We start from the raw sequence: 57,513 nt of genomic DNA on the forward strand, positions 1-57,513 counted from the left end.
CGCCCAGCACGCGCTGCGTCAGGCCAAGGTCCTCGGCGACAACGTCATCTCCGGGATGCGCGGCTTCCCGCAGAAGGACTACAGCCACGCCAACAAGGGTGCGGTCGCCGGTCTCGGCCTGCACAAGGGCGTCGCGATGATCGTCATGGGCAAGATGAAGATCAAGCTCAAGGGCCGTCTCGCCTGGTACATGCACCGTGGCTACCACGGCCTGGCCGTACCCACCTGGAACCGCAAGATCCGCGTCGTCGCCGACTGGACTCTCGCGATGTTCCTCAAGCGCGAGGTCGTCTCACTCGGCGCCATGGAGACTCCGCGCGAGGAGTTCTACGAGGCCGCCAAGCCGGCTCCGGCTCCGGCCGCCCAGGCGGGCGCGCCCGTCGGCGGCCAGAAGGCCAAGGCGTCCTGACGCACCGGCAGACCCGGTGGGGCGGCGGCGGTCCGGCAGTGGCCGGACCGTAGCCGACCGGTCGGGCCGGCAGGTAGTCAGGCACTCAGTACAGCGCAGCCCGAAGGGGCCGCCCGCCATCCGTGGTGCGGGCGGCCCCTTCGGCGTACCGGATCCACGGCGTCCGTGCATGTAGAGGCCACCTGCTTTGCTGATCCCTTACCCGGTACCGGGATGCGGCGGGTGCACGGCGGCGTTAATGAGGGAAGAACGTCGCCGAACAATCCGGGTTCCACCGTCACGGAGGTGCGCACCATGGCCGACGCCGCCCTGCGGCTGACCACGCTTGCCGAGGAACTCCTCGGGTCTCCCCTACCGATCCGCATCCGGGCCTGGGACGGAAGTGAATCCGGCCCTTCCGGCGCCCCGGCCCTCGTCATCCGGAGCCGCCGCGCGCTGCGCCGCCTGCTGTGGAAGCCCGGCGAACTCGGCCTGGCCCGCGCCTGGGTGGCCGGTGAGATCGACATCGAGGGCGACCTGTACGAGACACTCGACCACATCGCCGGACTGCTCTGGGAGCGCGGCGCCGGGACCAAGTCGGCCGTCCACGCCGTCCACGCCGTCCGCGACCCCCGCCTGCGCGCCGCCGCCCGCGGCCTCGTCGCCCTCGCGGGCCCCTGGCCGCCGCCGCCCCCGCCCGCCGAAGAGGTCAGACGCCGCACGGGGCCGCTGCACACCAAGCGCCGCGACAAGGAGGCGATCAGCCACCACTACGACGTGGGCAACGACTTCTACGAGCAGGTGCTCGGCCCCTCGATGGTCTACTCGTGCGCGTACTTCGACGACTCCGCCGATGGGATGACCCTCGAAGAGGCCCAGTACGCCAAGCTCGACCTGATCAGCCGCAAGCTGGGGATCGGGGAAGGGACGCGGCTGCTGGACGTGGGCTGCGGCTGGGGCTCGATGGCCATCCACGCGGCGCGCGAGTACGGCGCCCGGGTCACCGGCATCACGCTCTCCAAGGAGCAGGCGGCGTACGCCCGCAAGCGCATCGCCGACGAGGGCCTGACCGACCGCATCGAGATCCGGGTGCAGGACTACCGGGACGTCAGGGACGGCCCGTACGACGCGATCTCGTCGATCGGGATGGCCGAGCACGTCGGCTCGGTCCGCTACCGGGAGTACGCCGACGACCTGTTCGCCCTGCTGAAGCCGGGCGGCCGACTGCTCAACCACCAGATCGCGCGGCGCCCCGAGCCGGACGAAGAGGCGTACCAGGTGGACGAGTTCATCGACGCGTACGTCTTCCCGGACGGCGAGCTCGCGCCCCTCGGCCGGACCGTGGGGACGCTGGAGGAGGCGGGCTTCGAGGTCCGCGACGTCGAGTCGATCCGTGAGCACTACGCCCTGACGCTGCGCCGGTGGGTCGCCAACCTGGAGGCCAACTGGGCAGAGGCCGTACGGGTGACTTCCGAGGGGCGGGCCCGCGTCTGGCGGCTCTACATGGCGGCCTCCGCGCTCTCCTTCGAGCACAACGGGATCGGCGTGAACCAGGTCCTCGCCGTACGGCCGGGGGAGGGCGGCACGTCGGGCATGCCGCTGCGCGCCCGGACGTGGAACCCGGCGGCCGGATGACGGCCGGCGCACGGTGAGGGGCCGGTCCCCGTCCGGGGCCGGCCCCTCACCGTGCGCGTACCGCGGTCCGTCCGGCCGCCTACTCGGTCTTGATCGCGGCGAGCATGTTCAGCCTCGCGGCGCTGCGGGCCGGCCACATCGCGGCCAGTACGCCGACCACCGCGGCCAGCAGCAGGAAGACGCCGAACCGGTCCCACGGCAGGACCAGCGCGTAACCCGGCACCGAGTCCTTGACCGTCTGGCCGATGGCCCAGCCCAGGAAGGTGCCGAGGCCGATGCCGATCACCGCGCCGAAGAGCGAGATGACCACGGCCTCCAGCCGGATCATGGTCTTGACCTTGCCGCGGTCGAGGCCGATCGCCCGCAGCATGCCGATCTCCTGCTGACGCTCGAAGACGGACATCGCCAGGGTGTTGATGACACCGAGCACCGCGATGAGCAGGGCCATGCCCAGGAGCCCGTACATGATGTTCAGCATCGTGTTGATCATGCCGCCGAACTGGTTGCGGATGTCCTGCTGGTCCATCACGTTGATCGCGGGGTTCTGGCCCAGCGCTTCCACGAGCGCCTTCTCGTTCGCCGCGCTCGCGCCGCCGTCGGTCTTCACCCAGATCTCCCGGATGTACGGCTTGGCCTCGTGCTCGGCCACGATCTCCTGGTCGAGCAGGACGGGCGAGAGGAACTCGTTGCCCTCGTACGTCGCACCGACCGTCAGCTCCGCCTTCTCGCCGTCGGCGAACTCCACCGGCACGCTGTCGCCGACCCTGAGGCCGCTGTTCTTCGCGGTCTCGTCGGCGACCGCGATCGCGCCCTTGGCGAGCGAGTCCAGCGAGCCGGAGACCGGCGTGACGTTGATGACCCGCTCGATGTCGCCGGGAGCGACACCGGAGGCCGCGGCCCAGGTGCCCTTCAGTTCGAGGTCGGCGGCCGTCTGCGGGGAGAGGGCCGACACGCCGGACGTCTTCTCCAGGGCACTGAGCGCCGACGCGTCCAGCGAACCCCCGTTGGCCATGGAGAACATGTAGTCGGCCTTGATGTTGTCCGTGGTCATCTTGTCCACGGCCCTGCCCATGGTGACGCCGAGCACGGAGAGCCCGGTGACCAGGGTGAGGCCGATGGCCAGCGCGGACGCGGTGGCCCCGGTACGCCGCGGATTGCGCACCGCGTTCTGGCCGGCCAGCGTGCCCGACACTCCGAAGAGCTTGCCGATCAGCGGCCGTACGAGCGCGATCACCGGCCGCGACAGCAGCGGGATCAGCACGATGACGCCGATCAGCGCGAGGAAGGCACCGGCCCCGATGAGCATCCGGCCGTCCTTGCCGGCCGCCGCGCCGCCGAGGATGCCGGCCGCGCCCAGCAGCGTGATCGCGCCGCCGATGGAGTTCCGTACGACCAGCGACTTGGTGGTCGGAGCGGCGTGCACGCTGCTCATCGCCGCGACCGGCGGGATCTTGGCGGCCCGGCGGGCGGGCAGCCAGGCGGCGAGCATCGTGACCAGCACGCCCACCGCGAACGCGGCGGCGACGGCGGTGGGGGAGACGATCAGCGGACCGGCCGGAGTCTTCGCGCCGAAAGCGGACATCGCGGAGCGCAGCCCCGTCGCGAGCCCCAGCCCGAGGACGAAGCCGACGACCGACGCGAGGGCGCCGACCACCAGCGCTTCGAGCAGCACCGAGCGCTTGACCTGGCGACGGGAGGCGCCGACGGCCCGCATCAGCGCCAGCTCCTTGGTGCGCTGGGCGACGAGCATGGTGAAGGTGTTGGAGATCAGGAAGATGCCGACGAAGAGCGCGATCGCGGCGAAGGCGAGCAGCACCTGGTTGAGCGCGCTCATGCTTTCCTCGATCATCTCGGCCTGGTCGTCGGCGAGCTCCTTGCCGGTCTGGGCCTCGGCGCCCTCGGGCAGCAGCGGCTTCACCGCGTCGAGCAGCCGTTGCTCGGACGCGCCGGCCGCGGCGGTGACGGTGACGTCCTTGAAGTGGCCGGGCGCCAGGTAGAGCTTCTGCGCGACGGGCGTGTCGAAGAGCACCAGCGAGCCGCCGGCGTTGACCTGGCCGTCCTCGGTGGTGAAGACGCCGGAGAGGGTGTACTCCCGCACCGGGCCGTTGGTCGCGACCCGCACGGTGTCACCGGTCTTGTACTCGCCCTTGTCGGCCGTGGCCCTGTCGAGGGCGACCTCGCCGGCCTTCGCGGGACCGGCGCCGTCGGTGAAGTCGTACGCAGGGTCTTTGGGGTTCCTGCCGTCGTCGCCGGGCGCGAAGTTCGCACCGGTGTTGGACCAGCCGTTGCCGATCAGCTTGCCGTCGGGGTCGGCGACACCGGCGAAGCCGGAGACGCGCCCGGTGGCGGAGGCGACGCCGTCCACGCCCCGGATCTTCTCCAGGGTCCGGGCGTCTATGCCCTGCTCCTTCTTGCCGTTCTCGCGGTCCGGGTAGGTGGTGACCGCTACGGCGACGTTGTCGTAGCTCTTCGCCGACTGGTTCCTGAAGGCGTGGGAAAGGGTGTCGGTGAAGACCAGGGTGCCGGACACGAAGGCCACGCCGAGCATGACGGCGAGCACGGTCATCAGCAGCCTGGCCTTGTGCGCGAGCACATTGCGCAGGGCGGTACGAAGCATGTTTCTGTCAGTCCTGGGGATGGAGGGGCGGCCGGAGGGGGGCGGGCTCGTACGGGTCAGCTGGTGCGGCCCTTGGAGTCGAACTCCTTCATCCGGTCGAGGACGCCGTCCGCGGTCGGGGCGAGCATCTCGTCGACGATCCGGCCGTCCGCCAGGAAGATCACGCGGTCCGCGTACGACGCGGCCGTCGGATCGTGCGTCACCATGACGACGGTCTGGCCCAGCTCGCGCACGGAGTTGCGCAGGAAGCCGAGCACCTCGGCGCCCGAGCGCGAGTCCAGGTTTCCGGTCGGCTCGTCACCGAAGACGATCTCCGGCCTGCTCGCCAGGGCGCGGGCCACGGCGACGCGCTGCTGCTGGCCGCCGGAGAGCTCGGTGGGGCGGTGGCTGAGCCGGTCGGCCAGACCGACCATGCCGATGACCGTCTCCAGCCACTCCTTGTCGGGCTTGCGGCCCGCGATGTCCATGGGCAGCGTGATGTTCTCGGCGGCGGTGAGCGTCGGCAGCAGGTTGAACGCCTGGAAGATGAAGCCGATCTTGTCCCGGCGCAACTGCGTGAGCTGCTTGTCCTTGAGGGTGCCCAGCTCGGTCTCGCCGATCCGGACGGAGCCTGAGCTGAAGGAGTCGAGGCCGGCGACGCAGTGCATCAGCGTCGACTTGCCGGACCCGGACGGACCCATGATCGCGGTGAACTCACCCTGCCGGAAGTCCACGGTGACCCGGTCCAGGGCGACCACCTGGGTCTCGCCCTGTCCGTAGACCTTCGAGAGCTCCGTGGCGCGTGCGGCCACCGCGGTGGTGCGGCGGGCGGTGGCGGTGGGGGTGGTGGTCACGAGAGGGCACTCCTGTCGGGGACGTTTGGGGGACTCGTCCATCGTCCCGTCCGACCGGCGCCCGCGGATCAGCCCTCGTACCCGTTCTCGCGGCCCTCTTGAGTCGCATCGCCGGGCCCGCCCGTCCTCCTTTGGTATGACGCCGCCCCCTAGACCGGGCAGGGGTGCGAGCCGGGGGCCGGGCAGTCGAGTTTCCGCCTTTCCCGCGTGCGGCCCCCCGGGCCCGCCCACCGCGTCGGGCATGTGCCGACGGCCCGTTACACAGACTGACGCCCTCTCAGGCGCCCATAAAATAAGACAACATCGGCCAGGAGTTCCGCTGTCCGGGGGAACCGTCCGGATAGGCTCTGACCCGCGAATTGCGGAGCCGCGCACCTTGCCCGGATGGTGGAATGCAGACACGGCGAGCTTAAACCTCGCTGCCCCTCGGGGCGTGCCGGTTCGAGTCCGGCTCCGGGCACGTCACGGTCTCAGAAAGATCCTCCCCTGGCACTAGGGTGTTCCTTTTGCTTTCCCATTACTCTTGAGTCAAGGCCACGCAGGGTGGCCATGGAGGAGTGAGATGAGGAGCAGCAACCCGGTCTTCTCGCGACGGGGCTTCAGCCGCGACAACGGCACCGCGGGCTTCAACGCGGCACCGCAGGCCGGGGGCCCCGCCGTCGGTACGGCGCAGGGCAACCCGTATGCCCAGGGCGCCCCCGCGAACCCGTACGCGACGAACCCCTACGCGACGAACCCCTACGCCCAGCAGGACACGCAGTACGGCGCCCCGCAGGCTCCCGTACGCGGCAACGTCATGACGATGGACGACGTCGTCGCGCGGACGGGCATCACGCTCGGCCTCGTGATCGCCGGCGCCACCGTCGCATGGGTGATGGACCTCGGCATCGGCCTGGCCGTCGGCGCCGCTCTCGTGGCGATGGTGCTCGGGCTGGTCCAGTCCTTCAAGCGCAAGCCCGTCCCGGCACTGATCCTGGCGTACGCGGCCTTCGAGGGCATCTTCCTCGGCGCCCTCAGCAACCTGGTGAACACGTGGGTGTCGCCGGGTGCGCCGATGCAGGCGGTGCTGGGCACGATGGCGGTCTTCGTCACCATGCTCGTCCTGTACAAGACCCGGATCATCCGGGTCACCCAGCGCTTCACGCGCTACCTGATGATCGCCGCGATCAGCTTCATGGTCCTGACCGCTGTGAACCTGCTGTTCATGGTGTTCGGCGGCGGTGACGGCCTCGGCTTCCGCAGCGGCGGCATGGGCATCCTCTTCGGTGTCGTCGGTGTGCTGCTCGGCGCCTTCTTCCTCGCCCTGGACTTCAAGCAGGTCGAGGACGGGGTCGCCTACGGCGCTCCGCGCGAGGAGTCCTGGATGGCGGCCTTCGGCCTCACCATGACCCTGGTGTGGATCTACCTGGAGATGCTGCGGCTGGTCTCCATCCTCAGCGGCGACGACTAGTCGCCCCCCCCGGCGGCCCGAGAGCTGCTGGGAACCGCTGAGAACTGAGGAAGGGCCCGTCCGGCATTCGCCCGGCGGGCCCTTCCGCATGTGCGCTCCGGCCCGGCCGCTAGAGCAGTCGCCGGGCGGCGCGCCTCAGATCGTGCTCGTGGATGATCGCTTTGGCGTGACCGTAGGCGAGATCGTGTTCGCTCCGGAGCCAGCTCACCTTCTCGTCGAAGCGGAGGAGGGCGGGGCCGTCGTCCACGGTGCGGAGCCAGTCGGAGACTTCACGACCGGTGCAGTGGGGGATGCGGGACAGCAGGTTGCGGTGGGTCTCTTCGGAGAAGACTTGGGACATTCGGCGCCTCCGGACGCTTCGCGCGAGTGCTCCTTCACGTCACCGTGCCTGAGTGTCCGCCCGTTGGCAACAGCCCCGGGGAGGCGCGTAGGGTCGCGGGGTGCTCGATACAACGCCCCTGACGGCCGCCGTGGACCGATTCGCCGACCGGCTGCGCGCCGCCCCGCAGAGCCGCCTCCAGCGCGGCGCGGCCGCCGAAGGTCTCGCTCTGGCCAGGGAATTGGCCCTGCGGGCACAGCGGATCGAGGAGCCGGGGCAAGAACCGCGGATCATGCCGGACGCGGGCGCGTTCGCGGTGGCCGACCAACTCGCGGTGGCCGGTCATGATCTGGCGTGCGCGCTGGAACGGGAAACGGCCCCGTCCGCCCGGGCCGGGCTGGACGAGGCCGTGAGTCTGGTGAGAGCCGCCGCGGCGCGGGCGCAGGTCTGACCGGGCGCCCGGTCAGACGGACGCGATGACGCGGTCGGCGAGGATGTAGACGCTCTCCTCGCCGCAGGAGAAGGTCAGCGCGTACGCGCCGGAGATCCCGGAACCGCCCAGCAGGACGGGGGACTCGCCGGCGCGCAGCGACTCGGCGAGGCGCTCGGCGGTCTCGCGGTGGCCGGGGGTCATGCAGAGCGTCGTACCGTCCGTGAAGACGTAGACGTCGAGGGTGCCGAGCGGCCCCGGCCGTACGTCGGCGAGCGCGGTACGGGCGGCCGCGAGCTCTTCCAGGCGGGCCACGGTGCGCTCGTGGTCGGTCACGGCCGGCGCCTGGACCGGCACGAAGTCCGGGTGCGAGGGGTGGCGGCGGCGGGCGGCGGCCAGCTCGGGGGAGTCCTCGGGGAACGCGTCGGCCGGCTCCAGGCCGTCCAGCCCGTCGACGCCCTCGATGCCCTCGATGCCGTCGGCACAGCCGAGGGGATCGACGGCGCCGGCCCTGTCGAGGGATTCGAGCGCCTCGTACGCGTCGAACGACTCCAGGCCCGTGAAGTCCGCCTGGCGCGGGACGAAGAACGGGGGCGTCTCGTCGCCCAGGCCGGGCAGGCCGCCCAGCAGCGACGGGGCGTCGGCGGCGTCACGGGCCTCCTGCGCGGCCCAGAAGGCACGCGCCTCGGCGAGCTCGCGCTCGCGCTCCTCCGCGAGGGCCTCGGCCACTGCCGTCCGTATCCCGTCGGCCTCCGCGGAACGGGGCTGCTGGGGGACGGCGGCCCCGGAACGGCCGAACGCGGCGGCCGCTGTCAGTTCGGTGCGCAGAGCGGCGACCTGCTTGCGCAGTCCGTGGACTGCGTGCAGGGCAGCGGCGCCCACAGCCGTGGCGACGGCCGTGGTCAGCAGCAGGGCAAGAGGCATGGCGCTCACTGACTTACTCCCGGTTTCATCGATCCCCCGACTTCCTACATCAGCTTGAGGCGAGTGCGCGCCGCCTGTCAGTGCATTACGTCACGAATTGGACAGATCTTTCTGGCGGGCATTCGGCCTGCAACCGTCCTTGACCTGGGGATATGCCTCTCCCCCAGGAGATAGATCACATCCTGGGGGAGATTGGGTTACGAACCGGGTGCGGCCGGGGCCCCGGACGGGGTCAGCTGAGGCGCTCGATGACCATGGCCATGCCCTGGCCGCCGCCCACGCACATCGTCTCCAGGCCGAACTGTTTGTCGTGGAACTGGAGGTTGTTGATCAGCGTGCCGGTGATGCGGGCGCCGGTCATGCCGAAGGGGTGGCCGACGGCGATGGCGCCGCCGTTGACGTTGAGCCTGTCCAGGTCCAGGCCGAGGTCCTGGTAGGACGGGATGACCTGGGCGGCGAAGGCCTCGTTGATCTCGGCGAGGTCGATGTCGCCGATGGTCAGCCCGGCGCGCTTGAGCGCCTGCCTGCTGGCCTCGACCGGGCCGTACCCCATGATCTCGGGCGAGAGGCCGGAGACGCCGGTCGAGACGATCCGGGCCAGCGGGGTCAGACCCAGCTCGCGGGCCTTGGTGTCGCTCATGATCACGAGGGCCGCGGCGCCGTCGTTGAGCGGGCAGCAGTTGCCGGCGGTGACGCGGCCGTCGGGGCGGAAGACGGGCTTCAGGCCCTGGACGCCTTCGAGGGTGACACCGGCGCGCGGGCCGTCGTCCTGCGACACGACGGTTCCGTCGGGGGTCGTGACCGGGGTGATCTCGCGCTCCCAGAAGCCGTTCTTGATGGCCTGCTCGGCGAGGTTCTGCGACCGTACGCCGAACTCGTCCATCTCGGCGCGGCTGACGCCCTTGAGGCGGGCGAGGTTCTCGGCGGTCTGGCCCATGGCGATGTACGCGTCCGGGACGAGGCCGTCCTCGCGCGGGTCGTGCCAGTCGGCGCCCTCGCTCTGCGCGACGGCGGCGGTACGGGCCTCCGCGTCCGCGAAGAGCGGGTTGTGGGTGTCGGGCATGCCGTCGGAGCTGCCCTTGACGGAGCGGGACACCATCTCCACGCCGGCGGAGACGAAGACGTCGCCCTCGCCCGCCTTGATGGCGTGCAGCGCCATGCGGGAGGTCTGGAGCGAGGAGGAGCAGTACCGGGTGACGGTGCAGCCCGGCAGGTGGTCCATGCCCATCTGCACGGCGACGATGCGGCCCAGGTTGTGCCCCTGCTCGCCGCCGGGGAGGCCGCAGCCGAGCATGAGGTCGTCGATGTCGCGGGGGTCGAGCTCGGGCACCTTGGCGAGGGCGGCCTGCACGATGGTGGCGGTCAGGTCGTCGGGCCGCAGGTCCTTCAGCGAGCCCTTGAAGGCGCGGCCGATGGGCGAACGGGCGGTGGAAACGATCACGGCTTCGGGCACGACGGCTCCATGGGGGCGAGAAGGGCGATTGGGCACGGCTGAGTGGGAAGTTACCCGTACGTACGGCTGTGGTCACCGACCTGGTGATGTGATGCGGGCCTCTTTTCTAAGCGTCCGCTCAGTCGGTGGGTTTCCTTCCCCGTCCCGCCCTCTCCCGAAACTGACGGGGGCAGGCCCCGGCCCGTCCGGCGACCGGGGAGCCGGGTCCGGGGCCGAGCCCCCGCGGGCGGCGCGGCCGCGTCTGTCACAGCGCGCGGCGGGGCTCCGGCTGGTGGGCCGGTTCCGCCGGGACGGGAAGGCGCCGGCGGCGTCGGTGCTTGAGGAGGGCCCAGGGGGCCCGGGCGGCCGTGACCTCCGTACCGGCGGCCGACGCAGCTTCCGCCGCCGCCTTGGCGACCGGCAGGATGTCCTCGTCGCGCGAGGCGTCCAGGCGGTCCGACTCCGGCCACAGCCCGAGCGCCGCGCACAGCGTGGGCAGTACGGCCATCGCCGCGGTCGCGTAGCCCTCCGCCGAGGGGTGGTAGTTGTCCGGGCCGAACAGTTCGCGGGGGTTCGCGAGGAACTCGGGGCCCAGCAGGTCGCCCAGCGACACCGTGCGGCCGCCCTGCTCCACCGTGCCGATCGTCTGCGCCGCCGCGAGCTGCCGCGACACGCGCCGGGCCAGCCACCGCAGCGGCTGGTAGACCGGCTCGATCGTGCCCAGGTCGGGGCAGGTGCCGACGACCACCTCCGCCCCCGCCGTACGCAGGCGCCGTACCGCCGAAGCGAGGTGGCGCACCGACTGCGTGGGCGGCATGCGGTGCGTGACGTCGTTCGCGCCGACCATGATCACGCAGACGTCCGGCTGCCGCTCCCGGTCCGCCAGCACCACCGTGACCTGGCGCTCCAGGTCGTCGGACTGCGCCCCGGGCTGCGCGGCGTTGTAGAGCGCGACCGGGCGTTCCGCCACCGCCGCGAGACCGGACGCGAGCAGCGCCCCCGGTGTCTGCCCGGCCCGGCGCACGCCCTGTCCGGCCGCCGTCGAGTCGCCGAGCATGGCGAGCCGCAGCGGGGGATCCATGGGGTACCCGGCCAGGGGCATGCCATAGAGCCCGTCCGCCAGGGGCGGCACCGGAGCCCGGCCGCCGCCCACCGACCGCTTGGCCAGCTGGACCTCGGCGAGGAAGATCCCCACCGCCGCCGCGCCGACCAGACCGATCCCGCCCCCGCCGTACGCCGCGCCGGCGGCGATCCGCCGTGCCACCCTTGCCCTCGACACAGTCGCAGCCACCTCCTCGAAGCCTCCCGCACACTTGCTTACTGCCCGGTAGTGGGCGCTTTTCAATCGCGCTCGGAGGTGAACGCGTCGTCATCCGCCCCTTACGCTGGGCTGCACCATCACGGAGACCCCGGAGAAAATCGTGCAATTCCACGACTCGATGATCACCCTCGTCGGCAACACCCCGCTCGTGAGGCTGGGCAGCGTGACGGCCGGCATCCAGGCGACGGTCCTGGCCAAGGTCGAGTACTTCAACCCCGGCGGGTCCGTGAAAGACCGGATCGCCCTGCGCATGATCGAGGCGGCCGAGGAGAGCGGCGCCCTCAAGCCCGGCGGCACGATCGTCGAGCCGACGTCCGGCAACACCGGTGTCGGCCTCGCCATCGTGGCCCAGCAGAAGGGCTACAAGTGCATCTTCGTCTGCCCGGACAAGGTGTCCACGGACAAGATCAACGTGCTGCGCGCGTACGGCGCCGAGGTCGTCGTGTGCCCCACGGCCGTCGACCCCGAGCACCCCGACTCGTACTACAACGTCTCCGACCGGCTGGTCGCCGAGACGCCGGGCGCCTGGAAGCCCGACCAGTACAGCAACCCGAACAACCCGCGCTCGCACTACGAGACCACCGGTCCCGAACTGTGGACGCAGACGGACGGGAAGATCACCCACTTCGTCGCGGGCGTCGGCACCGGCGGCACGATCACCGGGACCGGCCGCTACCTGAAGGAGGTCAGCGGCGGCAAGGTCAAGGTCGTCGGCGCGGACCCGGAGGGCTCGGTGTACTCCGGCGGCTCGGGGCGGCCGTACCTCGTCGAGGGCGTCGGTGAGGACTTCTGGCCGTCGGCGTACGACCGGACCGTCACGGACGAGATCGTCGCGGTGTCCGACAAGGACTCGTTCCAGATGACGCGGCGCCTCGCCAAGGAGGAGGGCCTGCTGGTCGGAGGCTCCTGCGGCATGGCGGTGGTCGGTGCGCTGCGGGTGGCCGAGCGGCTCGGCCCCGACGACGTCGTGGTCGTCCTGCTGCCGGACAGCGGACGCGGCTACCTCAGCAAGATCTTCAACGACGAGTGGATGGCGGACTACGGCTTCCTGGAGGAGTCGGGCCCGTCCGCGAGCGTCGGCGACGTCCTGCGGCACAAGGAGGGCGCGATCCCGAAGCTGGTGCACATGCACCCGGAGGAGACCGTCGGCGAGGCGATCGAGGTGCTCCGCGAGTACGGCGTCTCGCAGATGCCGATCGTGAAGCCGGGCGCGGGCCACCCGGACGTCATGGCCGCCGAGGTCATCGGCTCGGTCGTCGAACGCGAGCTGCTGAACGCCCTGTTCGCGCAGCGCGCGTCGCTGAACGACCCGCTGGACAAACACATGAGCCCGCCGCTGCCGCAGGTCGGCTCGGGCGAGCCGGTGGAGGACCTGATGGCGGTGCTGGGCGGCAAGGGGCAGCACGACGCGGCCATCGTGCTGGTCGAGGGGAAGCCGACGGGCGTGGTGAGCCGGCAGGACCTGCTGGCCTTCCTGGCGAAGCCGCAGGCGTAAGCCGTAGCCGCAGTCGGAAGCGCAGTCGTGAGCGCAGTCGTGGCCGCGGCATTCCGGAGGGACGGAAGACCGCGGTTCGCGAAAGTGGTACGAGCGCGACATGTTCGCGCAGCACCGGCTTAACACGCCTCGGGCACAGTGGTTGTTGTCGGCGTCAAGGACAACCGGAGCGGCTCCCGGGCCTCCACGGACGCCTGGACGCGAGGCCGGCCCTGAACCCGGTCCGTGTCCCTCGCGGGGACCGCCGTCGTCCCGCCCTCCGGGCAACCGGGGGTGCGGCGGTCCCCGCGGCACTCACTCCTCCCAGTCGGACCTCTCGCGGTTCCCGCGCAGCCGGGGCAGGCCGCGCGCCGCGTGGACCGCGTTGACGCCGACGATGCCCAGCCAGGCCACCACCAGGCCCTTGAAGTCCGCGTTCGTGACGGCGATCGCCGACAGCGGGACGGCGAGGACCAGCGAGACCGCGCCGAAACCGAACCGCTCGCCGAAGCCCGGCCCGCCGCGCGGCGGCTCGGCGGCGCCCCGGGCGGTGGTCATCCGCTGCTCGGCGAGCCGGCGCCGGACGCGGCGGTCGACCGTACTGTCGAGGCGCTGCTCGACCTTCTCCAGGAACGACTCGACGAGCGCGGACTCGTAGTCCTCACCCAGCTCCCTGCGGGCACGCAAGGTGGCGTCGAGTTCCTTCTTCAGCTCAGGGTCGCGGGCTTCCATGGTGGCAACGCTACGGAGCGGGGCGGCCCGGCGCAGTGGGGCTACCCCCCCTTCTCCCCGATTCCCCCGGTTCCCCGCTCCGCGCCGCCGATGTCGTACAGGTGAGTGATCCGGCACTCTTACATCCGATGAGTCGGTGGATTATGGTCAAGAATTACTGAACTATTGCCTCAACTGACCCTCTACTCCTAAGTTCGGCTCGCCAGTCATCCGAGCTCCAGGAGTGGGTCCATGTCGCGGAAGTACACCCGGAGGCCGGTCCTCGCCCCAACGGCCGGACCGACCGCAGTTCCGGCCGCCGAGGGGGCCGGGCCCGGCTCCGCCCCCGCCCCCGCCCTCCTCTGGTACGACGAGCCCGCCACCAGCTGGGAGCGCGAAGCGCTGCCCCTCGGCAACGGCGCCCTGGGCGCCAAGGTCTTCGGCGGTGTGGCGCGGGAGCAGGTGCAGCTCAACGAGAAGTCCCTGTGGACCGGCGGCCCCGGCAGCGCGGAGGGCTACGACCACGGCGACTGGCCGAAGCCGCGGCCCGGGGCCGTCGCCGGTGTGCGGAGGGCCATCGACGAGAAGGGGGCGATGGACCCCGAGGAGGTGGCCCGGCGGCTCGGCAATCCGGCGTACGCGACCGCCGGCAGGATCCCAGGCTTCGGCAACTACCAGAACTTCGGCGACCTCTTCCTCGACTTCCCCGGCGCTCCGGCCCCGCCCACCGGCTACCGCCGCGGCCTCGACATCGCCGACGCCGTCGCCACCGTCTCGTACGGCGACGGGGAGACCCGCTTCACCCGCGAGTACTTCGCCAGCCGCCCCGACGGCGTCGTCGCCGGGCGGATCTCCGCCGACCGGCCCGGAAAGGTCTCCTTCACGCTGAGTTTCAGGAGCGCGCAGGACCGGACCTCGGTGACGGCGAAGGACGGCCGGCTGCTCGTCCGCGGCGCGCTCGCCGACAACGGTCTGACGTACGAGGGGCAGGTGCGGGTCCTCACCACCGGCGGGGAACGGACCGACGGCGACGACGGGCGGATCACCGTCACCGGCGCGGACAGCGCCACGTTCGTGTTCTGCGCCGGGACGGACTACGCCGCCACTTCTCCCGGCTACCGGGGCGAGGACCCGCACGCCCGTGTCTCGGCCACCGTCGACCGGGCCGCGGAGCGGACGTACGACGAGCTGCGGCGGGCCCATGTGGCCGACCACCGGGCGCTGTTCGACCGGGTGCGGCTGGACATCGGGCAGCGCGCGGCCCCCGACGTGCCGACCGACGAGCTGCTCGGCTCCTACACGGGCGGCGCGTCACCCGCCGACCGCGCGCTGGAAGCGCTCTTCTTCGCGTACGGGCGGTACCTGCTCATCGCGTCCTCGCGGCCCGGGTCGCTCCCCGCCAACCTCCAGGGCGTGTGGAACGACTCCAACACGCCGCCCTGGAACGCGGACTACCACACCAACATCAACATCCAGATGAACTACTGGCCGGCCGAACCGGCGAACCTCGCGGAGACCGCCCGGCCGTACCACGAGTTCATCGACGGCCTGCGGGCGCCGGGACGCAGGACCGCCCGGACGATGTTCGGCACGGAAGGCTGGGTGGTGCACCAGAACACCAACCCGTTCGGCCACACCGGCGTGCACGACTGGCCCACCTCCTTCTGGATGCCGGAGGCCAACGGCTGGCTGGTCCAGCAGCTGTACGAGCACTACCTCTTCGGCCGGGACGAGGACTTCCTGCGGGAGACGGCCTATCCCGCGATGAAGGAAGCGGCCCGGTTCTGGCTGGCGAACCTGCACACCGACCCGCGCGACGGCAAGCTGGTCGTGTCGCCCGGTTACTCGCCCGAGCACGGCGACTTCACGGCCGGGGCCTCCATCTCCCAGCAGATCGTGCACGACCTGCTCACGAACACCGCCGAGGCGAGCGAAGTCCTGGGCCTCGACGCCGGGTTCCGCGCGGAGGTCACGGACGCGCTCGACGCCCTCGACCCCGGACTGCGCATCGGCTCGTGGGGCCAGCTCCAGGAGTGGAAGGCCGACCTCGACGGCCGCACCAACACCCACCGGCACGTCTCGCACCTCTTCGCGCTGCACCCGGGGCGTCGGATCGAGGCCGGTTCGGCGTACGCCGACGCGGCGCGCGTCTCGCTCACGGCGCGCGGGGACGGCGGCACCGGCTGGTCGAAGGCATGGAAGATCAACTTCTGGGCGCGGCTGCGCGACGGCGACCACGCCGCCAGGATGCTCGCCGAACAGCTGAAGTCCTCCACCCTGCCGAACCTCTGGGACACCCACCCGCCGTTCCAGATCGACGGCAACTTCGGGGCCACGGCCGGCATCGCGGAGATGCTGCTCCAGAGCCACGGGCGCGACGCGGACGCAGGCGCCGTCATCGACGTGCTGCCCGCGCTGCCCTCCGCCTGGGCCGCACGCGGGTCGTACGACGGCCTGCGCGCCCGCGGCGACTTCACCGTCGGCGTGGACTGGCGGCGGGGCGCGGCCACGGAGATCCGGATCACCTCGGGCAGCGGGGTGACCGCGAAGCTGCGCGGTCAGCTCTTCGCGGGCACGTTCCGTGTCGTACGGGGGGACGGGAGGCCCGCCGGCCACACGGTGGAGGACGGGGCGCTGACCCTGCCCACCCGGGCCGGTGAGCACTACCGGATCCTCACCCGGGCCGCGGTCGCCCGGCCGGCCGGCTGACGGGGGTCATCCCGCCCGGACCGGCCCCCGGTGCCGCCGAGCGCCACGACGTAACCCACCTGGCCCGCCAGGAACGCGTCCCCCGCCGTCGCCGCGACCAGCACGCCGAACGTCATCGACCACTGCGACCCCGGCGCCGACCCGCCGAGCGTCCACCAGAAGGTGGCCCGGCCGCTCGTCGTGCGCGGGAGGTAGCGGGAGCAGTCGGCCACGTACGGGCCGAACGCCGGCTGCCAGGACGCGGGGAGGGAGACCGCCAGCAGGAATACGGGGAGGTCGAACGCGGCACGCTCCGACAGCACCGCGCCCAGGTCCACACGCTCCAGCAGGCGCACGCCCAGGTACACGAACGCCACCGCGCAGACGACGCTCGCCACCCGGCCCAGGGCGTGGATGACGCGGTAGCCGACGGCCGCCGTCACGGCGGTGACGGCGGCGAGGATCACGATGCCCGTCGTGTCGCCGAGGCGGGTCGGCTCACCGACCGCCTGGCCCGCCAGGACGCCGCCGCTGGCGAAGAAGCCGACGTACATGACGATGACCAGGAGGAGCGGGACCACCGCACCCCTGACGCCGAACCGGGCGCGTGACCGGATCATCTGGGGCAGGCCGGGCTTCGGGCCCTGCGCCGAGTGCAGGGCCATCACCGCGCCGGGCGGCGTCGGCGGCGAGGCCGGCGGTCTCCAGGAGCTCCGAGGCCCTGGCCCGCGCCTTCTTCCGCCCCCGTCCCAGCAGCAGCGGGACGGTGGCGATGTTGTCGAGGACGGTGCGGTGCGGGAAGAGCCCCGACTGCTGGATGACGTGGCCGATGCCGCGGCGCAGCTCGGCGGCGTCCGCTTCGGGGACGTCCCGGCCCGCGACCCGGATGGTGCCCGAGGTCGGGTCGACCATGCGGTTGACCATGCGGAGGGTGGTGGTCCTGCCGCATCCGGACGATCCGACCAGCACGGTGATGGCGCCTTCCGGCATCTCCGGGGTCAGGTCGTCGACGGCTGTCGTGCCGTTCGCGAAGCGCTTGTGCACTGCGGCAAATGTGATCATCGGTCATCCCTTGCCAGGGCTGCATATGGTCATGCAGAGTTCTGCGTGACTGAATAGATGTCAATGCTCTGCGGTGAATCGCTGGTGACGACCGACCGGTGTGCGAGACGAGCTGTCCGGAAAAGGAGGGGTTCGCGAATGAAGTCGTCCCCCATGGTGGTCGTTCTGGACGGGCAGAGCCTCCCCGTCGCCGACGTCGTGCGCCTCGCCCATGGCGCGGCCCGCCCGGTACCCGGCACCGAGGCGATGAAGCGCGTCGAGGAGTCCTGGCACGCCGCCCGTGAACTCGCCGCATCGGGCCGCGTCTACGGCCGCTCCACCGGAATCGGCGCTAACCGCTCCGAGGCCGTGCCCACCGGAGCGGCCGCCGACCACGGCCTGCGCCTGCTGCGCGGCCATGCCGGTGCGATCGGCTCCACGCTGCCCGCCCGCGAGGTCCGCGCCATGCTCGCCGTCCGTGCCAACCGGCTGCTCGCGGGCGGTGCGGGCCTGCGCCCCACCGTCGTGAGTGCCCTGTGCGAGGCGCTGGAGTCGGGTGCCCACCCCGTCGTCAACGAGTACGGCCCGGTCGGTACGGGCGACAGCGCCGCCCTCGCGCAGGTGGGCCTCGCCCTCGCCGGCGAGCAGCCCTGGCTCGGCGGTACCGTGCTCTCCCGGGCGTCGAGGAGCAGGCCGGTTTCGCCTCGCCCGCCGCCCGTCAGGCGCTGCGCGCGAGTGACGCGTACCGTCATGTCGTCGGCTGCGAACTCGTCGCCGGCTTACGCGCGTTGCGCCAGCGCGACCTGCGCCCCGACCCGGCGCTCCCGGTCGGCCGCGCCTTCGCGCTCGCGGACGCCGCGCTCGACCCCGACCACGCGGACCGCCCGCTCACCGATGATGTGACTGCGGCGGCCGCGCTGCTCGACCAGTTCACGGACCTCTGAACCACCGACCTCCGAGGGGGATGGCATGAGCGACAGCCCTGCCGCACGACTGCAGCAGCTCTTCGACGGGCACCGGCTCACGCCGACCCAGCGGCGTATCGCGCACTGCATGGTGCGCAAGGCCGCCGACGTGCCGTTCCTGTCGAGCGTCGAGCTCGCCGAACTGGCCGGGGTCAGCCAGCCCTCCGTCACCCGCTTCGCGGTCGCGCTCGGCTTCGACGGCTATCCGGCGCTGCGCAAGCACCTGCGCGAGGTCGCGCCCGCCGAGTCCTCGCGGGGCGAGGACCACTACAACGAGTACCAGCAGGCCGTCCAGGCCGAGATCGAGAACCTCCAGCACCTCGCCGGGCTGCTCGCCGACCCCCGCCCCGTCGAGGAGGCGGGCCGGGTCCTCGCCGCCTCCAACCCGCTGCCCGTCCTCGGCCTGCGCGCCGCTTCCTCGCAGGCCCGCGGCTTCGCGTACTTCGCCGCGAAGGTCCATCCGGACGTACGGCTGCTCGACGAGGGCGGCACGATGCTCGCGGACCGCATCGACGGGGCCCGCCGGGCGGGCGCGAGCGCGCTGCTGTGCTTCGCGCTGCCGCGCCATCCGCGCGAGGTCGTGGACGCGCTGGTGTACGCGCGCGAACAGGGCCTGACGGTCGTGACGGTCGCCGACTCCGCCTTCGCGCCCGTGGCCGCCCACAGCGACCTGCTGATCCCGGCGGCGGTCGGCACGGGCCTCGCCTTCGACACGGCGTGCGCGCCGATGCTGCTGGGGCGGGTGCTGCTGGAGGCGATGTGCGACGGCCTGCCGGACGCGCAGGCGCGGCTGGAGGAGTTCGACGCGAAGGCGGCGGCGCGGGGCCTGTTCGTCGAGTGACCGGCGGCCCCGGCCCCGCTCGCCGTGTCCTCCCGCGCCCTCCCGCACTTCTCCCGCGTTCTCGGCGGTTTTTCAGACGGTGCTCAGAATCGGGCGTTACCCTCCCCGACTGGAAACAGTCGGAGCCGGCGAGGAGGGGCGGTCGTGGGACGCGGAGAACAGGCGCAGTCGTTGGCGCGGGTGGCGGTGGTCGTACGGGCCGGGGCGGCGCCGTTGTGGTGGCTCGGCCTGCTGGCCGCCGGAATCGGAGTACTCGTACCCGGCCTGACCGGGCGCAGGACCGGGCTCCTGGCGGGGGCCGCGCTCTTCGTGGCCGCGGCGGCGGCCGCGGTGCTCGCGCGCAGGGGCCGGTACGCCGCCCTGGCCTCGACGGCCACCCGCGCCGCCCGCCGCGACTTCCTCCAGGACCGGTCCGTGACGGCGCGGGCCTGGCGCCGCGGCCGTCGCTGGTGGCTGGCGGCCGCCTTCCTCGCCGCGGTGGGCACCGCGTTCGCCGTTCCGGGCGCGGGCGGACTGCTGATGGCGGGCGCGGGCGCCGGACTGTGGCTGAAGGCGGTGTGGATCGGCGCCAGGGAGCGCCGCGAGGAGACCCTGCTGTGGGTGCGTACCGACTGGCTCGGCGGCGGACCCGCCGGCAGGCGGATCGCGGCGTACCGCACCACCGGGATCGCGGCGGGTGACGCCGCGCCGGGCGGCGCGCGCCGCCGCCCGGCCCCCGCGGCGGTGGTCACACGTCGAGTTCGGCCTCGATCCTCTTGAGCTGGTGGCGGGCCATCGCGAGATTGGCCCGCGCCTTGTCCAGTGCCAGGTAGAGGAACAGGCCGTTCGCGCCGCGCCCCTTCAGGAGCCGGATCAGGTGATACTGGCTGCCGAGGGTGATCAGGATGTCCTCGACCTCGTCCTTGAGGCCCAGGTGTTCCATGGTGCGCACCTTGGCGCGCACCACATCGGTGTTGCCCGCGGCGGCCACCGTCAGGTCGAGGTCCTTGCCGCCGCCGAGGGTGCCCAGCGCCATGCCGCTGGTGTAGTCGACCAGAGCGACACCCAGGGTGCCCTCGATGCCGGTCATCGCTTCCTTGAGCGCGGTTTCGGTGTTGGCCATGAGTGTCGCACTTCCTTTTCGTCCGGTGGTTCGTCCGGTGGTTCGTCCAGCGGTGTTCCTGGCTGCCGCTGTCGTGCGCCTGGCCGCGGTCACACGTTCTCCCGGGCCCGGGCGCCGTCGAACAGCGCGCCGATGCGGACACTGGCCCGGCGTGCCTCCAGGTGGAGCCGGCCCACGTTGACGCGCGGTTCGGCGAGGAGCGTGAGGACGGCGGACGACCCCGCCGCGTAGGTGGCCACGTAGCCGTCGTCACCGCGCACGAGCAGTTCGCGGAAGGCGCCCTGCCCGGTCGCGTCCGTCAGCCGCACCGCGATGCCGAGCGCCGCCGCGGTGAGCGCCGCCACTCCCTCGGCCTCCACGGCCGGGGTGTCCTGGGCCAGTACGAGGCCGTCGGCGCTCGCGGCCAGGGCTCCGGTCAGCTGGGGGACCCTCGCCCTCAACTGCCGCAGCTCGTCGAGGACTTCCGGCTCGGCCGCCATCAGCATTCTCCTTTCGGCGCGTTGTCTCAGGGCGCGCCTCATGACGCGGAGGCGGGGGACGCGCCGACGGTCCGGGGAATCACAGCTGTGCCTCCAGGGCGTCGCGGAGCCGGCGCAGCAGGGCGGTGTCCGGGTCGTCGGTGGCCTGCAGGGCCCGCGCGACCCGGGCGGGCACGGGAGGCGGGGGTGCCGGGGTGTCGCGGGGCGTGGCGACCGCCCCCGCCGCCGCGAGCCTGCGTACGTCGATCAGCGTGTGGAAGGCCGGCCGTCCCAGGGCCCGGGCGATGTCCCCCGGGGTGCGTTCACCGTCCACCAGGTCGAGGACGGCGCGCTGCCTGCGGGTGACCGGCCGTCCCGACGGTCCGCGGCGGCGTACGACGGGGGCGGTGTCGGTGTCCGGGTAGGGCCAGAGCCCGTCCAGCAGCCGTCTGCGCCGCCGCGACTCCCGCTCGACCGCCGCGGCGGGGACCGGGCGTATGCGGCCCAGCCAGTGGGCCGCCCCGTAACGGAACCGCGTCGGGCCGCTGCCGGGGGCGAGGACGAAGAAGGCGGCGTCGAACAGCGCGCTGAGATGGCAGAGTTCCAGCTCGCCGCCGGCCAGCCGGCCGCTGTCGACGAGGAAGCGCCCGACCCGGCCGCGGGTGCCCGCCCGGTCGACGGCCTCCTGCCAGTCCTCGGCCGGCAGCCGCCCGGCCGAGGTCAGCAGTACGTCGATGCCGGGCGCCGCCGGGCTCTCGGCGTGCACGACCTGTCCCTCGTCGAGGTAGAGGGCCCCGTGGTCCCGCAGCAGGGCGCCGGTGGCGCGTTCGGCGGCCAGCCGCACGAGCATCGGGGACACGGTGGCGGCCCCGGCCGCGGTCCCGGTCATGCCAGGACCAGCTGCTCGGCGAGGCCGCGCAGGCGTAATCGGGCCAGGGCCAGATTGCCTTTCTCGCGGTCGAGCCACAGGTGCAGGAAGACGCTGCTGTCGAAGGCGGTCTCCACGAAGCGCAGCAGGTGGTAGCCGCTCGGCGTGGTGATGATGACGTCCTCGACGGGAAGCCCCTGCGGGGAGAACGCCCGCTGCTCGGCGGCCATCCGGGCCAGCTCCGCGGTCTCCGCCGCGGTGACCTCGTGGTCACCGTTCGGCGACCGTCCTTCCGTACCGAGCGCTAGCCCGCTCGTCCAGTCCACCAGGGAGGCTCCGAGGGCACCGGGCAGGGCCATCGCCGCGAGCAGACATTCGTCGATCCCGGGCATGCGGAACCCCCCTTCCGGCGTGGCACACGGATGCGGACTGCCGGACACACGTTCTGTGGCAGTGGTGAGGAGGTTACGTAAAGGGAGGTGCGCCGGCGCATGGTTCCGGCATTTTCCATGTGCACATGCCAGCTAGCTTTCGCCTCGTGCCTTCATTACTGCTTTATTGATCGCCCAGAGACCAATTCCGATCAAAAGAAGGACACCTGCGCGGATGTAGACGTCCGCCGGCCGGTCGGCCAGCGGACTGGCGAGGACGATCGCGGTGATCGCGCCGAGCACCGGCAGGATCGTCGGCGTCCGGAAGTGCCGGTGCGCCACCCGGTCCTTGCGCAGGACCAGCACGGCGACGTTGACCACGGCGAAGACGCACAGCAGGAGGAACGCCGTCGTGTCGCCGAGCCCCTCGATCCCGCCCGTCGACACCAGGCCGATCGCCAGCAGCGAGACGAAGACGATGCCGACGACGGGCGTGCGGCGCCGGGACAGGACGCGGCCCATGGCGCGCGGCAGGATGCGTTCGTTGGCCATTCCGTAACAGAGCCGCGAGGCCATCATGATGTTGATCAGCGCGGAGTTCGTCACGGCGAACAGGGCGATCAGCGCGAAGAGTTTGGGCGGGAAGTCGACCCCGCCCGCCTTCACGACCTCCAGCAGCGGCCCGCTCGATTTCTCCAGCGTCGTGTAGTCGACGAGCAGCGAGGAGACCAGGGCGACCAGGACGTAGATGGTGCCGGTGACCGCGACACCGATGAAGATCGCCTTCGGGAAGGTGCGCTGCGGGTCCTTCGTCTCCTCCGCCATGTTGACGGAGTCCTCGAAGCCGACGAAGGCGAAGAAACCGAGCGCGGTGGCGCCGAGCACGCTGGTCAGCAGGGCGTAACCGGTGCCGGACGCCTGGAACTCACCGAGCCGCGCGGGCTCGCCGCCGCCCGTGAACACGGCGTACGCACCGATCCCGAGGATGATCGCCAGACCGGTCAGCTCGACGAGCGTCAGCACCACGTTCGTCTTCACCGACTCCGAGACACCGCGCAGATTGAGCGCGGCGAGGGCGACGACGAACAGGATCGCGACGAGCGTCGGCGGCACGGCGTCCGTGAACTCCGCCAGGTAGTCGCCGCTGAAGGCGCGGGCGGCCGCGCTCGCGGACGACAGGCCCGAGCACATCACCATGAAGGCGATGATGAAGGTGAGGAAGGGGACCTTGAAGGCCTTCTGGGCGTAGAGCGCGGCGCCGGCGGCCTTCGGGTACTTGCCGACGAGTTCGACGTACGAAGCCGCGGTCAGGAGCGCGACGACGAAGCCGATCGCGAACGGCAGCCACAGCGCGCCGCCGACCTTCCCCGCCACCTTTCCCGTGGTGGCGTAGATCCCGGTGCCCAGGATGTCGCCGATCACGAACAGGATCAGCAGCTTGGGCCCGAGCGCGCGCTTGAGCGGTGTCTCGTCGACCGGTGTGGCTGATGTGCCGGATGTGCCAGGCGTGTCTGGTGTGGCACCGGATACGGACATAGGGAACCTCCCCCGAGATGGACTGGGGATGTTCTGCCCGGCGCGGCTTGTGTGATGCGCGTCAGGTGCTGCGTGCCGTCCGGGCGTTCGGGCGGCGGGTGCGGCCGGAGCTTCAGGGATCCACCTCAGGGATCCAGGAGCGCGTCCGCGTGCCCCCCGCCCGACTCGGCGACGATCTCGTCGAAGGTCTGCGGCGGCCGTACGACGCTGAAGCGGACCCCGCCGGCGGTGGCGGCGAAGCCGTGGATCCCGGCTCTGGCAAGGCTGTTGTAGCCGTAGTGCGCGGCCATGTAGTACGCACCGGTGTCCAGCACCGCCGCGTAGTCGCCCTGCTCCAGGAGCGGCAGCGGCCGGTTCTCGGCGAGCAGGTCGCCCGCGAAGCACGCCGGGCCCGCCACGTCCTGGGCGACGGGCGGGCCCGGCTTGGGAAGGCCCTTCGCGTCGTACGCGGCGATGCGCAGCGGCCAGGACCCGGGGACGTACACGGTCCGCGTCGCGATCTGGACGCCCGCGTGGGTGACGGCGATCGGCCGGCCGCCGGAGGTCTTCGCGTACTCGACGCGGGTGAGGACCGTGCCGTGCTTGGCGAGCAGGGAGCGGCCGAACTCGGTGACCAGGCCGTAGCGCCCGTCGAGCAGGCCGGGGACGTGCTGCTTGAGGAGGCGGGCGTAGTCGGCGTACGACGGGGCCCCGGCGTCGGAGGCGAAGTCGACGGGGAGGCCGCCGCCGATGTCGACGGTGTCGACCTGCCGGCGGCCCGCCGCCGCATTGATCTCCTCGGCGAGTCCGTACGCCGCCGCCACGCCCCGGACCATCAGCTCCAGCGGCAGGCCCTGCGAACCGGAGTGCGTGTGCAGCCGGGTCATCCACGGCCGGTCGAGGTAGGCGCGTACGACCCGTTCGCGGGCGCCCGGGTCGCGCAGCGCCACGCCGAACTTCGAGGTGGCGGTGGCGGTGGAGAGCGCGCCGATGGAGCCGCCGCCGATCTGCGGGTTGACGCGCAGGCCGACGGGGGAGGCGGGGGCCGCCGACTCCACCAGCGCGTCGATGCGCGCGAGTTCCTGGAAGTTGTCGGCGTTGACCGCGATGCCCAGGGCGAGGGCTTCGCGCAGCTCGGCGGTGGTTTTGGCGGGGGAGTCGAGGACGGTGTGCGCCGGGCGGACACCGGCGGCGCGGGCCAGGGCCAGCTCACCGGGGCTCGCGACTTCGGCGCCGATGCCCCCGTGCTCGTACAGCAGCCGCAGGACGGGGACCAGCGGCGTCGCCTTGACGGCGAAGGCGTGCAGGACCGGGGTGCCGGGCGGGGTGACCTCGTCGAACGCGGCGCGCAGGGCGGCGGCCGAGGCCCGGATGCCGGTGATGTCGAGGAGGCCGGCGAGCGGGGCGGCGGGGCCGACGACCCCCTGCTCGACGGCGGCGCGTACGGCCCGCTCGCGCCGCTCGGGCGCACTCATGTCCGAAGGCATGTGTTCCAGCCAACCACCCGCTTTGGCCGCGCGCAGGCGGCCGGACGTATTGACTAGCTCTATTCACATCGCCAGGATGTGAATGGACGGCAATGCAGTCACTCGCGAGGAGGCACACCATGTCAGGACCCCGCCCCGTACGGGCACCGCGCGGTACGGAGCTGAGCGCCCTGGGATGGCAGCAGGAAGCCGCCCTGCGCATGCTCCAGAACAACCTCGACCCCGAGGTCGCCGAGCACCCCGACAAGCTCGTCGTCTACGGCGGCACGGGCAAGGCGGCGCGGGACTGGCGCTCGTTCGACGCCATGGTGCGCACCCTGAGGACCCTGAAGCAGGACGAGACGATGCTCGTCCAGTCCGGGCGCCCGGTCGGTGTCATGCAGACCCACGAGTGGGCGCCGCGCGTGCTCATCGCCAACTCCAACCTGGTCGGCGACTGGGCGAACTGGGAGGAGTTCCGCCGCCTGGAGGCGCTCGGCCTGACCATGTACGGCCAGATGACGGCCGGATCGTGGATCTACATCGGCACCCAGGGCATCCTCCAGGGCACGTACGAGACCTTCGCCGCCGTCGCCGCGAAAAAGTTCAACGGCACCCTCGCCGGCACCATCACCCTCACCGCCGGCCTCGGCGGCATGGGCGGCGCCCAGCCCCTCGCCGTGACCATGAACGACGGCGTCGCGATCTGCATCGACGTCGACGCGCGCGCCATCGAGCGCCGCATCGAGCACCGCTACCTCGACGTCAAGGCCGACAGCCCGGAGCACGCCCTCCGGCTCGCCGTCGAGGCCCGCGACGCCCGCAGGCCGCTGTCCATCGGCCTCCTCGGCAACGCGGCGGAGCTGCTGCCGCGCATGCTCGCCGAGGGCGCCCCGATCGACATCGTGACCGACCAGACCAGCGCCCACGACCCGCTCTCGTACCTCCCCGTCGGCGTCGACTTCGACGACATGGCGTCGTACGCCGCCGAGAAGCCCGCCGACTTCACGCTGCGCGCCCGCGAGTCCATGGCCCGGCACGTCGAGGCGATGGTCGGCTTCATGGACGCCGGAGCCGAGGTCTTCGACTACGGCAACTCGATCCGCGGCGAGGCCCAGCTGGCCGGCTACTCCCGCGCCTTCGACTTCCCCGGCTTCGTACCGGCGTACATCCGCCCGCTCTTCTGCGAGGGCAAGGGCCCCTTCCGCTGGGCGGCCCTGTCCGGCGAGGCGTCCGACATCCACAAGACGGACCGCGAGCTGCTGAAGCTCTTCCCGGAGGCCGATTCGATTCAAAACGCGTCCCTGCACCGCTGGATCAAGATGGCCGGCGAGCGCGTCCACTTCCAGGGCCTGCCGGCCCGCATCTGCTGGCTGGGCCAGGGCGAGCGCGACAAGGCGGGCGCCCTGTTCAACGACATGGTCGCCGACGGCACCCTCGCCGCCCCCCTCGCGATCGGCCGCGACCACCTCGACTGCGGATCCGTGGCCTCGCCGTACCGCGAGACCGAGGCCATGCTCGACGGCTCCGACGCGATCGCCGACTGGCCGCTGCTCAACGCCATGGTCAACGTCGCCTCCGGCGCCTCCTGGGTCTCCATCCACCACGGCGGCGGCGTCGGCATGGGCCGCTCGATCCACGCGGGCCAGGTCTCGGTGGCGGACGGCACGAAGCTCGCGGGCGAGAAGATCCGCCGCGTACTGACGAACGACCCGGGCATGGGTGTCATCCGCCACGTGGACGCGGGCTACGACATCGCGGAGAAGACGGCGGACGAGCAGGGCGTACGCGTCCCGATGCGGGAGGGCGAGTGACCTCCGTGGCACCCGCCGACGGCTCGCCGCACCCCGCCGCCACCGCGTCGTTCCACGAGATGTGGGCGGACCTGCTGCCGATCGGCCGCGACGCGGCCTCCGACGGCTACCGCCGCTACGCCTGGACGGCGGCCGACGCCGACTGCCGCGCCTGGTTCAGGGCCCAGGCCGAGTCCCGCGGCCTGACCTACGAGGTGGACCGCAACGGCAACCAGTGGGCCTGGCAGGGCGATCCCCTCGCCGGGGACGCGGTCGTCACCGGCTCGCACCTCGACTCGGTCCCGGACGGCGGCGCGTTCGACGGCCCGCTCGGCGTCGTGTCCTCCTTCGCCGCGCTCGACGAACTCCGGCGCAGGGGAGTGGAGTTCACCAAACCGCTGGCCGTCACCAACTTCGGTGACGAGGAGGGCGCCCGCTTCGGCCTGGCCTGCGTGGGCTCCCGCCTGGCGGCCGGGCAGCTGACGGCCGCCAGGGCCCGCGAGCTGCGGGACGGGGACGGCGTCAGCCTTCCCCGGGCCATGGAGGCGGCGGGTTACGACCCGGCCGCCATCGGCCCGGACCCCGGACGCCTCGCCCGTATCGGCGCCTTCGTCGAGCTGCACGTGGAACAGGGCCGCGCGCTGGACGTCTCCGGTGACCCCGTCGGCATCGCGTCCGCCATCTGGCCGCACGGCCGCTGGCGGTTCGACTTCCACGGCGAGGCCAACCACGCGGGCACCACCCGCCTGGAGGACCGCCGCGATCCGATGCTGACGTACGCCGAGACGGTCGTCGCCGCCCGCCGCGAGGCACGGCTCGCCGGGGCCCTCGCCACCTTCGCGAAGATCGCCGTCGAGCCGAACGGCGTCAACGCGATCCCGTCGCTGGTCCGCGGCTGGCTCGACTCGCGCGCCGCTGACCAGGAAACCCTCGACCGGGTCGTCGCCGGCATCGAGCAGGCGGCACGCGAGAACGCCACCCGCTCCGGCATCGACCTGCACATCACGCAGGAGTCGTTCACCCCGGTGGTGGAGTTCGAACACGCCCTGCGCGACGAGCTCGCGAAACTGCTCGGGGGCGACGTCCCCGTCCTCGGCACGGGCGCGGGACACGACGCGGGTATTTTGTCCGCTTCGGTCCCGACCGCCATGCTGTTCGTACGGAACCCCACGGGCATCTCGCACTCCCCGGCCGAGTACGCCGCCGAGGACGACTGCGTCGCGGGGGTCATCGCACTCGCCGACGTACTGGAGGGGCTCGCGTGCACGTGACCTACTGGCTGGAGCACGCCTGGCTCGATGCCTTCGTCGAGCCGGGCGTGGCCCTGGACGTGACGAACGGCCGGATCACGGCGGTCCGCAAGGACGTCCCGGCCCCGCCGCCCGGCGCCGTGGTCCTGCGGGGCCTGACCCTTCCCGGCCTCGCCAACGCCCACTCGCACGCCTTCCACCGGGCGCTGCGGTCCACGGTGCAGGTGGGCTCGGGCACGTTCTGGACGTGGCGGGAGGTGATGTACGGCGTCTCCTCCCGCCTCACCCCGCAGACGTACTTCGACCTCGCCCGGGCCGTGTACGCCGAGATGGCGCTGGCCGGGGTCAGTGCGGTGGGCGAGTTCCACTACCTCCACCACGCGCCGGGCGGCACCCCGTACGCCGACCCCAACGCCATGGGCGAGGCCCTGATCGCGGCCGCCGCCGAGGCCGGCATCCGCATCACCCTCCTCGACACGGCGTACCTGGCGTCGGGCTTCGGCACGCCGCCCAACCGCCCCCAGCGGCGCTTCTCCGACGGCACGGCCGACGCCTGGGCGGAGCGCGCGTCGCTGCTCAAGGACCGCGACCACGCGCGGATCGGCGCGGCCATCCACTCGGTGCGCGCGGTACCCGCCGGCCAGCTGGCGACGGTGGCGGCCTGGGCGCAGGCCCGCGAGGCCCCGCTCCACGTCCACCTCTCGGAGCAGACCGCCGAGAACGACGCGTGCCTGGCCGCGCACGGCTGCACCCCGACCCGGTTGCTGGCGGACCACGGGGTCCTCGGCCCCCGCACCACGGGCGTCCACAACACGCACCTGGCGAACGAGGACATCGCCCTCATCGGCGGAACCTCCACGGGCACGTGCATGTGCCCCACGACGGAACGCGACCTGGCCGACGGCACCGGCCCGGCGGTCCGCCTCCAGCGGGCGGGCTCGCCCCTCTGCCTGGGCAGCGACAGCCACGCGGTGATCGACCTCCTGGAGGAGGCCCGCGCGATGGAACTGAACGAACGCCTCAGCTCCCGCACCCGCGGCCACTGGACGGCGGCGGCCCTGCTCCGGGCCGCGTCGGTGGACGGCCACGCGGCGCTGGGCTGGCCGGACGCGGGCACGATCGAGCCGGGCGCCCTGGCCGACCTCACGACCATCGCCCTCGACTCGGTCAGGACGGCGGGCCCACTGCCGCGCCTGGGGGCCGAGACGGCGGTGTTCGCGGCCTCGGCCTGCGACGTACGCCACACGGTCGTGGCGGGCCGCCACATCGTCCGCGACGGCGTCCACACCTTGGTCCCGGACGTTCCCGGGGCGATGGCCAAGGCGGTCACAGCCGTCTACCAGCAATAGGGGCGACAGGGGGCGGGCAGGGGGGAAGCCCCGGGCAGCGGCCGGCCCCGGCCCCCGGACACGCCGCCCCGCCCCCGCACCCCCGAGAGGACCTCGTGAGCACCACCCTCGTCACCAACATCGGCAGCCTCGTCACCAACGACCCCGCCCAAGGCGCCGGCACGGGCCCCCTCGGCCTGATCCGGAACGCCGCGGTCGTCATGGAGGGCGAGCGCGTCGCCTGGGTGGGCGAAGCCGCCGCCGCACCCGCCGCCGACACCTCCTACGACGCGCGGGGCCGCGCCGCGATCCCCGGTTTCGTCGACTCGCACTCCCACCTCGTCTTCGCCGGCGACCGCACCGAGGAGTTCAACGCCCGCATGTCGGGCCGCGCCTACTCCGCCGGCGGCATCCGCACCACCGTCGCCGCCACCCGTGCCGCGTCCGACGAGGCGCTCGAAGCGAACCTCACCCACTACCTCCGTGAGGCGCTGCGCCAGGGCACGACCACCTTCGAGACCAAGTCCGGTTACGGCCTGACGACCCACGACGAGGCCCGCGCCCTGCGCATCGCGTCCGCCCACACCGACGAGGTCACCTACCTCGGCGCTCACATCGTCTCCCCGGACTACGCCGACGACCCGGCGGCGTACGTGGAACTCGTCACCGGCGACATGCTCGACGCGTGCGCCCCCCACGCCCGCTGGATCGACGTCTTCTGCGAGAAGGGGGCCTTCGACGGCGACCAGGCCCGTGCCGTCCTCACCGCCGGCAGGGCGAAGGGCCTGCACCCCCGCATCCACGCCAACCAGCTCAGTTACGGCCCCGGCGTCCAACTCGCCGCCGAACTCGACGCGGCGAGCGCCGACCACTGCACGCACCTCACCGACGCCGACGTGGACGCCCTCGCGAACAGCCGTACGGTCGCCACGCTGCTGCCCGGCGCCGAGTTCTCCACCCGGGCCGCCTGGCCCGACGCCCGCCGGCTCATCGACGCGGGCGCGACCGTCGCGCTGTCCACGGACTGCAACCCGGGCTCGTCCTTCACCAGCTCGATGCCGTTCTGCATCGCCCTGGCAGTACGGGACATGGGCATGACCCCGGACGAGGCCCTCTGGTCGGCCACGGCGGGCGGCGCGGCGGCCCTGCGCCGCACGGACGTCGGCCGCGTCACCCCCGGCGCCCGCGCGGACCTCGCCCTGCTGGACGCCCCGTCCCACGTCCACCTCGCCTACCGCCCCGGAGTGCCGCTCGTCTCCGAGGTCTGGCACAGGGGCAGGCGTACGACCGGGCACGCCGGGTAGGCGTCAGAACGAAGAAGAAGGAGTGAGGGCCTGCCCCGGATAGCGCCTGGGGCAGGCCCTCACTCCTTCACGTGCGCTCACTCACGTGTTCGTTCCCGTGTACGCCGAGGCGTCACTCCTCCAGCGTCAGGCCCTTGCGCAGCTTGGTCAGCGTGCGCGACAGCAGGCGTGACACGTGCATCTGCGAAATGCCGAGCTCGTCGCCGATCTCGGACTGCGTCATGTTGGCGACGAAGCGCAGCGAGAGGATCTTCCGGTCCCGCGAGGGGAGCCCGGCGATCAGCGGCTTCAGGGATTCGATGTACTCGATGCCTTCGAGCCCGTGGTCCTCGTAACCGATGCGGTCGGCCAGCGCGCCCTCGGAGTCGTCCTCCTCGGGCTGGGCGTCCAGCGAGCTCGCGGTGTACGCGTTGCTCGCGGCCATGCCCTCGACGACCTCTTCGTTGGTGAGGCCGAGGCGCTCGGCGAGTTCACTCACCGTGGGAGAGCGGTCGAGCTGCTGAGCGAGCTCGTCACCGGCCTTGGCGAGGTCCAGCCGCAGTTCCTGGAGGCGCCGCGGCACGCGGACCGACCAGGACGTGTCACGGAAGAACCGCTTGACCTCGCCGACGATCGTCGGCATCGCGAAGGTCGGGAACTCGACGCCTCTGCTGAGTTCGAAGCGGTCGATCGCCTTGATCAGGCCGATGGTGCCGACCTGGATGATGTCCTCCATCGGTTCGCTGCGGGAGCGGAACCGGGAAGCGGCGAACTTGACCAGGGCCAGGTTGAGTTCGACGAGTGTGTTGCGGACGTACGCGTACTCGTGCGTTCCCTCTTCGAGGGTTTCCAGGCGCCCGAAGAGCGTCTTCGACAGCGCCCTGGCGTCCAGCGGCCCCACCTGGTCGTAGGGGGGGATCTCCGGGAGCCCTTCAAGGCCCTCGGGTCCGGTCTCGATCTGCTCGGGTGGGGGTGTCGACGTCGCGTTCTGCTGTGGGGGAAGCGTTCGCGGGTCGTCGAGCCGGGGTGACATGGTGTCCTCCATCGTTCTCGGCATATGGCTGCCGATGCCGATACGTCTGCGTGCGATGTGCGGCGCCTCCAAAGCCGGTCGTGTTGGTTGTGTCCCTACTAGCCCTACCCGCTCTTGACCGACAGTTGCAAGTTCCTTATGTCCGAATTTGTAGGTATTGCACGGGTCTTCGGGTACCGATCGGCGCACAGAGGGCGTAAGGTTCTGGCACGTCAATGACAGCCACGACTGCGAAGAGAGACGAGACGGGCATGGAGCGCGGGACGGTCGGCAGCGCGAACCGGGGTCGGCTCCGGGTCGCAGTTCGCACCGAGGGCCGGAGCGAGATTGTCACGCCGGCGGGTGAGCTGGACCACCACACCGCCGAGCTGCTCCGCGAGCCTCTGGAAAACGCGGTCGAAGCCGGGCGTTCGCGCCTGGTCATCGACTGCTCGTCGCTCGATTTCTGCGATTCCACCGGGCTCAACGTGCTGCTCGGTGCTCGCCTCAAGGCCGAAGCGGCCGGGGGAGGAGTCCACTTGGCCGGGATGCAGCCGGTAGTGGCCAGGGTCTTCGAGATCACCGGGGCCGAGGCCGTCTTTACGATCCACGAGTCGCTCGAAGCCGCAATGGAAGACTGAATTCCGGCCCTTGCGGCGCCTCCTGTCGACCGGTTGGTTGCCCGTGTCACACGTCCGTCCCGAAAAAGTGGGTGTTCTCACCGTTCGGCCGGGCAGGAGGTTTCTGACCCTGACGACCCCGGGGCTCCGAAAGCTCCCATGTTCCTGCAGTGATGAATTGATGAATTGGCGAATCGGTGAGGTGAAGCGCTGATGAGCACCACCCGGCAGCCCCGGTCGGGCGATCTCGGCCCGGAGGCTGTGAGCCACAGCTCGGCCTCTGCCGTGTCCGCCACCGACCAGGCGCGTTCCCTGGCGCTGAGCAGTGCCAGCGGCATCGTGCCGCTGGCTCGCGACTTCACCCGCCAGGCGCTGTACGACTGGGGCTGGCTCCCCGCTTCGTCGGCCGACCGGCGGGCCGCCGCCGAGGACGTCCTGCTGGTCGTCTCCGAACTGGTCACCAACGCCTGCCTGCACGCCGAGGGGCCGGAAGAGCTGCGCGTCGCGTGCGACGGCAAGGTGCTGCGCCTGGAAGTCGTCGACCGCGGCACGGGCCAGCCGGCCCCGCGTACGCCGCACCGGGCGGGACGGCCCGGCGGCCACGGCATGTTCATCGTGCAGCGGCTGTGTCTCGACTGGGGGGTCGAGCGGACCCAGGACTCCCCCGGCAAGACGGTCTGGGCGGAACTCGCCGCTCCTGCGTAGCCCGCCGTACCGGCGGTTCACGGTCCTTCTGGTGCACGCCGGCCCGGCGTGCACTTTCTTCTTGCCCGGAGGCGGGGTGTCCCGCCTTCTTGCCCCGGCGGGGTGTCCCGCCGGACAACGCCCCGCACGCGTCGTGAACGAGAAGGGCCGCCGCACCGAGTCGGTGCGGCGGCCCTTCCTTCTTCAGCGTGTCAGTGCACGCCGCCCATGAGCGGCTGGACCTTCTTGCGGTACATGAAGATCGCGACGCCGGCGAGCACGGCGAGCGCGCCCTGGCTGGCGAACCAGAACTCGGTGTCCGTCGGTGCGCCCAGCAGCTGGAGCAGCGCGATGACCGAGTCGCCGGCCGTCACGGCCAGGAACCAGACACCCATCATCTGGCTCGCGTACTTCGCGGGGGCCAGCTTCGTCGTGAGTGACAGGCCGACCGGAGAGAGGGTCAGCTCGCCGACCGTCTGGAGGAGGTACACGGCGGCCAGCCACAGCGGGGTGACCATCGCGCCGCCCGCGGCCGCGGTCTGCGCCAGCATCATCACGCCGAAGGAGAGGCCGACGAGCACCAGGCCGAAGGCGAACTTCGCCAGCGTGCTCGGCTCCTTGGAGCGGCGGTTGAGCGCCACCCAGACCCAGGCGAAGACCGGGGCCAGAGCCATCACGTACAGCGGGTTGAGCGACTGGAACCAGCTGGCCGGGAAGTCGAAGCCGAACAGGTCGGTGGCGGTGTTCCTCTCGGCGAACAGGCTCAGCGTGGAACCGGTCTGGTCGTAGATGCCCCAGAAGACGGCGGCGGCGACGAAGAACCAGACGTACGCCGACATGCGGGACTTCTCGACGGCGTCGAGCTCGGGGTCGCGCTTGACGCGGAAGATGTAGTACGCGGGCAGCACCAGGCCCAGGATGGTCAGCGGCCACAGCACCCAGTCGATGGTGAACGAACCGCTGCCGCCGACGATGCCGTACGCGACGGCCGCGACGGCCAGCCAGATCAGCACCTTCTTGATGACGGCAGCCCGCTCGACGTCGGAGAGCGGGGCCGGGACGAGGTTGCTCTCCTTGGCCAGGGCGCGGGAGCCCAGGAGGAAGCAGACGAGGCCCAGGGCCATGCCGACGCCGGCCATGGCGAAGCCGTAGTGCCAGTTGACCTGCTGGCCGACGTAGCCGATGGTCAGCGGCGCGATGAAGGCACCGAGGTTGATGCCCATGTAGAAGATGGTGAAGCCGCCGTCACGACGCGGGTCGTTCTTGTCCGGGTACAGGTGGCCGACCATCGTGGAGATGTTGGCCTTGAGCAGGCCCGAGCCGGCCGCGATGAGCACCAGACCGGCGAAGAACGAGATCTCCAGCGGCACGGCCAGGAGGAAGTGCCCGACCATGATGATCGTGCCGGACACGGCCACGGTCTTGCGGGCGCCCCAGAGGCGGTCGCCGAACCAGCCGCCGGGAAGGGCGAGCAGGTAGACCATCGCGTTGTACACGCTGTAGATCGCGACGGCCGTGGCCGTGTCGAAGCCCAGACCGCCGTCGGCCACCGTGGCCGAGAGGTAGAGCACGAGCAGCGCGCGCATCCCGTAGAAGCTGTACCGCTCCCACATCTCCGTCAGGAAGAGGATGGGCAGGCCGAGGGGGTGGCCGAGGAAGGTCTTCCCGCCCGGGGCGGCCTCGGGGGTGTCCTTCGTCAGGCTGGACGCCATGGTGATCCTTGCTTGCTCGGGACGCGTCCGCCTCGTGAGCGGATACGCGCCCGGTGGGGGCGGCCGGCACCGACGCGGAGCAGTCCGCGCCAGGATCAACTCCCTCCGCGCGCCATCGCGTGAGGGGCCCGGCCCAAAGGTCGTTCTCTGTCGGGCCGGCAGCGCCAACCCCGCACAGAAAAAAAGAGACCTTCGGCGTGTATGACAGGCCAAAGGCCGCTGAGTCGTGATAAAGCAGTTTCGCCACCATACGTCACGACAGTGCCCCATATGGAAGAGGTTGAGAGATGGATCACAGGTGACCTTGGAACCAAGGGGACTGATTCGAAGGTCGATACCAGGATCGCATCCCAGGATCGCATCCCAGGGCCGCAGGCCGGAACGATCACTCGGTGATCGACCGCACCCCGTACCTCTCGCGGACTACCATCACTCCATGACCCGTGTACTGCTCGCCGAGGACGACGCATCCATCTCGGAGCCACTGGCCCGCGCCCTGCGTCGGGAGGGTTACGAGGTCGAGGTGCGCGAGGACGGTCCGTCCGCGCTCGACGCCGGCCTCCAGGGCGGCGTCGACCTGGTCGTGCTCGACCTGGGGCTGCCCGGCATGGACGGCCTGGAGGTCGCCCGCCGGCTGCGCGCCGGGGGCCACACCATCCCGATCCTGGTGCTGACCGCCCGCGCCGACGAGGTGGACACCGTCGTCGGCCTCGACGCCGGCGCCGACGACTACGTCACCAAGCCGTTCCGTCTCGCCGAGCTCCTCGCCCGCGTACGGGCCCTCCTGCGGCGCGGCGCCGGCGACCACGCCCCCGCGCCCGCCACCCACGGCGTGCGGATCGACGTCGAGTCGCACCGCGCCTGGATGGGCGAGGAGGAACTCCAGCTCACCGCCAAGGAGTTCGACCTGCTGCGGGTCCTCGTCCGGGACGCCGGCCGGGTCGTCACCCGCGACCAGCTGATGCGTGAGGTCTGGGACACCACCTGGTGGTCGTCGACCAAGACCCTCGACATGCACATCTCGTGGCTGCGCAAGAAGCTCGGCGACGACGCCGCCAACCCGCGCTACATCGCCACCGTGCGGGGCGTCGGCTTCCGCTTCGAGAAGAGCTGACGTACACACACAGCCATGCGCCGCCGCCTGATCAACTCCACGCTCGCCGTGGTGCTCGTCGTCATCGCAGTCTTCGGCGTCTCCCTGGTCATCGTGGAGACCCGCACCATCAGCAACAGCGCCCAGGAGAGCGTCGACTCCGAGGCACTGCGCCTGATCAGCGTCGTGGAGAGCCGTCTCCTCGGTGAGGAGAGCGTCAACCCGGGGGTGCTGGGCGAGCAGATCGACCCCCGGCGGTACGCCCGCATCGACATCCCGGGCCGCGCCCCCATCGAGATCGGCGAGCGCCCCGAGGGCAGCGTCATCGAGGGCGTCGCGCGGAGCGGGACCGGCGAGAAGGTCACCGTCCAGGAGTCCCGCTCCACCGTCACCGACGAGGTCGGCCGTACGCTGCTGATCATCGGCGCGGTGGCGCTGCTCGCCGTGATCGCCGCGGTCCTCCTCGCCGTACGCCAGGCCAACCGGCTCGCCTCCCCGCTCACCGACCTCGCCGAGACCGCCGAACGCCTGGGCTCCGGCGATCCGCGCCCCCGCCACAAGCGGTACGGCGTGCCCGAGCTCGACCGGGTCGCCGACGTGCTCGACTCCAGCGCCGAGCGGATCGCCCGGATGCTGACCGCCGAGCGCAGGCTCGCCGCCGACGCCTCCCACCAGCTCCGCACGCCGCTGACCGCGCTCTCCATGCGGCTGGAGGAGATCACCCTCACCGAGGACCTGGACACGGTGAAGGAGGAGGCGACGATCGCGCTGACGCAGGTCGAGCGGCTCACCGACGTCGTGCAGCGGCTGCTCACCAATTCCCGCGACCCGCGCACGGGCTCCGCCGTCGTCTTCGACCTCGACGAGGTCGTCAAGCAGCAGATCGAGGAGTGGCGCCCGGCCTACCGCAGCGCGGGCCGGGCCATCGTGCACTCGGGCAAGCACGGCATGCAGGCCGTCGGCACGCCGGGCGCGGTCGCCCAGGTGCTGGCCGCGCTGATCGAGAACTCCCTGATGCACGGTGGCGGTACGGTCGCCCTGCGTACCCGCGTCACCGGCAACCAGGCCGTCATCGAGGTGACCGACGAGGGCTCCGGGGTGCCCGCCGACCTCGGCGCGCGGATCTTCGAGCGGTCCATCAGCGGCCGCAACTCGACGGGAATCGGCCTGGCCGTCGCACGTGACCTGGCGGAGGCGGACGGCGGCCGTCTGGAGATGCTCCAGCAGCAGCCGCCGGTGTTCGCGCTCTTCCTGAGCAGGGTGACGCGCCCCAGACAGGAGCCGGAGCCGACGGTCAGGTGACGCGGTCGGCGGTCAGACGACGCGGTCGGCGGGGACCCGCGGGGCGCGGGCGTCCAGGAGCGGATCCGACTCCGCGGCCTTCACTGCGCCGGTCTCCACGGAGCCGGGCTCTATGTCGCCGCTCTCCACGGCGTCGCGCTCGGGCAGCTTCCGGAAGACCCAGGTGCGGTACGACCAGAAGCGGAAGACGGTCGCGATGCCGATGCCGAGGAACTTGAAGGCGTTGCTCTGGAGCGGGGTGTCCCAGCCGAAGCCGTACGTAGCGGTGTACAGCACCCCGCTCTGGATCACCAGGCCGGCCACGCTGAACAGCAGGAAGAGCGTGAGCTCCCTGGTCCTGCGGTTCTTGTCGCGCTCGCGGTACGTGAAGTAGCGGAAGCCCAGGTAGTTGAAACCGATCGCCACCACCGTGGCGGCGATGCTCGCCCGCACGACGGGAACGTCCGTGAGGTGGCGCAGGAGGTTGAAGACGCCGAGGTCGACGAGGAGCCCCAGACCGCCGATCGCACCGAACTTCGCGAATTCGCGCCCGAACCGCTCCAGGCGCCTTCGCAAAGGGCCGCCGTCCCGTCCACTCATGGTGATCGCTCAGCCCCGTTTCGGTTGGTGTCGCCCCGTGGTCGACAGCCGGTCGGTGCCGTCGACCCAGCCATGCTAACCAGCGGCCCTCCAGGATGTTCGCGGACGCCGTCGAAGACGTGACGGACCCGTGACGGCGGGTGAGGGGTGCGCCGGCGGGCGCGCGGACAGGGGGCCACGGGCCTGCGGATACCCTGGAGGAGTGACGTTCCCCGTAGTCGGCATGGTCGGTGGCGGTCAGCTCGCCCGTATGACCCACGAGGCCGGTATCCCCCTCGGCATCAGATTCAAGCTCCTCAGTGACACACCCCAGGACTCGGCGGCCCAGGTCGTCAGCGACGTCGTCGTCGGCGACTACCGCGATCTGGACACGCTGCGTGACTTCGCGCGCGGCTGCGACGTGATCACCTTCGATCACGAGCACGTCCCGACCGAGCACCTGCGGGCCCTGGAGGCGGACGGCATCCCCGTCCGGCCGGGTCCCGACGCACTGGTGCACGCCCAGGACAAGGGCGTGATGCGAGCGAAGCTCATGGAGATCGGAGCGCCCTGCCCGCGCCACCGCATCGTGAGCGACCCGGCGGACGCGGCGGCGTTCGCCGCCGAGACCGGCGGCTTCCCGGTGATCCTGAAGACCGTCCGCGGCGGATACGACGGCAAGGGCGTCTGGTTCGTACGTGGGGAGGAGGACGCCGAGGAGCCCTTCAGGGCCGGCGTCCCCGTCCTCGCCGAGGAGAAGGTCGACTTCGTACGGGAACTGGCGGCGAACATCGTCCGCTCCCCGCACGGCCAGGCCGTCGCCTACCCGGTCGTCGAGTCGCGGCAGGTAGACGGCGTCTGCGACACCGTGATCGCCCCGGCGCCCGGCCTCTCCGAGGAGCTCGGCGGGCAGGCGCAGACCCTGGCGCTGCGCATCGCGAAGGAACTCGGCGTCGTCGGCCACCTCGCCGTCGAGCTCTTCGAGACGACGGACGGCCGCATCCTCGTCAACGAGCTGGCGATGCGCCCGCACAACTCGGGCCACTGGACGCAGGACGGCGCGATGACGTCGCAGTTCGCGAACCACGTCAGGGCCGTCCTGGACCTGCCGCTCGGCGATCCGCGCCCGCGCGCGAAGTGGACGGTCATGGCGAACGTCCTCGGCGGCGACTACCCGGACATGTACCAGGCGTACCTGCACTGCATGGCGCGCGACCCGCAGCTCAAGATCCACATGTACGGAAAGGACGTGAAGCCCGGCCGCAAGGTCGGCCACGTCAACACCTACGGCGACGACCTCGACGACGCGCTGGAGCGCGCCCGTCACGCCGCCGGCTACCTGCGAGGAACGATCACCGAATGACGACTCCTGCTGCTTCCGCTCCCGTAGTCGGCATCGTGATGGGGTCGGACTCCGACTGGCCCGTCATGGAGGCGGCGGCCAAGGCCCTGGACGAGTTCTCGATCCCGTACGAGGTCGACGTCGTCTCGGCGCACCGGATGCCGCGCGAGATGATCGCGTACGGCGAGGAGGCGGACGGCCGCGGCCTCAAGGTGATCATCGCGGGCGCGGGCGGCGCGGCGCACCTGCCGGGCATGCTGGCCTCGGTCACGCCGCTGCCGGTCATCGGCGTGCCGGTCCCGCTCAAGTACCTCGACGGGATGGACTCGCTCCTGTCCATCGTGCAGATGCCGGCCGGTGTGCCGGTGGCCACGGTGTCGGTGGCGGGGGCGCGCAACGCGGGGCTGCTGGCGACGCGCATGCTCGCGGCGCACGACCCCGAACTCCTCGTCCGCATGCGGGAGTTCCAGCAGGAGCTCAACGACCAGGCGACGGAGAAGGGCAAGCGGCTGCGCGCGAAGGCGCTGGGCGCGGACTCGTTCGGCTTCGGCAAGTGACGCCCGTGGAGCACGGCCGGCTGACCGACCGGGCGCGCGAGCTGCTCGCCGCGCACCCGGTGGTCGACGGTCACAACGACCTGCCGTGGGCGCTGCGCGAGCAGGTCCGGTACGACCTGGACCGGCGCGACATCGCCGCCGACCAGTCGGCCTGCCTCCACACCGACATCCCCCGCCTGCGGGCGGGGGCGTGGGCGCGCAGTTCTGGTCCGTGTACGTACGCTCCGACCTGGCGGGGGACGCGGCGGTCAGCGCGACGCTGGAGCAGATCGACGCCGTCGCGCAGCTGTTGGCCCGCTACCCGGAGCACCTGGTGCGGGCGACGACGGCGGAGGACATGGAGGCGGCGCGGGCCGAGGGGCGGATCGCCTCCCTGATGGGCGCCGAGGGCGGGCACTCGATCAATAACTCCCTGGCCACGCTGCGGGCGCTGTACACGCTGGGCGTCCGGTACATGACCCTGACGCACAACGACAACATCGCGTGGGCGGACTCGGCCACGGACGAGCCGGGGGTCGGCGGGCTCTCGCCGTTCGGCCACGAGGTGGTCCGCGAGATGAACCGCGTCGGCATGCTGGTGGACCTGTCCCATGTGGCGGCCACGACGATGCGGGCGGCGCTGGCCACCTCGGTGGCTCCGGTGATCTTCTCGCACTCGTCGGCGCGGGCGGTGTGCGACCACCCGCGCAACATTCCGGACGACGTACTGGGACTGCTCCCGGCGAACGGGGGCGTGGCCATGGCGACGTTCGTGCCGAAGTTCGTGCTGCCGGAGGCGGTGGAGTGGACGCGGCGGGCCGACGAGAACATGCGGGCGCACGGGCTGCACCACCTGGACACGACGGCGGACGCGATGAAGGTCCACCGGGCCTTCGAGGAGGCGAACCCGCGACCGGTCGCGACGGTGGCCACGGTGGCCGACCACCTGGACCACATGCGCGAGGTCGCGGGCGTGGACCACATCGGCATCGGCGGCGACTACGACGGGACGGCCTTCACCCCGGCCGGCCTGGAGGACGTGGCCGGCTACCCGAACCTGGTCGCGGAGCTGCTGCGGCGCGGGTGGTCGGACGCCGATCTGGCGAAGCTGACGTGGCACAACGCGGTGCGGGCCCTGCGCGACGCGGAGTCGGTGGCCGCGGGGCTCCGCCACCTTCCCCCGTCGAACGCGACGCTGAGCGAGCTGGACGGGTAGGCCGGGGCGACGCGGGGGCGTTGGGGTCGGTGCCGTGCCGGGGCGTCTCCTCGGGTGCCGAACGTTCGGGCACCGGGTTCTGCTTCGGGGTGATGGTGTCCGGCGCCCTGCGGGAAGCGCCCCGGCGCGTCCCCTCCTGCCACCGTGGTCTGTCCGGCGGACCCGGCGCCCTGGCCTCGCGCATCGCCGCGGCCATCGCGACGGCGACCGCCGGGGGGACCTGGCCGCGCCTCAAGGCGTGCGGGGCCGAGTGCTGCCGGTGGGCGTACTACGACCGCAGTCCGGCGGGCCCGAGCCGCTGGTGCTCGATGGCGGTCTGCGGCAGCCGGGCCAAGATGCGCGAGTACCGCGCCGGCCGCGCGAAAACGTGGGAGGGCGCCCTCCCCGCGCGGGAGGACGCCCTCGTCGGAACACCGGCCGCCGCTACGCCTTCGGCCGCCCCATGGCCCGGTACGTCCAGCCCGCCCCGCGCCACAGCTCCGGATCCAGCGCGTTGCGCCCGTCCAGGATCAGCCGTACCGAAGCCGCCCCGCCCAGCTCCACCGGGTCCAGCTCCCGGAACTCGCGCCACTCCGTCAGGTGCAGCACCACATCCGCGCCGCGCACCGCTTCGAGCGCGGTCGGGGCGTACCCGAGGGTCGGGAAGAGGCGCTGCGCGTTCTCCATGCCCTTCGGGTCGTAGACCGTGACCTGGCCGCCCTGGAGGTGGATCTGCCCGGCGACATTGAGCGCCGGCGAGTCCCGTACGTCGTCCGAGTCCGGCTTGAACGTCGCGCCCAGCACCGCGACCCGCTTCCCCAGGAAGCCGCCGTTGCCGCCCACCGCCTCGCGCGCCAGCTCGACCATGTGGCCACGGCGCCGCATGTTGATCGAGTCGACCTCGCGCAGGAAGGTCAGGGCCTGGTCGGCGCCCAGCTCACCGGCGCGCGCCATGAACGCCCGGATGTCCTTCGGCAGGCAGCCGCCGCCGAAGCCGATCCCGGCCCGCAGGAACTTCTTCCCGATCCGCTCGTCGTACCCGATCGCCTCGGCCAGCTTCACCACATCGCCGTCGGCGGCCTCGCACACCTCCGCCATGGCGTTGATGAACGAGATCTTCGTCGCCAGGAACGAGTTCGCGGACGTCTTCACCAGCTCGGCCGTCGGGAAGTCCGTCACCACGAACGGCGACCCCTCCTCGATCGGCCCGCCGTACACCTCGCGCAGCAGCTTCTCCGCGCGCTCGCTCTCCACACCCACCACGATCCGGTCCGGGTGCAGCGTGTCCTGCACGGCGAAGCCCTCGCGCAGGAACTCCGGGTTCCACGCGAGCTCCGCGTCCGCCCCCACGGGCGACCGCTCGGCGAGCAGCGCCGCGAGCCGGGCGGCGCTGCCGACCGGGACCGTGGACTTGCCGACGACGAGGGCGGGCCGGGTCAGCTGCGGCGCGAGCGAGGCGAAGGCGGAGTCGACGTAGCTCATGTCGCACGCGTACTCGCCGCGCTTCTGCGGCGTGTTCACGCACACGAAGTGCACGTCGCCGAACGCGCCGACCTCCTCCCACGACGTCGTGAAGCGCAGCCGCCCGGTCGACCCCTCGATCCCCGCGACGTGCTTGCGCAGCAGCTCTTCGAGTCCGGGTTCGTACATGGGGACCCGGCCGGCCGCCAGCATCTCGATCTTCTCGGGCACGACATCGAGGCCGAGGACTTCGAAGCCCAGCTCAGCCATGGCCGCGGCGTGGGTGGCGCCGAGGTAGCCGGTGCCGATCACGGTGATCTTGAGGGCCATGTAGTGCTCCAGGAAAGTACGGGCAGACATTCGCCGCCCGAGCATAGTCGCGCCCGCCGGCGGGGACGTTTTCCCCGTGTCGGGCCTCTGTCGGCAAACTCACGTATCCCTGGGGGCGGGGCGCCCACTAAAATTGGGTTACTTAACGGTAGTTAGCATTCTTGGGGAGTGAGAGACCTTGGCAGGCTCGCCTGATTTCGACCTGTACCGCCCGTCCGAAGAGCACGACATGCTCCGTGACGCGGTCCGCTCGCTCGCCGAGGCGAAGATCGCGCCGTACGCCGCGGCGGTCGACGAGGAGGCCCGCTTCCCGCAGGAGGCGCTGGACGCCCTGGTCGCCAACGACCTCCAGGCCATCCACGTCCCGGAGGCCTACGGCGGCGCGGGCGCCGACGCGCTGGCCACCGTCATCGTCATCGAGGAGGTCGCGCGCGTCTGCGCCTCCTCCTCCCTGATCCCGGCGGTCAACAAGCTCGGCTCGCTCCCGGTCATCCTGTCCGGCAGCGAAGAGCTGAAGAAGAAGTACATGGCGCCGCTCGCCAGGGGCGAGGGCATGTTCTCGTACTGCCTCTCCGAGCCGGACGCGGGTTCCGACGCGGCGGGCATGAAGACCAAGGCGGTCCGCGACGGCGACTACTGGGTCCTCAACGGCGTGAAGCGGTGGATCACCAACGCCGGCGTCAGCGAGTACTACACCGTCATGGCCGTCACCGACCCGACGAAGCGCTCCAAGGGCATCAGCGCCTTCGTCGTCGAGAAGTCCGACGAGGGCGTCTCCTTCGGCGCCCCGGAGAGGAAGCTCGGCATCAAGGGCTCGCCGACCCGCGAGGTCTACCTCGACAACGTCCGCGTCCCAGCCGACCGCATGATCGGCGAGGAGGGCACCGGCTTCGCCACGGCGATGAAGACCCTGGACCACACCCGCATCACGATCGCGGCCCAGGCCCTCGGTATCGCCCAGGGCGCGCTCGACTACGCCAAGGGCTACGTCCAGGAGCGCAAGCAGTTCGGCAAGCCGATCGGCGACTTCCAGGGCGTGCAGTTCATGCTCGCCGACATGGCGATGAAGATCTCCGCCGCCCGGGCCCTCACCTATCAGGCCGCCGCCGCCTCCGAGCGCGGCGACGCCGACCTCACCTACCTCGGCGCGGCGGCGAAGTGCTTCGCCTCCGACGTCGCCATGGAGGCCGCCACGGACGCCGTCCAGCTCCTCGGCGGCTACGGCTACACCCGCGACTACCCGGTCGAGCGCATGATGCGCGACGCCAAGATCACCCAGATCTACGAGGGCACGAACCAGGTCCAGCGGATCGTCATGGCCCGCAACCTGCCGTAACGCGCGGCGAACGTCACGCACGGCGAAGGGGCCCGGACGGTGATCCGTCCGGGCCCCTTCCGCACGACCGGTCAGTCGCCGGCGACGGTGACCTTCTCGTCGTTCTTCAGCTGCTCCACGAGCTGCGCGACCTTGGCCTTGTCCCAGACCAGGTTGCCGCCGTTGCTGCCCGAGATCGGCATGTTCATCGACGTGCCGTCGCCGCCCGTGACGCCCTTCATCGCGAAGAACATCTGGCCCAGGGACCACAGGCTCATGTCCTTGTCGACGATCAGCGTGTCCAGGCCGGCGCCCATCGTCGGGTAGAGCTTGAACGGGTTGAGGACCGTGCCGGGCGTCGCCGTCTGGCTCGCCAGCGCCGCCAGGAACTTCTGCTGGTTCTTCGTACGGTCCAGGTCGCTGCCCGCGAAGGCGTACCGCGTACGGACGAAGGCCAGCGACTGCTCGCCGTCCAGGGTCTGCTTGCCGGCCTGGAAGTCGGCGCCCGACTTCTTGTCCTTGAACGCCTTCGGGATGTCCATCTCCACCCCGCCGATCGCGTCCACGATGTTGGCGAAACCGGCGAAGCCGATCTCGACGTAGTGGTCGATGCGCAGGCCGGTGTTGTGCTCGACGGTACGGACCAGCAGTTCGGGGCCGTCCTCGGCGTACGCCGCGTTCAGCTTCACGCGCCGGCCCTGGGCCGGGAACTTCTTGCCGGACTCCGAGCCCACGAAGGACGGGATCTCCACGTCGGAGTCGCGCGGCAGGGAGATGAGCGTCGGGCCGTTGGAGCCGTCGTGCAGGATCATCATCGAGTCGGTCCGCTTGCCCTCGGCCGACCCGGTGTGCAGCTTCTTCTTGTCGTCGGCGCTCATGCCCTCGCGGCTGTCCGAGCCCACGATCAGGTAATTGGTGCCGTCGCCCTCCTCGGGCCGGTCGATGACCTTCGCCAGGTCGACCTCGCGCTTGAGCTTGGAGTCCGCCCAGAAGTACGTACCGATGGAGACGGCGAGGAGCACGACGACCAGCGTCAGCGACCCGAGCTTGATCCGGCGCCCCCAGTCGGGCGCCGGGCCGCCGCGCGGCGGTCGGGGGCCCCGGCCACCGGAAGACACGCGTCCGCCGCCGTAGACCTGGCCGGTGTTGTAGCCGTCGTCGCCGTGGCCCTGGCCGTAGCCGCCCCGGCCGTAACCGTCGTCGTACCCCTGCGGCTGCGCCGGCACCGGACCGTGGGCCGGAGGTGCGGGGGGCACGGGGGCGGCGGACTGCGGCGGGACCTGGCCGCGCTGCACATGCCGCATCACGCGCGCGCCCTCGGGCTGCGCGCTGCCGCTGCCGCGTCCGTGCCGGTCGCCGCGGTCGTTGGTCCATCCGTCGGGCCAGTCGCTCATGCGGAACAGTGTGCAGGCAAGGGGTGGGCCGCTTACAGGGCGGGTGGGAAATCGGGTCGGGGCTGTTGCAGTCCTGATGCAATGCGCCCCCGTGCAAGCCCCCGCATAAGGTGGAGGGCATGACAGATCAGGCCCACATTCCGACCGGAACACTTCAGCCGGGCGATATTCCGGGCAAGCCCACCTCCGCGTCCCGCACCACGCTCAGCCACATCATGACCGGCAGTGACACCAACCTCCTCGGTACGGTGCACGGCGGCGTGATCATGAAGCTGGTGGACGACGCGGCGGGAGCTGTCGCCGGCCGGCACTCCGGCGGGCCTGCCGTTACCGCGTCCATGGACGAGATGGTCTTCCTGGAGCCGGTGCGCGTAGGGGACCTGGTCCATGTGAAAGCCCAGGTCAACTGGACGGGCCGGTCCTCGATGGAGGTCGGCGTACGGGTCATGGCCGAGCGCTGGAACGAGTCGACCCCGGCCACGCAGGTCGGCAGCGCCTACCTCGTGTTCGCCGCCGTCGACGCGGACGGCAAGCCCCGCCGCGTGCCGCCGGTCGTCCCCGAGACGGAGCGCGACCGGCGCCGTTACCAGGAGGCCCAGATCCGGCGCACGCACCGCCTCGCGCGGCGCCGCGCGATCAAGGAGCTGCGGGACAGGCGCGCCGCCGAGGGCCTGGACGCCGAGGGCTGACGCGGAGGACCGGCACGGAGGACCGGCGCGGCCGGTCACGGACAGAGCACCTGGTCGCCGGTGACCGCGGCCGGCTTGCCCTGGTACGGATCGTTCGCCCGTACCGGCCGCACCTTCTTGAAGTCCGTGCCCGCCATCACCTTCAGCAGTCCGCCCTGCCCGTCCACCGCCCGCAGTTCGCACCCGGGCAGCGCGGCCTGGAGCGACTTCGCCGAGCGGTCCCAGCGCGGGTCGTACATGACGATCGTGCGCCGTACGTCGTCCAGCTCGGCGTCGCCGGGCGTGCGGGTGGTCCTGAACCCGGCGGAGCGCAGCGCGTCGTCCACGCGCCTGCCCAGACCCCGGACCGACGTCCCGTTGTAGACCTGCACGGCGATCCGCCGCGGCGGTACGTCGACGAGCGACGCTCCCGCCCTCTCCGGGAGGCGTGAAGCGAGCGGCTTGTCGTCGCGCAGCGCCTGGAAGAGCTTCTTCGCCTTCGCCTCGTCCCACCTCACCGTCGAGCCGATGCCCCTGACGGGCGGGTTGATGCCCGCGACCGGTACGGACGTGAACTCCGACGACGCGGGCGTGAAGCCCCGCATCGCCTGCCCCAGGGCGAGCATCTCCTCCGTACCGAAACCCTTGTCCGCGCGGACGGAGGAGAGCAGCGCGGACGTCACCTCCCGGAACTTCACCGGGTTCAGCAGGACGCGGCTCTCGGTGGCCCTGGCGATCAGAGCGGCGAGGAAGCGCTGCTGACGCTGCATGCGGCCGAAGTCGGACGCCCCGTCGATGTGCCGGGAGCGGACGTACTGGAGCGCCTGGCCGCCGTTCAGCCGGTGGGTGCCGGCGGGCAGGTCGAGGCCGGTGTAGCGGTCCCTGAGCGGGCGGGCCGTGCAGATCTCCACCCCGCCGAGCACGTCCACCGTCTTCATGAAGCTGGTGAAGTCGAGCTCCAGGTAGTGGTCGATCTTCACCTTCGTCATGTGCTCCACGGTCCGCACCGTCAGGTGCGGGCCGCCCTCCGCGTACGCCGCGTTGATCTTCACGGGGTGGGCCTCGTGGTGCTCGCCCGTGGACCGGTCGGTGTGCCCGGGCACCTCCGCGTAGCTGTCGCGCGGCAGGCTCACGATGCTCGCGCGCTTCCTGTCCGCGGAGAGGTGCACGATCATGATCGTGTCGGTGCAGTGGCAGGGCGCGCCGCCCAGCCGGTACTTCCGCTTCTCCCCGGACGTGATCCTGTCGCGGCCGTCGGTGCCGACGAGCAGGATGTTCCTGCCGTGGCCCCCCGCGGGACGGTTCTTCATGTCCTTGAACGGATCGACCCGCTCGATGCCGGTCTCCATGCGGGTCACCACGGCGTGACCGATGCCGCCGGCGCACAGCACCAGGACCCAGATCGCGGTGACCAGGCGCGTCGGCCACCGCGGACGCTCCTGCCTCCGGTCGCGGCCCTGCCGCGGACGGGGCTGTGGAGGGGGCGACGTGGGCACGTGGGACACCTCCGCGAAGGCGAGGGGGAGAGGGGAGAAGTGAGTAACGTAAGCCCATACGATCTACGTCCCGGGCAGTGACGTGGCCGCCGCGCGTCCGCGTCCCCCGTTCGCGGTAACGTGACCCCTGATATGAACGCCACACCCGCAGTCTCCGTGATCATGCCGGTCCTCAATGAGGAGCGGCACCTGCGCAACTCGGTCCGCCACATCCTGGAGCAGGAGTACGACGGCGAGATGGAGGTGGTGATCGCGATCGGCCCGTCCTCGGACCGCACCGAGGAGATCGCCGCCGAGCTGGTGCGCGAGGACCCCCGCGTGCGCACCGTCCCGAACCCCACCGGCCGTACCCCCGCGGCGCTGAACGCCGCCATCAAGGCATCCCGGCACCCCGTCGTCGTACGGGTCGACGGCCACGGCATGCTCTCGCCGAACTACATCGCGACCGCCGTCCGCCTCCTGGAGGAGACCGGCGCGCAGAACGTCGGCGGCATCATGCACGCCGAGGGCGAGAACGCCTGGGAGGACGCGGTCGCGGCCGCGATGACCTCGAAGATCGGCGTCGGCAACGCGGCGTTCCACACGGGCGGCGAGGCCGCGCCCGCCGAGACCGTGTACCTGGGCGTCTTCCGGCGCGAGGCCCTCGAACAACAGGGCGGTTACAACGAGGAGTTCATCCGCGCCCAGGACTGGGAGCTGAACTTCCGCATCCGCGAGGCGGGCGGCCTGATCTGGTTCTCGCCCGAGCTGAGGGTCCAGTACCGCCCCCGCCCCTCCGTCAAGGCCCTCGCCAAGCAGTACAAGGACTACGGGCGCTGGCGCCACGTCGTCGCCCGCTACCACGCCGGTTCGATCAACCTGCGCTACCTCGCGCCGCCGGCCGCCGTCTGCGCGATCGCCGCGGGCACCGTCGTCGGCGCCGCCCTCACGCCGTGGGGCTTCGTCGTCCCGGCCGGTTACCTGGCCGCGATCGTGGCGGGCTCGGTCCCGGCCGGCAAGGGCCTGTCGCTGAAGGCCCGGGTACAGATCCCCGTCGCCCTGGCGACCATGCACATGTCGTGGGGCTACGGCTTCCTGACGAGCCCGCGCTCGCTCGCGAAGAAGGTCATCGCGAGCCGCCGCCCCGCGGTCACGGCCACGACGGCCTGACGACGACGTCGGAAGTGCCGCCGACCGCGGGCCGGCGGCACTCGGCCGGTCCCGGGCAGGCCGGGTGCCTGCCCGGATCAGCCGCGCATCACTCGCGTGTCACTCGCAGCGGAACCGTCCGGGGGCCGGCCCGCGGTACCGCGTCCGGCGTGCCGACCCGGTGGACGGGGGTCTCGGCGACCGGCGGACCGCTGCCGGCCGGTTGGCCGACCGAGCCGGCCGGGCTGCCGTAGCGGGCACAGGCAGCGGCCGCCGGAGCCGCGGTGGCGAAGGGCACCACGAAGCCGAGGCCGGGCACGACGGCGAGCCGGCGGCCGAACCCGTGCTTCTTCACGGAGGGTTGGTCCGGTGGGGCCGGCAGCCCCTGGAGGTGGAACCGCCGGCGCCGTTCGGGCGACCCGTGCGTGCGTACGTGCGGTGGGCCGTGGCGCCGGCCGCCGGACCCCGGAGCCCGGCCGGGTCAGTCGGACCAGACGAAGCCGGGCTGTACCTTCATGCAGGCGCCGGTGTCGTCGCCGCTCAGCGCGCGGGCGGACTTGAGGGTCTCTTCCTTGTCCTTGCCGTCGTCCTCCGCCGCGGACTCGGGGTACGTACTGCCGGTACGCCAGTCCGCGCCCACGACGAGCGTGACCCCCGAGACCTCGGTGGACCTCTTTGCCGAACTCACCGGCAGCCCAAGCGACTTGGCGACCGCCTGGGCGTCGCCCTCCAGGTCGACGCTCGGGAAGTACACCGTCGTCCGCTCCTGCGGGGTGCGCTGGGCGTCGGCCTCCGCCTGCGTGAACCCCTTCTCCGTCAGGACGTCGACGACTTCGGTGGCGCGCCCCGCCGCCGCTCCGAGAGCGGCCGTGTAGGTGCCGTTCCGCACCATCACGCCGATCTCCGCGTCGGGCGCGGCCGGGTCCTCGGAGACCTTCGGCTTCTGCTTCTCCGAGTCCCTGCCGTCCAGCGGGGTGTCCTCGCGGACCATCTTGAAGAGCAGCTCGGCCTCGTCCGGCTTGGGAAGGACCCTGCTGCCCTCCGGCACCGACGGCATGGTGGTCATGGTGATCCGGGCCGTCGGGACCTTCTTGAGCTCCTCGCCCAGGTCGTACAGCTTCTTGACGGTGTCCAGCTCTTCGTCGACGACGAGCGCCCGGGTGGCGGCCTCGGCGAGCTTGCGCAGCTTGTTCGGCTCGCTGAGCTCGGTCCTCTTGAGCTCGCGGACCATCGAGTTCATGTACATGTGCTGGCCGTGGGCGCGGGCGAGGTCGGTGCCGTCCTCGAAGCCGTAACGGGTGCGCAGCCACTGGAGGGCCTTCTCGCCCTTGATGTAGGTCGTCCCCTTCTTCAGCTCCAGGCCCGAGCCCTCCCCCTTGCTGTTGCGGGAGCGGACGTTGTCGCTGACGCAGACGGGAACGCCGCCGATGGCGTCCGCCATGGAGACCACACCGGAGAAGTCGATCATCATGAAGTGGTCGATGGTGATGCCGGTCAGCATGTGCCAGGTGGCGACCGTGCACCCCGGACCGCCGCGTCCGAGGCTCTCGTTGGTCATCCTCGGCCTCGTCGTCTCCGGGTAGACCTCGCCGGTTTCCGGGTCCGTGCACCGGGGCATCTTCAGCAGTGTGTCGCGCGGCATGCTGATCACCGAGATGTTGCTGCGGTCGGCGGAGACGTGCACCAGCATCTGCACGTCGGCGAGCGGCGTGCTGTCGAAGGTGCTCCTGGCACCGCCGAGACGCTTGTTCTCGTCGGAGTTACGCGCGTCCGAGCCGATGAGCAGAATGTTGAGCGGGGTCTGGCCTGCGGCGTTGGCCTTGTGCTCAGCCATCGGCTGGTCGCCGAGATTCAGTTTTTCCCGCTTCAGGTTGTTGTTGAGGTGACGGTAGTAGAGGTATCCGGCGCCGGCCGTGCCGAGTATCAGCAGGGACAGCACGGAGGCGATCCAGCGCAGTGTCCGCCGCTTGCCGCTGCCGCGCCGCCGGGGCGGCCCCGTGCCGGCGGCGGCCGTGCTCACCGGATCCGGCGGTGCACCGCCTCTGTCCCCGGCCCCCTCCGGCCCGTCCTCGTACGGGCTGTCGTCCTCACTCCGGTCACCGGTGTCCCGGGCATCTCGCCGTGTCCCCGCCCCGCGCACGCTGTTCTGTCCCACCCCTGGCCCCTGCTGTTCAGGCGCGCCGCATCATCCGGTGACCCGGTTTCACTTGGCGCAGATCTTCTTGTCTGCTTCGACCTTGTCGACGTTCTCGGGCGGCTTCACCGGGCCGGCGATGGGTACCCCTTCCCCCTTGAAGTCGGCACCCAGGGTCAGGACCATCGCCTGCATCTCCCCGGCGTCCTCGGTGTCCTTCTTGAGCGCCCCGGCGGGCAGGCCCATCAGGTCCGCGAGCTTGCGCGCCTGGTCGGCCTGGTTCGGCGCGTACTCAAGAGTGGTCTTGGCGATCTTCTCCGGGGCGTTGCTCTTGTTCGTGGACTTGAGCACGCCCTTCTGGACCTGCAGCCAGTTGAGGGTCCTCTGCGCGGCCCCGGGGGTGTCGCTGCCGTTGTAGACGTCGACCCGCACCTCGGACGCCTGGGCCCGCGCGCCCTTGAGCAGGGCCGCCTGCTTGCTCTTGGCGGCCTTCTCCTTCTTCTTCACCTCGGTGAAGGAGACGTCGTTCTGCAGTGCGCTGAAGACCTCCGGCGCTTTGACGGGGTCCACGACGACGGTCGCCTTGACCGTCTCGGCGGGATTGTCGATCACGGGGATCGTCATGAAGGTGATGTTCTTGAGGTTGATCTTGCCGAGTTCCTGGGCGAGACCGGTCAGTTCGGGAATGCCGGCGATCTCCTTGTTCACGGTGAGCGCCTTGGTCGCCGCGTCCGCGAGGTCGAGCATCCTCTTCGGGCTGCCGAGGGTGTCTTCCTTCATCTTGCGGATCATCGAGGCGATGAACTGCTGCTGCATCTTGATCCGGTCGAGATCGCTCTCGTTGCCGAGGCCGTGCCGGTTCCGGACGAAGGCGAGAGCCTCCTCGCCCTCGATGCTGTGGTTTCCGGCCGGCAGGTCGAGCTTGGAGTAGTTGTCGTCCTTGATGGGCTTCGACAGGCAGACGTCCACGCCGCCGATCGCCGTGGTCAGTGTCTTGACCGCGTTGAAGTCGGCCATCATGAAGTGGTGGATCGGGAGCCCGGTGATCGCCGAGACCGTGCGCATGGTGCACCCCGGATCCCGGCCGCTCACTCCGAAGCTCTCGTTGAACTTCGTGTACTTCTTGCCCGGAATGACCTTGTCCGTGCCATCCGGCTGTTTGGTGAGGCAGTCGGGAATGTCCGTCTTGAGGTCCCGGGGAATGCTCAGCGCGGTCGCGTTGGTGCGGTCCTCGGAGACGTGGAAGAGGAACGTCGTGTCGGCGTGGCCGGTGGTGTTCTGCCGGTCTCCGTAGTCTTCGTTGCCCTCGCCGGTCCGGATGTCCGTGCCGATGATCAGAATGTTGATCGGCCCGTCCTTCAGGCTGCCGCCGTTGGCCGCGTCACCCACGTCGACCGAGTTGATGTTCCCGTTGAGGCGGTCGTACACGAGGTAGGCGCCGACCGAGACGCCGACGAGCACGAAGCCCATGACGCCGCCGGTCCACAGCAGCGCCTTCTTCTTGCCGGGCTTCTTCGCCTTGCGCTTGCGGCGGCCGGCCTGCGGGGCGGCCCCTTCGCCGCCGGAGTCGCGTGAACCTCCCGCACCGCGCGAGCCGTTCGCACCGCGCGAGCCGTTCGCGGCCCGCCGGCTGCGCTGCGCCGGGACCTCGCGCCGGGGCGCGGCGGTCCGTTCACGGGCCTGTGCTCTCGACGGGGCTTTCCGGGCCCGGGGCGCCGCGGGCGATTGCCCAGCGGATTGCTCCAGTCGCAATTCGTAATGACCGGTCTCCGGGTTGAGCACCCACTGGTCAGCGGGATCGATTTCTTCCGCCCGCCCACGGTTTTGCGCATCCACGGTTGCTTGAGTCCTCCGTCGGGTGCGACACGAGGCGCCTCCCCCAGGCACCCGGTCGTTCATTCCAGCAGTGCGACCTCAGGGCCGGAAGCACCGGATCGCGTCACACTATCTGCCCAGTTCAGCGCGCAGCGACGTCCGTGACAAATTCCACGCCCCTTACAACTGGGCAATACGCCCAATCTGTTCTGTTGCCGGTCATGCCTTGGGTATGGTTTTACTCGCACGTGCCGACGGCGGCATTGCTCCCGGTGAAAGTGGGTGCCGGAGTCGGTCCGGGCGAATCCGGGCCGTCCGGCTTCCCGGCGTTCTTCCCGGCGGGGGCTCCGTCTTCCTGGTCCCCCTCCTCCGCGCCCGCCGGCACGACCGAGACGGGCGCGTCCTCACGCAGCCGCTTGAACAGACGGCCGGCGTCCGGCTCGACGAGCTCGTCACGATTGGGGTCGTACGTGTACGGCCGGCGCGGCACGGTCAGGAACTGCACCCGCTCGGTCGGAATGTCCCGCATGCCGCGCACCAGGTCGTACAGATCCCTGAGCGAGTCGAGCCCGGGATCGGTGGTGAGGGACTTCGTCGCCGCGTCCAGCACCGGGTAGAGCCTGGTCGGATTGAGCAGTACGCCGTTGCTCTGCACCTTGTTCACCAGCGCGCCCAGGAACTTCTGCTGGCGGTCCATGCGTTCGGTGTCGCTGCCGTCGCCGACGGTTTTGCGGGCCCGTACGTAGCCGAGGGCCTGCTCGCCGTCGAGCTTCTGGAGGCCCTTGTCCAGCCGGAGGAGGGCGTCGTCGTCGTCGATCGGTTCCTTGACGCAGATCTCGACACCGTCCACCGCGTCGACCATCCCCTTGAACCCCGCGAAGTCGATCACCATGTGGTGGTCCACGCGGATGCCGGTGAGCCGCTCGACCGTACGGATCGTGCACGCCGTACCACCGAGCTCGAACGCCGAGTTGAACTGCGCGAACCGCTTCTTCGTGCGGGTGCCGTCGGGCTTGCGGCAGCTGGGGATGTGCACCATCAGGTCACGCGGCAGCGAGACGGCTGTCGCGCTCCCGCGGTCCGCGGCGAGGTGCAGCAGGATCGTCGTGTCGGAGCGCTGGGTGCCCTCGTCCGGACCGTACTTGCGGTTGTCCTTGCCGGAGCGGGTGTCGGACCCGATGAGCAGGATGTTCTGGGCGCCCAGCGCGATGGACGCGGGGCGTTCCTTCTCGTACGTCTCCAGCTCGGCGGCGGCGCCGGTGTCCGTGGTGATGTTGTCGTCGAGCTTCCGGTAGATCCACCAGCCGGCGCCGGCCGCGACGAGGAGGAGGAAGGAGACACCGAGAGCGGCCCAATGGAGCCAGCGCCGCCTGCCGTCGGCGCCGGCCCCGGTCTCCCCGTCCGCGCCCCCGGCCGCACCTTCCGTGACCCGGTCCTCGGCCTCGCCCCCGGCCGGGCTGTCCGGTTCGGAGGGCGTGCCAGCACTGTCGGTCACGTCTGCGTCCATCCTTCACGGAGTCGGCGGCGCGCTGGGCCGCCGGTCGCAGGGGTAGACGGCTGAACCTCGCGCTTGGTTGTGCGGTGCGTACCGTCGATCATCCACCGGAGCCGGCGCTCCGCCCCGGGGGCTCGGCAGCCGGTGGGCCGGACGAGTGGCCCTCAGGGTGCTTGTCGTACCGCCGTGTTGGTGACCCGCTCGCTCTCGGCCCGCTGGGCGAGACCCTCCTCGGAGAGCTGCCCGAGGTGCCGGCACAGCACCACGGAACCGCCGGAGGCGAGCGGTGCGAACAGCCCCGAGGACAGCCCCTCCCAGGTGTCGTACGCCAGCCCCGACAGCAGCCGCGCCCCGGGGCCGAGCCCGAGAGCCCTCGCGTCGGCGCGCGCCCGGTCGACCACCTCCGCGGCCGTCAGTTCCGTACCGTCGACCCGCAGAGCGGGCCCGTCCGGGTCGACGGGGGCGTACGGCGCGAAACGGTCGCCCTGCCCCGGCACCTCGACGGCGTAGTCCGCGAATCCGGCGGGCGGCTGCGGGAAGCGGCCGCCCAAGGGGCGCAGGGCGAGCGCCACACGCTCCCCGCCGCAGGCCCGCGCCTCCTCCAGCGTGTCGGGTCCCGTCACCACGACATCGGCGCCGGCCGGGTCGCCGCCGACGTCGGCGACCACGCCGACCGAGGAGCAGGCGAGGAGCCAGACCGCGGTCTGCCAGTGCGGGGGCAGCAGCAGCGCGAGCCGGTCGCCCGGGGCCGCGGCGAGGTCGCCCTGGAGCAGATTGGCGGTCTTGGCCACCCAATTGGCGAAGGTGGCGACGGACAGTTCCACGCGTTCGCCCGTGGCGTCGTCGTAGAAGGTGACCAGAGGGCGGGCCGGATCCGCGGCGAGCGCGGATCGCAGCAGGTCGGCGGGGGTGCGATCGGTGGCGTTCACCGCGCAAGAGTACGCCGCGCCCGCGCCCGGACGCCGTGGAGCCCGGGGCGGGCGCGGTCGGCCGTACCCCGCCGGACCGATGAGCCGTCAAATGCTCAAATGGACATATTTATATGGTTATGCACAAGATCTACACCATGCGTGCATTCCTTGCTTCCGCGATCGGAGTCGCGTGCGCCGCCGCTCTGGTCCTGCCCACCGGCGCCGTGGCCGCCTCCGCCACGACCGCCCCCGCCACCGAACCCGCCCCCGCGCCACCCGGCTCCACCCAGTCGCTGCCCCTCGCGCCACTGGTGCCGGAGGGCCCCGGGACCGACCGGGCCGCAGGCACCGCCCCGCGCGGCCTGCCACCCCGCGACGTCAGACCGTTCTCCCTGGTCGGGGTCGTCTGGGACGACGCCGAAGCCGAACTTCACGGCACGGTCCAGGTCCGTACCCGCGCCACCGGGGCAGCCGGCTGGTCCGGCTGGCAGGACGTCGAGACCCACAACCACGACCACGCCGCCGACTTGGGTACGGCGGAGCGCGAGGCGGATAAGGTCCGCGGCTCGACCGCGCCCCTGTGGGTCGGCGACAGTGACGGTGTGGAGGTGCGGGTACACCCCGAGGAGGCCGACGGCGTACGCGCCGACACCCCCACTCCGCTCCCGGGCGGCCTGCGCCTCGAACTGGTCGACCCCGGCGACGACCCCCCTGCCGGCTCCCGCGACGACGACACCACCACCAACACCGAAGCCGAGACCGACGCCATCGACGACCCCCGGACCACCACCACCGTCGTCCTGTCCGCCGAGGAAGCCGCCAGCTCCGCGGTCAACGCCGACCTCGCACCGCTCGGTGCCGCCGAAGTGCCCGCCCTGAGCCGGGCGGAGACGGAAGAGGAAGTCGCCTTCCTCGGATCGAAGCCGCATATCGGACCGCGCCCGCGCATCGTCACGCGCAAGGGGTGGGGCGCGGACGAGAAGCTCCGCCAGCGCAGCTTCGTCTACACCAAGCGCGTCAAGGCGGCCTTCGTGCACCACAGCGCGACCGGGAACAACTACACCTGCTCGCAAGCGCCCTCAGTCCTGCGCAGTATCTACCGCTACCACGTCAAGAGCAGCGGCTGGCGCGACTTCGGCTACAACTTCGCCATCGACAAGTGCGGAAACATCTACGAAGGCCGGGCAGGAGGTGTGGCCAAGCCGGTCTTGGGGGCGCACACTCTCGGTTTCAACACCAACAGCACGGGCATCGCCGTTCTCGGGACGTACAGCAAGTCGAAACCACCCACCGCCGTCGTGAACGCGGTTGCCCGCCTCACCGCCTGGAAGCTCGGCCTGTACGGCGCGGATCCGCGCGCGAAGACCACGCTCAAGTCCGGTGGCGGAAACCGTTACAAGAAGGGCACCAACGTCAAGCTCAACGTCATCTCCGGACACCGGGACGGGTACGTGACCGACTGCCCCGGAAACCGTCTCTACAGCAAGCTCGGCGCGACCCGGACCGCCTCGGCCCGTCTCCAGGGACGCTGACCGCCGCCCGGGGTACATCGAACGGTCTGCATACACTGGCCTGCCCGTACCCCGGCCGGCCCCAGCAGGAAGCAGAGACGACAAGGTGACTGAAGCGATCCTCCTGGTCGGCGGCAAGGGCACCCGGTTGCGCCCGCTCACCGTGCACACACCGAAGCCGATGGTCCCGGCGGCGGGCGTGCCCTTCCTCACCCACCAGCTGGCCCGCGCCCGGGCGGCCGGAGTCGAACACATCGTCCTCGCGACCTCGTACCTCGCCGAGGTCTTCGAACCGTACTTCGGCGACGGATCCGACCTCGGCCTGCACCTGGAGTACGTCACCGAAGAAGAACCGCTCGGCACCGGCGGCGCCATCCGCAACGTGGCCTCGCGCCTCCGCTCGGCCCCCGGCGACCCGGTCCTGATCTTCAACGGCGACATCCTCACGGGCCTCGACATCGGCGCCCTCGTCTCCACCCACACGGCCTCGGGCGCGGACGTCTCGTTGCACCTCACCCGGGTCGAGGACCCCAGGGCCTTCGGCCTGGTCCCCACCGACTCCACGGGCCGGGTGACGGCGTTCCTGGAAAAACCCCAGACCCCCGAGGAGATCGTCACCGACCAGATCAACGCGGGCGCGTACGTCTTCCGCCGCTCGGTCATCGACACGATCCCCACGGGCCGCCCCGTCTCCGTGGAGCGCGAGACCTTCCCCGGCCTCCTCTCCTCCGGAGCGCACCTCCAGGGCATGGTCGACTCGACGTACTGGCTGGACCTGGGCACCCCGCAGGCCTTCGTCCGCGGCTCCGCCGACCTGGTCATGGGCCGCGCCCCGTCCCCGGCCGTGCCGGGCCGCTGCGGAGACCGCCTGGTCCTGCCGACCGCCTCCGTCGCCACGGACGCGAAACTGACCGGCGGCACGGTCGTGGGGGAGGGCGCGGTGGTCGGCGAGGGCGCCCGCATCGACGGCAGCGCCCTTCTTCCCCACTCCGTGATCGAGCCGGGCGCGGTGATCACCGACTCCCTCGTCGGCGCGGGCGCGAGGATAGGCGCCCGTACGGTCCTCTCCGGCGCGGTGATCGGCGACGGCGCGACGGTGGGGGCGGACAACGAGCTGCGCGAGGGCGTACGGGTGTGGTGCGGCGCGTCCCTCCCCGACGCCTCGCTCCGTTTCTCGTCGGACCAGTAACGCCGCTCCACTGGGTCCGGGACGGACCTCGATGCCCGTAGGCTCGAAGTCCATCCCGGACCCGAGGACCCCCATGCCAGGCCGAGCCGCCCCCACCACCGCGGGGATC

At 71.3% G+C, this 57,513-nt stretch carries 48 protein-coding genes, 1 tRNA gene and 5 pseudogenes (2 of these 54 cut by a window edge); 28 read left to right on the forward strand and 26 right to left on the reverse strand.

Features of this window, described 5'->3' with window-relative positions:
- Positions 1–409: the end of an NAD(P)/FAD-dependent oxidoreductase gene (locus BN1555_RS19190; RefSeq protein ID WP_093800532.1), read on the forward strand. Its footprint begins 986 nt before the window's first position; 409 of the gene's 1,395 nt are visible here — the last part of the coding sequence; the start codon falls outside the window, past its left edge; its stop codon occupies positions 407–409.
- Between the two features lie 294 nt (positions 410–703).
- A complete protein-coding gene (locus tag BN1555_RS19195; RefSeq protein ID WP_093800533.1) occupies positions 704–2,023 on the forward strand; it encodes an SAM-dependent methyltransferase in 1,320 nt (439 codons plus the stop codon).
- Positions 2,024–2,102: 79 nt separating this feature from the next.
- On the opposite strand, the gene BN1555_RS19200 is transcribed toward BN1555_RS19195, so the two are convergent.
- Positions 2,103–4,640: an ABC transporter permease gene (locus BN1555_RS19200; RefSeq protein ID WP_093800534.1), complete on the reverse strand. Its 2,538-nt coding sequence runs from the start codon at positions 4,638–4,640 to the stop codon at positions 2,103–2,105.
- A gap of 56 nt (positions 4,641–4,696) precedes the next feature.
- Complete coding sequence (locus BN1555_RS19205; protein WP_093800535.1) at positions 4,697–5,473, reverse strand: ABC transporter ATP-binding protein; 777 nt, start codon at positions 5,471–5,473, stop codon at positions 4,697–4,699.
- A 378-nt stretch (positions 5,474–5,851) separates the two neighbouring features.
- Here BN1555_RS19205 and BN1555_RS19210 point away from each other — a divergent pair.
- Positions 5,852–5,933, forward strand: a tRNA-Leu gene (locus tag BN1555_RS19210).
- A gap of 102 nt (positions 5,934–6,035) precedes the next feature.
- Positions 6,036–6,923 carry a Bax inhibitor-1/YccA family protein gene (locus BN1555_RS19215; protein ID WP_093800536.1) on the forward strand — a complete coding sequence of 296 codons (888 nt, stop codon included), beginning with the start codon at positions 6,036–6,038 and terminating at the stop codon, positions 6,921–6,923.
- A 109-nt stretch (positions 6,924–7,032) separates the two neighbouring features.
- Here the strand turns inward: BN1555_RS19215 and BN1555_RS19220 are convergent, their stop codons facing one another.
- A complete protein-coding gene (locus BN1555_RS19220; protein ID WP_093800537.1) occupies positions 7,033–7,263 on the reverse strand; it encodes a DUF4287 domain-containing protein in 231 nt (76 codons plus the stop codon).
- A 100-nt stretch (positions 7,264–7,363) separates the two neighbouring features.
- On the opposite strand from BN1555_RS19220, the gene BN1555_RS19225 reads away from it, so the two are divergent.
- Positions 7,364–7,693, forward strand: a complete 330-nt coding sequence (locus BN1555_RS19225; RefSeq protein WP_093800538.1) for a hypothetical protein — start codon at positions 7,364–7,366, stop codon at positions 7,691–7,693.
- A gap of 12 nt (positions 7,694–7,705) precedes the next feature.
- Here the strand turns inward: BN1555_RS19225 and BN1555_RS19230 are convergent, their stop codons facing one another.
- The 3 genes from BN1555_RS19230 to BN1555_RS19240 all read right to left on the reverse strand — a co-directional run bounded on the left by BN1555_RS19230 (position 7,706) and on the right by BN1555_RS19240 (position 11,292).
- On the reverse strand, positions 7,706–8,581 hold the full coding sequence (locus tag BN1555_RS19230) for a hypothetical protein (RefSeq protein ID WP_093803499.1): 876 nt from the start codon (positions 8,579–8,581) through the stop codon (positions 7,706–7,708).
- A gap of 247 nt (positions 8,582–8,828) precedes the next feature.
- A complete protein-coding gene (locus BN1555_RS19235) occupies positions 8,829–10,049 on the reverse strand; it encodes an acetyl-CoA C-acetyltransferase (RefSeq protein WP_093800539.1) in 1,221 nt (406 codons plus the stop codon).
- Positions 10,050–10,293: 244 nt separating this feature from the next.
- Complete coding sequence (locus tag BN1555_RS19240; protein ID WP_093800540.1) at positions 10,294–11,292, reverse strand: SGNH/GDSL hydrolase family protein; 999 nt, start codon at positions 11,290–11,292, stop codon at positions 10,294–10,296.
- Between the two features lie 157 nt (positions 11,293–11,449).
- Here BN1555_RS19240 and BN1555_RS19245 point away from each other — a divergent pair, with 157 nt between their 5' ends.
- Positions 11,450–12,844: a cystathionine beta-synthase gene (locus BN1555_RS19245; protein WP_093800541.1), complete on the forward strand. Its 1,395-nt coding sequence runs from the start codon at positions 11,450–11,452 to the stop codon at positions 12,842–12,844.
- 294 nt (positions 12,845–13,138) lie between these two features.
- On the opposite strand, the gene BN1555_RS19250 is transcribed toward BN1555_RS19245, so the two are convergent.
- Positions 13,139–13,555: a hypothetical protein gene (locus tag BN1555_RS19250; protein WP_093800542.1), complete on the reverse strand. Its 417-nt coding sequence runs from the start codon at positions 13,553–13,555 to the stop codon at positions 13,139–13,141.
- A gap of 231 nt (positions 13,556–13,786) precedes the next feature.
- On the opposite strand from BN1555_RS19250, the gene BN1555_RS19255 reads away from it, so the two are divergent.
- Complete coding sequence (locus tag BN1555_RS19255) at positions 13,787–16,243, forward strand: glycoside hydrolase family 95 protein (protein ID WP_093800543.1); 2,457 nt, start codon at positions 13,787–13,789, stop codon at positions 16,241–16,243.
- A 26-nt stretch (positions 16,244–16,269) separates the two neighbouring features.
- On the opposite strand, the pseudogene BN1555_RS19260 reads toward BN1555_RS19255, so the two are convergent.
- Both BN1555_RS19260 and BN1555_RS19265 read right to left on the reverse strand, forming a co-directional pair.
- Positions 16,270–16,896 (reverse strand): annotated as a pseudogene (locus tag BN1555_RS19260) (cytosine permease); the annotation flags it as partial.
- Positions 16,892–17,284 (reverse strand): annotated as a pseudogene (locus BN1555_RS19265) (ATP-binding cassette domain-containing protein); the annotation flags it as partial. The pseudogenes BN1555_RS19260 and BN1555_RS19265, both read right to left, overlap by 5 nt.
- Positions 17,285–17,422: 138 nt before the next feature.
- Between BN1555_RS19265 and BN1555_RS19270 the strand changes: the two are divergent.
- The 3 genes and pseudogenes from BN1555_RS19270 (at position 17,423) to BN1555_RS19280 (ending at position 19,828) form a co-directional block, all read left to right on the forward strand.
- Positions 17,423–18,207: pseudogene (locus tag BN1555_RS19270) on the forward strand (aromatic amino acid lyase).
- A 25-nt stretch (positions 18,208–18,232) separates the two neighbouring features.
- A complete protein-coding gene (locus BN1555_RS19275) occupies positions 18,233–19,069 on the forward strand; it encodes a MurR/RpiR family transcriptional regulator (RefSeq protein WP_093800544.1) in 837 nt (278 codons plus the stop codon).
- 144 nt (positions 19,070–19,213) lie between these two features.
- Positions 19,214–19,828 carry a hypothetical protein gene (locus BN1555_RS19280; RefSeq protein ID WP_093800545.1) on the forward strand — a complete coding sequence of 205 codons (615 nt, stop codon included), beginning with the start codon at positions 19,214–19,216 and terminating at the stop codon, positions 19,826–19,828.
- Here the strand turns inward: BN1555_RS19280 and BN1555_RS19285 are convergent.
- From BN1555_RS19285 to BN1555_RS19310, 6 genes are all read right to left on the reverse strand, one after another.
- Positions 19,797–20,171, reverse strand: a complete 375-nt coding sequence (locus BN1555_RS19285) for a hypothetical protein (RefSeq protein WP_093800546.1) — start codon at positions 20,169–20,171, stop codon at positions 19,797–19,799. The genes BN1555_RS19280 and BN1555_RS19285 overlap by 32 nt on opposite strands.
- Positions 20,172–20,260: 89 nt before the next feature.
- Complete coding sequence (locus BN1555_RS19290; protein WP_093800547.1) at positions 20,261–20,692, reverse strand: roadblock/LC7 domain-containing protein; 432 nt, start codon at positions 20,690–20,692, stop codon at positions 20,261–20,263.
- Between the two features lie 37 nt (positions 20,693–20,729).
- The gene (locus BN1555_RS19295; RefSeq protein ID WP_093800548.1) at positions 20,730–21,518 is read right to left on the reverse strand and encodes a hypothetical protein; all 789 of its coding nucleotides are present in this window, start codon (positions 21,516–21,518) and stop codon (positions 20,730–20,732) included.
- Complete coding sequence (locus BN1555_RS19300) at positions 21,515–21,889, reverse strand: hypothetical protein (RefSeq protein ID WP_093800549.1); 375 nt, start codon at positions 21,887–21,889, stop codon at positions 21,515–21,517. The genes BN1555_RS19295 and BN1555_RS19300 overlap by 4 nt, the downstream gene beginning before the upstream one ends.
- A 132-nt stretch (positions 21,890–22,021) precedes the next feature.
- On the reverse strand, positions 22,022–23,404 hold the full coding sequence (locus BN1555_RS19305; RefSeq protein WP_093800550.1) for an APC family permease: 1,383 nt from the start codon (positions 23,402–23,404) through the stop codon (positions 22,022–22,024).
- A 125-nt stretch (positions 23,405–23,529) separates the two neighbouring features.
- Positions 23,530–24,858, reverse strand: a complete 1,329-nt coding sequence (locus BN1555_RS19310; RefSeq protein WP_255306093.1) for a type III PLP-dependent enzyme domain-containing protein — start codon at positions 24,856–24,858, stop codon at positions 23,530–23,532.
- 131 nt (positions 24,859–24,989) lie between these two features.
- Here BN1555_RS19310 and hutU point away from each other — a divergent pair, with 131 nt between their 5' ends.
- The 4 genes from hutU to hutI all read left to right on the forward strand — a co-directional run bounded on the left by hutU (position 24,990) and on the right by hutI (position 30,524).
- Positions 24,990–26,663 (forward strand): urocanate hydratase, encoded by a 1,674-nt coding sequence (hutU, locus tag BN1555_RS19315; RefSeq protein ID WP_093800552.1) that lies wholly within the window; start codon positions 24,990–24,992, stop codon positions 26,661–26,663.
- A gap of 59 nt (positions 26,664–26,722) precedes the next feature.
- The gene (locus BN1555_RS19320; protein ID WP_093803501.1) at positions 26,723–27,913 is read left to right on the forward strand and encodes an allantoate amidohydrolase; all 1,191 of its coding nucleotides are present in this window, start codon (positions 26,723–26,725) and stop codon (positions 27,911–27,913) included.
- Entirely contained in the window at positions 27,904–29,241 is a 1,338-nt protein-coding gene (locus tag BN1555_RS19325; RefSeq protein ID WP_093800553.1) for a formimidoylglutamate deiminase, read from the forward strand. Before BN1555_RS19320 ends, BN1555_RS19325 begins: the two co-directional genes overlap by 10 nt.
- Before the next feature lie 95 nt (positions 29,242–29,336).
- Positions 29,337–30,524, forward strand: coding sequence for an imidazolonepropionase (gene hutI / locus BN1555_RS19330; RefSeq protein WP_176710081.1), 1,188 nt, complete (start codon positions 29,337–29,339; stop codon positions 30,522–30,524).
- Positions 30,525–30,636: 112 nt separating this feature from the next.
- Here the strand turns inward: hutI and BN1555_RS19335 are convergent, their stop codons facing one another.
- A complete protein-coding gene (locus tag BN1555_RS19335; protein ID WP_093803503.1) occupies positions 30,637–31,536 on the reverse strand; it encodes an RNA polymerase sigma factor SigF in 900 nt (299 codons plus the stop codon).
- A 251-nt stretch (positions 31,537–31,787) separates the two neighbouring features.
- Between BN1555_RS19335 and BN1555_RS19340 the strand changes: the two genes are divergently transcribed.
- Positions 31,788–32,156, forward strand: coding sequence for an STAS domain-containing protein (locus BN1555_RS19340; RefSeq protein ID WP_093800554.1), 369 nt, complete (start codon positions 31,788–31,790; stop codon positions 32,154–32,156).
- Between the two features lie 192 nt (positions 32,157–32,348).
- Positions 32,349–32,840, forward strand: a complete 492-nt coding sequence (locus tag BN1555_RS19345) for an ATP-binding protein (protein WP_093800555.1) — start codon at positions 32,349–32,351, stop codon at positions 32,838–32,840.
- A gap of 191 nt (positions 32,841–33,031) precedes the next feature.
- On the opposite strand, the gene BN1555_RS19350 is transcribed toward BN1555_RS19345, so the two are convergent.
- Positions 33,032–34,531: a peptide MFS transporter gene (locus BN1555_RS19350; RefSeq protein WP_093800556.1), complete on the reverse strand. Its 1,500-nt coding sequence runs from the start codon at positions 34,529–34,531 to the stop codon at positions 33,032–33,034.
- A 436-nt stretch (positions 34,532–34,967) separates the two neighbouring features.
- On the opposite strand from BN1555_RS19350, the gene BN1555_RS19355 reads away from it, so the two are divergent.
- Complete coding sequence (locus BN1555_RS19355) at positions 34,968–35,645, forward strand: response regulator transcription factor (protein WP_093800557.1); 678 nt, start codon at positions 34,968–34,970, stop codon at positions 35,643–35,645.
- Positions 35,646–35,660: 15 nt separating this feature from the next.
- A complete protein-coding gene (locus tag BN1555_RS19360; protein ID WP_093800558.1) occupies positions 35,661–36,926 on the forward strand; it encodes an ATP-binding protein in 1,266 nt (421 codons plus the stop codon).
- A 12-nt stretch (positions 36,927–36,938) separates the two neighbouring features.
- Here the strand turns inward: BN1555_RS19360 and BN1555_RS19365 are convergent, their stop codons facing one another.
- A complete protein-coding gene (locus BN1555_RS19365) occupies positions 36,939–37,505 on the reverse strand; it encodes a GtrA family protein (RefSeq protein WP_093800559.1) in 567 nt (188 codons plus the stop codon).
- 202 nt (positions 37,506–37,707) lie between these two features.
- On the opposite strand from BN1555_RS19365, the gene BN1555_RS19370 reads away from it, so the two are divergent.
- The 4 genes and pseudogenes from BN1555_RS19370 to BN1555_RS19385 all read left to right on the forward strand — a co-directional run.
- The gene (locus BN1555_RS19370; RefSeq protein WP_093800560.1) at positions 37,708–38,847 is read left to right on the forward strand and encodes a 5-(carboxyamino)imidazole ribonucleotide synthase; all 1,140 of its coding nucleotides are present in this window, start codon (positions 37,708–37,710) and stop codon (positions 38,845–38,847) included.
- Complete coding sequence (gene purE / locus BN1555_RS19375) at positions 38,844–39,383, forward strand: 5-(carboxyamino)imidazole ribonucleotide mutase (protein WP_093800561.1); 540 nt, start codon at positions 38,844–38,846, stop codon at positions 39,381–39,383. The genes BN1555_RS19370 and purE overlap by 4 nt, the downstream gene beginning before the upstream one ends.
- A gap of 20 nt (positions 39,384–39,403) precedes the next feature.
- A pseudogene (locus BN1555_RS19380) lies at positions 39,404–40,578 on the forward strand (dipeptidase).
- Positions 40,579–40,748: 170 nt separating this feature from the next.
- Positions 40,749–40,937 (forward strand): annotated as a pseudogene (locus tag BN1555_RS19385) (CGNR zinc finger domain-containing protein); the annotation flags it as partial.
- Positions 40,938–41,001: 64 nt separating this feature from the next.
- Here the strand turns inward: BN1555_RS19385 and BN1555_RS19390 are convergent.
- Positions 41,002–42,348 (reverse strand): UDP-glucose dehydrogenase family protein, encoded by a 1,347-nt coding sequence (locus tag BN1555_RS19390; protein WP_093800562.1) that lies wholly within the window; start codon positions 42,346–42,348, stop codon positions 41,002–41,004.
- A gap of 178 nt (positions 42,349–42,526) precedes the next feature.
- Here BN1555_RS19390 and BN1555_RS19395 point away from each other — a divergent pair, with 178 nt between their 5' ends.
- The gene (locus tag BN1555_RS19395) at positions 42,527–43,684 is read left to right on the forward strand and encodes an acyl-CoA dehydrogenase family protein (protein ID WP_093800563.1); all 1,158 of its coding nucleotides are present in this window, start codon (positions 42,527–42,529) and stop codon (positions 43,682–43,684) included.
- 71 nt (positions 43,685–43,755) lie between these two features.
- Here BN1555_RS19395 and BN1555_RS19400 read toward each other — a convergent pair whose 3' ends face one another.
- Positions 43,756–45,057, reverse strand: a complete 1,302-nt coding sequence (locus BN1555_RS19400) for an LCP family protein (RefSeq protein WP_093800564.1) — start codon at positions 45,055–45,057, stop codon at positions 43,756–43,758.
- Between the two features lie 119 nt (positions 45,058–45,176).
- Here BN1555_RS19400 and BN1555_RS19405 point away from each other — a divergent pair, with 119 nt between their 5' ends.
- Positions 45,177–45,746: an acyl-CoA thioesterase gene (locus tag BN1555_RS19405; RefSeq protein ID WP_093800565.1), complete on the forward strand. Its 570-nt coding sequence runs from the start codon at positions 45,177–45,179 to the stop codon at positions 45,744–45,746.
- 35 nt (positions 45,747–45,781) lie between these two features.
- On the opposite strand, the gene BN1555_RS19410 is transcribed toward BN1555_RS19405, so the two are convergent.
- Entirely contained in the window at positions 45,782–47,221 is a 1,440-nt protein-coding gene (locus BN1555_RS19410) for an LCP family protein (RefSeq protein WP_255306094.1), read from the reverse strand.
- 132 nt (positions 47,222–47,353) lie between these two features.
- Here BN1555_RS19410 and BN1555_RS19415 point away from each other — a divergent pair, with 132 nt between their 5' ends.
- Entirely contained in the window at positions 47,354–48,370 is a 1,017-nt protein-coding gene (locus tag BN1555_RS19415; RefSeq protein WP_093800566.1) for a glycosyltransferase family 2 protein, read from the forward strand.
- A gap of 88 nt (positions 48,371–48,458) precedes the next feature.
- Here the strand turns inward: BN1555_RS19415 and BN1555_RS19420 are convergent, their stop codons facing one another.
- The 5 genes from BN1555_RS19420 to BN1555_RS19440 all read right to left on the reverse strand — a co-directional run bounded on the left by BN1555_RS19420 (position 48,459) and on the right by BN1555_RS19440 (position 54,722).
- Complete coding sequence (locus tag BN1555_RS19420) at positions 48,459–48,704, reverse strand: hypothetical protein (protein ID WP_093800567.1); 246 nt, start codon at positions 48,702–48,704, stop codon at positions 48,459–48,461.
- Between the two features lie 126 nt (positions 48,705–48,830).
- The gene (locus BN1555_RS19425; RefSeq protein WP_255306095.1) at positions 48,831–50,369 is read right to left on the reverse strand and encodes an LCP family protein; all 1,539 of its coding nucleotides are present in this window, start codon (positions 50,367–50,369) and stop codon (positions 48,831–48,833) included.
- A 183-nt stretch (positions 50,370–50,552) separates the two neighbouring features.
- Entirely contained in the window at positions 50,553–52,319 is a 1,767-nt protein-coding gene (locus BN1555_RS19430; protein WP_093800569.1) for an LCP family protein, read from the reverse strand.
- Between the two features lie 217 nt (positions 52,320–52,536).
- Complete coding sequence (locus BN1555_RS19435) at positions 52,537–53,793, reverse strand: LCP family protein (RefSeq protein WP_255306096.1); 1,257 nt, start codon at positions 53,791–53,793, stop codon at positions 52,537–52,539.
- 164 nt (positions 53,794–53,957) lie between these two features.
- Entirely contained in the window at positions 53,958–54,722 is a 765-nt protein-coding gene (locus tag BN1555_RS19440) for a TIGR03089 family protein (protein WP_093800571.1), read from the reverse strand.
- A gap of 137 nt (positions 54,723–54,859) precedes the next feature.
- On the opposite strand from BN1555_RS19440, the gene BN1555_RS19445 reads away from it, so the two are divergent.
- From BN1555_RS19445 to BN1555_RS19455, 3 genes are all read left to right on the forward strand, one after another.
- Positions 54,860–56,236 (forward strand): peptidoglycan recognition protein family protein, encoded by a 1,377-nt coding sequence (locus tag BN1555_RS19445; protein WP_093803505.1) that lies wholly within the window; start codon positions 54,860–54,862, stop codon positions 56,234–56,236.
- A gap of 85 nt (positions 56,237–56,321) precedes the next feature.
- Entirely contained in the window at positions 56,322–57,404 is a 1,083-nt protein-coding gene (locus tag BN1555_RS19450) for a mannose-1-phosphate guanylyltransferase (protein WP_093800572.1), read from the forward strand.
- Between the two features lie 73 nt (positions 57,405–57,477).
- Positions 57,478–57,513, forward strand: partial view of a DNA-3-methyladenine glycosylase family protein gene (locus BN1555_RS19455; RefSeq protein ID WP_255306097.1) — the beginning only. Its footprint extends 897 nt past the window's final position; 36 of the gene's 933 nt are visible here — the first part of the coding sequence; it begins with the start codon at positions 57,478–57,480; its stop codon lies off the right edge, out of view.

Source organism: Streptomyces sp. Wb2n-11 (assembly GCF_001049855.1).
Classification (GTDB): Bacteria; Actinomycetota; Actinomycetes; order Streptomycetales; family Streptomycetaceae; genus Streptomyces; species Streptomyces altiplanensis.

Coding starts and splice junctions, on each gene's coding strand:
- BN1555_RS19195 (WP_093800533.1), top strand. CDS start 704: ATGGCCGACGCCGCCCTGCGGCTGACCACGCTTGCCGAGGAACTCCTC.
- BN1555_RS19200 (WP_093800534.1), bottom strand. CDS start 4,640: ATGCTTCGTACCGCCCTGCGCAATGTGCTCGCGCACAAGGCCAGGCTG.
- BN1555_RS19215 (WP_093800536.1), top strand. CDS start 6,036: ATGAGGAGCAGCAACCCGGTCTTCTCGCGACGGGGCTTCAGCCGCGAC.
- BN1555_RS19220 (WP_093800537.1), bottom strand. CDS start 7,263: ATGTCCCAAGTCTTCTCCGAAGAGACCCACCGCAACCTGCTGTCCCGC.
- BN1555_RS19250 (WP_093800542.1), bottom strand. CDS start 13,555: ATGGAAGCCCGCGACCCTGAGCTGAAGAAGGAACTCGACGCCACCTTG.
- BN1555_RS19255 (WP_093800543.1), top strand. CDS start 13,787: ATGTCGCGGAAGTACACCCGGAGGCCGGTCCTCGCCCCAACGGCCGGA.
- BN1555_RS19275 (WP_093800544.1), top strand. CDS start 18,233: ATGAGCGACAGCCCTGCCGCACGACTGCAGCAGCTCTTCGACGGGCAC.
- BN1555_RS19285 (WP_093800546.1), bottom strand. CDS start 20,171: ATGGCCAACACCGAAACCGCGCTCAAGGAAGCGATGACCGGCATCGAG.
- BN1555_RS19290 (WP_093800547.1), bottom strand. CDS start 20,692: ATGAGGCGCGCCCTGAGACAACGCGCCGAAAGGAGAATGCTGATGGCG.
- BN1555_RS19295 (WP_093800548.1), bottom strand. CDS start 21,518: ATGACCGGGACCGCGGCCGGGGCCGCCACCGTGTCCCCGATGCTCGTG.
- BN1555_RS19300 (WP_093800549.1), bottom strand. CDS start 21,889: ATGCCCGGGATCGACGAATGTCTGCTCGCGGCGATGGCCCTGCCCGGT.
- BN1555_RS19305 (WP_093800550.1), bottom strand. CDS start 23,404: ATGTCCGTATCCGGTGCCACACCAGACACGCCTGGCACATCCGGCACA.
- BN1555_RS19310 (WP_255306093.1), bottom strand. CDS start 24,858: ATGAGTGCGCCCGAGCGGCGCGAGCGGGCCGTACGCGCCGCCGTCGAG.
- hutU (WP_093800552.1), top strand. CDS start 24,990: ATGTCAGGACCCCGCCCCGTACGGGCACCGCGCGGTACGGAGCTGAGC.
- BN1555_RS19320 (WP_093803501.1), top strand. CDS start 26,723: ATGTGGGCGGACCTGCTGCCGATCGGCCGCGACGCGGCCTCCGACGGC.
- BN1555_RS19335 (WP_093803503.1), bottom strand. CDS start 31,536: ATGTCACCCCGGCTCGACGACCCGCGAACGCTTCCCCCACAGCAGAAC.
- BN1555_RS19340 (WP_093800554.1), top strand. CDS start 31,788: ATGGAGCGCGGGACGGTCGGCAGCGCGAACCGGGGTCGGCTCCGGGTC.
- BN1555_RS19345 (WP_093800555.1), top strand. CDS start 32,349: ATGAGCACCACCCGGCAGCCCCGGTCGGGCGATCTCGGCCCGGAGGCT.
- BN1555_RS19350 (WP_093800556.1), bottom strand. CDS start 34,531: ATGGCGTCCAGCCTGACGAAGGACACCCCCGAGGCCGCCCCGGGCGGG.
- BN1555_RS19355 (WP_093800557.1), top strand. CDS start 34,968: ATGACCCGTGTACTGCTCGCCGAGGACGACGCATCCATCTCGGAGCCA.
- BN1555_RS19360 (WP_093800558.1), top strand. CDS start 35,661: ATGCGCCGCCGCCTGATCAACTCCACGCTCGCCGTGGTGCTCGTCGTC.
- BN1555_RS19365 (WP_093800559.1), bottom strand. CDS start 37,505: ATGAGTGGACGGGACGGCGGCCCTTTGCGAAGGCGCCTGGAGCGGTTC.
- purE (WP_093800561.1), top strand. CDS start 38,844: ATGACGACTCCTGCTGCTTCCGCTCCCGTAGTCGGCATCGTGATGGGG.
- BN1555_RS19390 (WP_093800562.1), bottom strand. CDS start 42,348: ATGGCCCTCAAGATCACCGTGATCGGCACCGGCTACCTCGGCGCCACC.
- BN1555_RS19400 (WP_093800564.1), bottom strand. CDS start 45,057: ATGAGCGACTGGCCCGACGGATGGACCAACGACCGCGGCGACCGGCAC.
- BN1555_RS19405 (WP_093800565.1), top strand. CDS start 45,177: ATGACAGATCAGGCCCACATTCCGACCGGAACACTTCAGCCGGGCGAT.
- BN1555_RS19415 (WP_093800566.1), top strand. CDS start 47,354: ATGAACGCCACACCCGCAGTCTCCGTGATCATGCCGGTCCTCAATGAG.
- BN1555_RS19445 (WP_093803505.1), top strand. CDS start 54,860: ATGCGTGCATTCCTTGCTTCCGCGATCGGAGTCGCGTGCGCCGCCGCT.